Source organism: Pseudomonas sp. KCJK9058 (assembly GCF_046230975.1).
Classification (GTDB): domain Bacteria; phylum Pseudomonadota; class Gammaproteobacteria; order Pseudomonadales; family Pseudomonadaceae; genus Aquipseudomonas; species Aquipseudomonas alloputida.
In genome coordinates this window covers 1-54,171 of the sequence record NZ_JBJJLR010000030.1, presented here as the reverse complement: position 1 = coordinate 54,171, position 54,171 = coordinate 1, and the positions used below count along the sequence as shown (strand labels likewise).

55 protein-coding genes (1 of these 55 only partly in view) are annotated in these 54,171 nt (G+C 59.9%); 24 read left to right on the top strand and 31 right to left on the bottom strand.

The window, feature by feature from the left end:
* The 6 genes from ACK59Z_RS16785 to ACK59Z_RS16760 all read left to right on the top strand — a co-directional run.
* Nucleotides 1-732, top strand: the 3' portion of a protein-coding gene (locus ACK59Z_RS16785; RefSeq protein WP_010954640.1) for a LysR family transcriptional regulator. 153 nt of this gene lie to the left of the window's left edge; only the last 732 of its 885 coding nucleotides appear in the window; its start codon lies beyond the left edge, outside the window; its stop codon occupies nt 730-732.
* A 26-nt stretch (nt 733-758) separates the two neighbouring features.
* A complete protein-coding gene (locus tag ACK59Z_RS16780) occupies nt 759-1,160 on the top strand; it encodes a hypothetical protein (protein ID WP_010954639.1) in 402 nt (133 codons plus the stop codon).
* A gap of 133 nt (nt 1,161-1,293) precedes the next feature.
* On the top strand, nt 1,294-1,515 hold the full coding sequence (locus ACK59Z_RS16775; protein ID WP_016711157.1) for an MbtH family protein: 222 nt from the start codon (nt 1,294-1,296) through the stop codon (nt 1,513-1,515).
* Nucleotides 1,512-2,231, top strand: coding sequence for a thioesterase II family protein (locus tag ACK59Z_RS16770; protein WP_108190350.1), 720 nt, complete (start codon nt 1,512-1,514; stop codon nt 2,229-2,231). The genes ACK59Z_RS16775 and ACK59Z_RS16770 overlap by 4 nt, the downstream gene beginning before the upstream one ends.
* Before the next feature lie 56 nt (nt 2,232-2,287).
* Complete coding sequence (locus tag ACK59Z_RS16765; protein WP_003256219.1) at nt 2,288-2,839, top strand: isochorismatase family protein; 552 nt, start codon at nt 2,288-2,290, stop codon at nt 2,837-2,839.
* 26 nt (nt 2,840-2,865) lie between these two features.
* Entirely contained in the window at nt 2,866-3,918 is a 1,053-nt protein-coding gene (locus tag ACK59Z_RS16760) for a DUF1615 domain-containing protein (protein ID WP_017148248.1), read from the top strand.
* 490 nt (nt 3,919-4,408) lie between these two features.
* Here ACK59Z_RS16760 and ACK59Z_RS16755 read toward each other — a convergent pair whose 3' ends face one another.
* The 9 genes from ACK59Z_RS16755 to ACK59Z_RS16715 all read right to left on the bottom strand — a co-directional run bounded on the left by ACK59Z_RS16755 (nt 4,409) and on the right by ACK59Z_RS16715 (nt 11,954).
* Nucleotides 4,409-5,272, bottom strand: a complete 864-nt coding sequence (locus ACK59Z_RS16755; protein ID WP_003256216.1) for a metal ABC transporter solute-binding protein, Zn/Mn family — start codon at nt 5,270-5,272, stop codon at nt 4,409-4,411.
* Nucleotides 5,269-6,168: a metal ABC transporter permease gene (locus ACK59Z_RS16750; RefSeq protein ID WP_003256215.1), complete on the bottom strand. Its 900-nt coding sequence runs from the start codon at nt 6,166-6,168 to the stop codon at nt 5,269-5,271. Before ACK59Z_RS16750 ends, ACK59Z_RS16755 begins: the two co-directional genes overlap by 4 nt.
* On the bottom strand, nt 6,168-6,914 hold the full coding sequence (locus tag ACK59Z_RS16745) for a metal ABC transporter ATP-binding protein (RefSeq protein ID WP_409293496.1): 747 nt from the start codon (nt 6,912-6,914) through the stop codon (nt 6,168-6,170). The genes ACK59Z_RS16750 and ACK59Z_RS16745 overlap by 1 nt, the downstream gene beginning before the upstream one ends.
* Nucleotides 6,911-7,813, bottom strand: a complete 903-nt coding sequence (locus ACK59Z_RS16740; protein WP_003256213.1) for a metal ABC transporter substrate-binding protein — start codon at nt 7,811-7,813, stop codon at nt 6,911-6,913. The genes ACK59Z_RS16745 and ACK59Z_RS16740 overlap by 4 nt, the downstream gene beginning before the upstream one ends.
* A 16-nt stretch (nt 7,814-7,829) precedes the next feature.
* Nucleotides 7,830-8,399 carry a DUF6162 family protein gene (locus ACK59Z_RS16735; RefSeq protein WP_003256212.1) on the bottom strand — a complete coding sequence of 190 codons (570 nt, stop codon included), beginning with the start codon at nt 8,397-8,399 and terminating at the stop codon, nt 7,830-7,832.
* Entirely contained in the window at nt 8,396-8,716 is a 321-nt protein-coding gene (locus ACK59Z_RS16730) for a hypothetical protein (RefSeq protein ID WP_003256211.1), read from the bottom strand. Before ACK59Z_RS16730 ends, ACK59Z_RS16735 begins: the two co-directional genes overlap by 4 nt.
* Nucleotides 8,713-9,252, bottom strand: a complete 540-nt coding sequence (locus tag ACK59Z_RS16725) for a hypothetical protein (protein WP_003256210.1) — start codon at nt 9,250-9,252, stop codon at nt 8,713-8,715. The genes ACK59Z_RS16730 and ACK59Z_RS16725 overlap by 4 nt, the downstream gene beginning before the upstream one ends.
* The gene (locus ACK59Z_RS16720; RefSeq protein ID WP_409293494.1) at nt 9,249-10,442 is read right to left on the bottom strand and encodes a PepSY-associated TM helix domain-containing protein; all 1,194 of its coding nucleotides are present in this window, start codon (nt 10,440-10,442) and stop codon (nt 9,249-9,251) included. The genes ACK59Z_RS16725 and ACK59Z_RS16720 overlap by 4 nt, the downstream gene beginning before the upstream one ends.
* A gap of 177 nt (nt 10,443-10,619) precedes the next feature.
* The gene (locus tag ACK59Z_RS16715; RefSeq protein ID WP_108190345.1) at nt 10,620-11,954 is read right to left on the bottom strand and encodes a lysine N(6)-hydroxylase/L-ornithine N(5)-oxygenase family protein; all 1,335 of its coding nucleotides are present in this window, start codon (nt 11,952-11,954) and stop codon (nt 10,620-10,622) included.
* 174 nt (nt 11,955-12,128) lie between these two features.
* Here ACK59Z_RS16715 and ACK59Z_RS16710 point away from each other — a divergent pair, with 174 nt between their 5' ends.
* Nucleotides 12,129-12,575 carry a hypothetical protein gene (locus tag ACK59Z_RS16710; RefSeq protein WP_003256207.1) on the top strand — a complete coding sequence of 149 codons (447 nt, stop codon included), beginning with the start codon at nt 12,129-12,131 and terminating at the stop codon, nt 12,573-12,575.
* A gap of 419 nt (nt 12,576-12,994) precedes the next feature.
* Here ACK59Z_RS16710 and pbpG read toward each other — a convergent pair whose 3' ends face one another.
* Nucleotides 12,995-13,921 carry a D-alanyl-D-alanine endopeptidase gene (gene pbpG, locus ACK59Z_RS16705; RefSeq protein WP_108190356.1) on the bottom strand — a complete coding sequence of 309 codons (927 nt, stop codon included), beginning with the start codon at nt 13,919-13,921 and terminating at the stop codon, nt 12,995-12,997.
* Between the two features lie 455 nt (nt 13,922-14,376).
* Here pbpG and ACK59Z_RS16700 point away from each other — a divergent pair, with 455 nt between their 5' ends.
* Nucleotides 14,377-14,949 (top strand): tyrosine-type recombinase/integrase, encoded by a 573-nt coding sequence (locus ACK59Z_RS16700; RefSeq protein ID WP_258229802.1) that lies wholly within the window; start codon nt 14,377-14,379, stop codon nt 14,947-14,949.
* Between the two features lie 103 nt (nt 14,950-15,052).
* Here the strand turns inward: ACK59Z_RS16700 and ACK59Z_RS16695 are convergent, their stop codons facing one another.
* Entirely contained in the window at nt 15,053-18,826 is a 3,774-nt protein-coding gene (locus ACK59Z_RS16695; protein WP_108190344.1) for a hypothetical protein, read from the bottom strand.
* A 645-nt stretch (nt 18,827-19,471) separates the two neighbouring features.
* Nucleotides 19,472-19,807, bottom strand: coding sequence for a GrlR family regulatory protein (locus ACK59Z_RS16690; RefSeq protein WP_108190343.1), 336 nt, complete (start codon nt 19,805-19,807; stop codon nt 19,472-19,474).
* A 277-nt stretch (nt 19,808-20,084) separates the two neighbouring features.
* Here ACK59Z_RS16690 and ACK59Z_RS16685 point away from each other — a divergent pair, with 277 nt between their 5' ends.
* Complete coding sequence (locus ACK59Z_RS16685) at nt 20,085-20,705, top strand: tyrosine-type recombinase/integrase (protein WP_409293490.1); 621 nt, start codon at nt 20,085-20,087, stop codon at nt 20,703-20,705.
* A 122-nt stretch (nt 20,706-20,827) separates the two neighbouring features.
* Here ACK59Z_RS16685 and ACK59Z_RS16680 read toward each other — a convergent pair whose 3' ends face one another.
* The 3 genes from ACK59Z_RS16680 to ACK59Z_RS16670 are packed head-to-tail and all read right to left on the bottom strand — an operon-like array spanning nt 20,828 to nt 23,716.
* Nucleotides 20,828-21,163, bottom strand: a complete 336-nt coding sequence (locus ACK59Z_RS16680; RefSeq protein ID WP_409293488.1) for a hypothetical protein — start codon at nt 21,161-21,163, stop codon at nt 20,828-20,830.
* The gene (locus ACK59Z_RS16675; RefSeq protein WP_409293486.1) at nt 21,148-22,119 is read right to left on the bottom strand and encodes a chemotaxis protein CheV; all 972 of its coding nucleotides are present in this window, start codon (nt 22,117-22,119) and stop codon (nt 21,148-21,150) included. Before ACK59Z_RS16675 ends, ACK59Z_RS16680 begins: the two co-directional genes overlap by 16 nt.
* A 31-nt stretch (nt 22,120-22,150) precedes the next feature.
* Nucleotides 22,151-23,716, bottom strand: coding sequence for a methyl-accepting chemotaxis protein (locus ACK59Z_RS16670; RefSeq protein WP_409293484.1), 1,566 nt, complete (start codon nt 23,714-23,716; stop codon nt 22,151-22,153).
* Between the two features lie 481 nt (nt 23,717-24,197).
* On the opposite strand from ACK59Z_RS16670, the gene ACK59Z_RS16665 reads away from it, so the two are divergent.
* A complete protein-coding gene (locus ACK59Z_RS16665) occupies nt 24,198-27,059 on the top strand; it encodes a sensor histidine kinase (RefSeq protein ID WP_409293482.1) in 2,862 nt (953 codons plus the stop codon).
* On the top strand, nt 27,049-28,173 hold the full coding sequence (locus tag ACK59Z_RS16660; protein ID WP_409293480.1) for an HD-GYP domain-containing protein: 1,125 nt from the start codon (nt 27,049-27,051) through the stop codon (nt 28,171-28,173). Before ACK59Z_RS16665 ends, ACK59Z_RS16660 begins: the two co-directional genes overlap by 11 nt.
* 246 nt (nt 28,174-28,419) lie before the next feature.
* Here the strand turns inward: ACK59Z_RS16660 and ACK59Z_RS16655 are convergent, their stop codons facing one another.
* From ACK59Z_RS16655 to ACK59Z_RS16645, 3 genes are all read right to left on the bottom strand, one after another.
* A complete protein-coding gene (locus ACK59Z_RS16655; RefSeq protein WP_409293478.1) occupies nt 28,420-28,869 on the bottom strand; it encodes a carboxymuconolactone decarboxylase family protein in 450 nt (149 codons plus the stop codon).
* A 108-nt stretch (nt 28,870-28,977) separates the two neighbouring features.
* Complete coding sequence (locus tag ACK59Z_RS16650) at nt 28,978-29,643, bottom strand: FMN-dependent NADH-azoreductase (protein WP_108190604.1); 666 nt, start codon at nt 29,641-29,643, stop codon at nt 28,978-28,980.
* A gap of 28 nt (nt 29,644-29,671) precedes the next feature.
* Entirely contained in the window at nt 29,672-30,154 is a 483-nt protein-coding gene (locus ACK59Z_RS16645) for a GNAT family N-acetyltransferase (RefSeq protein ID WP_108190605.1), read from the bottom strand.
* Between the two features lie 89 nt (nt 30,155-30,243).
* Between ACK59Z_RS16645 and ACK59Z_RS16640 the strand changes: the two genes are divergently transcribed.
* Nucleotides 30,244-31,680, top strand: coding sequence for a PLP-dependent aminotransferase family protein (locus tag ACK59Z_RS16640; RefSeq protein WP_108190606.1), 1,437 nt, complete (start codon nt 30,244-30,246; stop codon nt 31,678-31,680).
* On the opposite strand, the gene ACK59Z_RS16635 is transcribed toward ACK59Z_RS16640, so the two are convergent.
* The gene (locus ACK59Z_RS16635) at nt 31,673-32,152 is read right to left on the bottom strand and encodes a carboxymuconolactone decarboxylase family protein (protein WP_108190607.1); all 480 of its coding nucleotides are present in this window, start codon (nt 32,150-32,152) and stop codon (nt 31,673-31,675) included. The two genes, ACK59Z_RS16640 and ACK59Z_RS16635, sit on opposite strands and share 8 nt — an antisense overlap.
* A gap of 413 nt (nt 32,153-32,565) precedes the next feature.
* Nucleotides 32,566-32,946: a cupin domain-containing protein gene (locus ACK59Z_RS16630; RefSeq protein WP_409262696.1), complete on the bottom strand. Its 381-nt coding sequence runs from the start codon at nt 32,944-32,946 to the stop codon at nt 32,566-32,568.
* 110 nt (nt 32,947-33,056) lie between these two features.
* On the opposite strand from ACK59Z_RS16630, the gene ACK59Z_RS16625 reads away from it, so the two are divergent.
* Nucleotides 33,057-33,917, top strand: a complete 861-nt coding sequence (locus tag ACK59Z_RS16625; protein ID WP_409293475.1) for a LysR family transcriptional regulator — start codon at nt 33,057-33,059, stop codon at nt 33,915-33,917.
* Between the two features lie 928 nt (nt 33,918-34,845).
* On the opposite strand, the gene ACK59Z_RS16620 is transcribed toward ACK59Z_RS16625, so the two are convergent.
* Entirely contained in the window at nt 34,846-35,520 is a 675-nt protein-coding gene (locus ACK59Z_RS16620; RefSeq protein WP_108190609.1) for a polysaccharide lyase family 7 protein, read from the bottom strand.
* A 234-nt stretch (nt 35,521-35,754) separates the two neighbouring features.
* Between ACK59Z_RS16620 and ACK59Z_RS16615 the strand changes: the two genes are divergently transcribed.
* Nucleotides 35,755-36,078 (top strand): DUF1654 domain-containing protein, encoded by a 324-nt coding sequence (locus tag ACK59Z_RS16615; protein ID WP_108190610.1) that lies wholly within the window; start codon nt 35,755-35,757, stop codon nt 36,076-36,078.
* A 38-nt stretch (nt 36,079-36,116) separates the two neighbouring features.
* Here the strand turns inward: ACK59Z_RS16615 and ACK59Z_RS16610 are convergent, their stop codons facing one another.
* Nucleotides 36,117-36,941 carry a S24 family peptidase gene (locus ACK59Z_RS16610; RefSeq protein WP_019751052.1) on the bottom strand — a complete coding sequence of 275 codons (825 nt, stop codon included), beginning with the start codon at nt 36,939-36,941 and terminating at the stop codon, nt 36,117-36,119.
* A gap of 164 nt (nt 36,942-37,105) precedes the next feature.
* Between ACK59Z_RS16610 and ACK59Z_RS16605 the strand changes: the two genes are divergently transcribed.
* On the top strand, nt 37,106-37,420 hold the full coding sequence (locus ACK59Z_RS16605) for a hypothetical protein (protein WP_003256195.1): 315 nt from the start codon (nt 37,106-37,108) through the stop codon (nt 37,418-37,420).
* A gap of 89 nt (nt 37,421-37,509) precedes the next feature.
* On the opposite strand, the gene ACK59Z_RS16600 is transcribed toward ACK59Z_RS16605, so the two are convergent.
* Together ACK59Z_RS16600 and ACK59Z_RS16595 are read right to left on the bottom strand one after the other, a co-directional pair.
* Entirely contained in the window at nt 37,510-37,692 is a 183-nt protein-coding gene (locus ACK59Z_RS16600; RefSeq protein WP_010954600.1) for a hypothetical protein, read from the bottom strand.
* Nucleotides 37,693-37,786: 94 nt separating this feature from the next.
* Complete coding sequence (locus ACK59Z_RS16595) at nt 37,787-38,140, bottom strand: hypothetical protein (RefSeq protein WP_003256193.1); 354 nt, start codon at nt 38,138-38,140, stop codon at nt 37,787-37,789.
* Between the two features lie 161 nt (nt 38,141-38,301).
* On the opposite strand from ACK59Z_RS16595, the gene ACK59Z_RS16590 reads away from it, so the two are divergent.
* On the top strand, nt 38,302-39,123 hold the full coding sequence (locus ACK59Z_RS16590) for a shikimate 5-dehydrogenase (protein ID WP_003256191.1): 822 nt from the start codon (nt 38,302-38,304) through the stop codon (nt 39,121-39,123).
* 56 nt (nt 39,124-39,179) lie between these two features.
* On the opposite strand, the gene ACK59Z_RS16585 is transcribed toward ACK59Z_RS16590, so the two are convergent.
* From ACK59Z_RS16585 to ACK59Z_RS16575, 3 genes are all read right to left on the bottom strand, one after another.
* The gene (locus ACK59Z_RS16585; protein WP_003256190.1) at nt 39,180-39,422 is read right to left on the bottom strand and encodes a hypothetical protein; all 243 of its coding nucleotides are present in this window, start codon (nt 39,420-39,422) and stop codon (nt 39,180-39,182) included.
* Nucleotides 39,423-39,519: 97 nt separating this feature from the next.
* Complete coding sequence (gene gloA, locus ACK59Z_RS16580) at nt 39,520-40,047, bottom strand: lactoylglutathione lyase (protein ID WP_003256188.1); 528 nt, start codon at nt 40,045-40,047, stop codon at nt 39,520-39,522.
* A 224-nt stretch (nt 40,048-40,271) separates the two neighbouring features.
* A complete protein-coding gene (locus ACK59Z_RS16575; protein WP_004576027.1) occupies nt 40,272-40,631 on the bottom strand; it encodes a histone-like nucleoid-structuring protein, MvaT/MvaU family in 360 nt (119 codons plus the stop codon).
* A gap of 361 nt (nt 40,632-40,992) precedes the next feature.
* Here ACK59Z_RS16575 and ACK59Z_RS16570 point away from each other — a divergent pair, with 361 nt between their 5' ends.
* A complete protein-coding gene (locus ACK59Z_RS16570; RefSeq protein WP_004576026.1) occupies nt 40,993-42,282 on the top strand; it encodes an OprD family porin in 1,290 nt (429 codons plus the stop codon).
* A 67-nt stretch (nt 42,283-42,349) separates the two neighbouring features.
* Nucleotides 42,350-43,099: a precorrin-6A synthase (deacetylating) gene (gene cobF / locus ACK59Z_RS16565; RefSeq protein ID WP_064614821.1), complete on the top strand. Its 750-nt coding sequence runs from the start codon at nt 42,350-42,352 to the stop codon at nt 43,097-43,099.
* 69 nt (nt 43,100-43,168) lie between these two features.
* Here the strand turns inward: cobF and ACK59Z_RS16560 are convergent, their stop codons facing one another.
* Nucleotides 43,169-43,519, bottom strand: a complete 351-nt coding sequence (locus ACK59Z_RS16560) for a response regulator (RefSeq protein WP_003256181.1) — start codon at nt 43,517-43,519, stop codon at nt 43,169-43,171.
* 248 nt (nt 43,520-43,767) lie between these two features.
* Here ACK59Z_RS16560 and ACK59Z_RS16555 point away from each other — a divergent pair, with 248 nt between their 5' ends.
* Genes ACK59Z_RS16555 through ACK59Z_RS16535 form a run of 5 tightly spaced genes read left to right on the top strand, consistent with a single transcriptional unit; the run spans nt 43,768 to nt 50,267 of the window.
* The gene (locus ACK59Z_RS16555) at nt 43,768-47,235 is read left to right on the top strand and encodes a response regulator (RefSeq protein WP_108190612.1); all 3,468 of its coding nucleotides are present in this window, start codon (nt 43,768-43,770) and stop codon (nt 47,233-47,235) included.
* Nucleotides 47,232-48,053 carry a protein-glutamate O-methyltransferase CheR gene (locus ACK59Z_RS16550; RefSeq protein WP_108190613.1) on the top strand — a complete coding sequence of 274 codons (822 nt, stop codon included), beginning with the start codon at nt 47,232-47,234 and terminating at the stop codon, nt 48,051-48,053. Before ACK59Z_RS16555 ends, ACK59Z_RS16550 begins: the two co-directional genes overlap by 4 nt.
* Nucleotides 48,050-48,625 (top strand): chemotaxis protein CheB, encoded by a 576-nt coding sequence (locus ACK59Z_RS16545; RefSeq protein ID WP_019751057.1) that lies wholly within the window; start codon nt 48,050-48,052, stop codon nt 48,623-48,625. The genes ACK59Z_RS16550 and ACK59Z_RS16545 overlap by 4 nt, the downstream gene beginning before the upstream one ends.
* Nucleotides 48,619-49,845 (top strand): hybrid sensor histidine kinase/response regulator, encoded by a 1,227-nt coding sequence (locus tag ACK59Z_RS16540; RefSeq protein ID WP_108190614.1) that lies wholly within the window; start codon nt 48,619-48,621, stop codon nt 49,843-49,845. The genes ACK59Z_RS16545 and ACK59Z_RS16540 overlap by 7 nt, the downstream gene beginning before the upstream one ends.
* Before the next feature lie 44 nt (nt 49,846-49,889).
* Nucleotides 49,890-50,267: a response regulator gene (locus ACK59Z_RS16535; RefSeq protein ID WP_003256176.1), complete on the top strand. Its 378-nt coding sequence runs from the start codon at nt 49,890-49,892 to the stop codon at nt 50,265-50,267.
* Between the two features lie 48 nt (nt 50,268-50,315).
* Here ACK59Z_RS16535 and ACK59Z_RS16530 read toward each other — a convergent pair whose 3' ends face one another.
* The 3 genes from ACK59Z_RS16530 to ACK59Z_RS16520 are packed head-to-tail and all read right to left on the bottom strand — an operon-like array spanning nt 50,316 to nt 52,956.
* The gene (locus ACK59Z_RS16530; RefSeq protein ID WP_014859099.1) at nt 50,316-50,897 is read right to left on the bottom strand and encodes a TetR/AcrR family transcriptional regulator; all 582 of its coding nucleotides are present in this window, start codon (nt 50,895-50,897) and stop codon (nt 50,316-50,318) included.
* A gap of 12 nt (nt 50,898-50,909) precedes the next feature.
* Nucleotides 50,910-51,758 carry a 3-hydroxybutyryl-CoA dehydrogenase gene (locus ACK59Z_RS16525; RefSeq protein ID WP_003256174.1) on the bottom strand — a complete coding sequence of 283 codons (849 nt, stop codon included), beginning with the start codon at nt 51,756-51,758 and terminating at the stop codon, nt 50,910-50,912.
* A 13-nt stretch (nt 51,759-51,771) separates the two neighbouring features.
* Nucleotides 51,772-52,956, bottom strand: coding sequence for an acetyl-CoA C-acyltransferase family protein (locus ACK59Z_RS16520; RefSeq protein WP_003256172.1), 1,185 nt, complete (start codon nt 52,954-52,956; stop codon nt 51,772-51,774).
* A gap of 168 nt (nt 52,957-53,124) precedes the next feature.
* On the opposite strand from ACK59Z_RS16520, the gene ACK59Z_RS16515 reads away from it, so the two are divergent.
* Nucleotides 53,125-54,171: AraC family transcriptional regulator ligand-binding domain-containing protein (locus ACK59Z_RS16515; RefSeq protein ID WP_409293469.1), on the top strand; the 1,047-nt coding region annotated here is incomplete at its 3' end.

The following is a 54,171-nucleotide window of genomic DNA, read 5'->3' as shown; positions in this document are numbered from 1 at the left end:
TCCACCCGGCGCCTCGATGCCACGCCACTGGGGCAGCACTACTACCAGTCGGCCCTGCGCCTGCTGGGTGAAGTGCAGCAGGTCGAACACGACATCAGCGGCCAGGCCCAGGTCTTGCGCGGCACCTTGCGCCTCAGCGCGCCGCTGTCGTTTGCCATGGCGCACCTGGGCTGCCTGCTGACCGAGTTTCTGCAGCTGCACCCCCAGGTTGATGTGGAGGTAGACCTGAGCGACCGCGCTGTGGACCTGATTGGTGAAGGCTATGACCTGGCGCTGCGGATTGGTGCACTGGAGGACTCCAGCCTGATCGCCCGGCGTATCGCCAGTGTCGAGCGGGTCTACTGTGCGAGCCCGGCGTATTTGCAAGCACGGGGAGTGCCGGGAAAACCGGATGAGCTCGCCGCGCATGATTGCCTGCCTTATGGGCATTCGCGGCAGGTGCAGTGGCAATTTCACAAAGGTGGCAAAACCCAGGCAATTCAGGTGACCGGACGCATGCGGGCGAACAATGGCGAGTTGCTGCGGGGGGCTGCGATTGCCGGGATGGGGGTCACTTATCTGCCGACCTTTATCGTTGGGCAGGCGTTGGCGGAGGGGCAACTGGTGACGGTTCTGGATGAGTGGCGCCCGCCCGCGCTGCAGCTGTCGGCGGTGTATCCGCAGCACCGGCAGGTCGCGCGGCCGGTGCAGGGTTTTGTCAGCTTCCTGCGCGCGCGGCTGGCGCAGCTCTGACCGTCGGTACAGGCTATGCTTGCCCTATGAGTACACCCGTTCCTTTACGCCAACCTTGCCCCCCTGGCGCCTGCGTCTGCGGCCGCGAGCAACTGGCCGACCATCCGCAGGCCGCCCAGCGCATCCTCTTGCTGACCCGGCAGGAAGAAAAACGCCTGCTCGAACGCCTGGAAAACCTGAAGGACCTGGAAGACCTTCAACGTCTGCAGCAGCGCCTGTACGAAAACCTCGGCATCCGCGTGCACATCGCCCCCGGTTACAACGAGGTACGGACCATGCGCGGCATCGTCATCGAACTGGACGATCAGCCCGGGCTGTGCCGCAAGACCCGGCAGTCTATCCCGGCGGCGATCCGGCGCGGGCTGGAGCGTAATCCGCAGGTTGCGTTCCGGTTGCTCGATACGCACGACCTGTTGCGTGATACCTGAGGGTTAATACCGGCATCGGCCGTGGCCACATGGGGCGCGTCAATTCCGTTAATTTTTACAGCGCTTGCTACGTCTACTTGAAAGCCACCCTGCGCCAGGCGCGCAGCGGCATCATCATTTAAGGAGACAGGCAATGACTTCCGTTTTCGACCGCGACGATATCCAGTTCCAGGTAGTGGTCAACCACGAAGAGCAATACTCGATCTGGCCCGACTACAAAGCCATCCCCAATGGCTGGCGTGCCGTGGGCAAAAGCGGCCTGAAGAAGGAATGCCTGGCCTACATCGATGAAGTCTGGACCGACATGCGCCCGCTGAGCCTGCGCCAGAAAATGGCCGAAGCTGCCGCCCAGTGACCGTGCTGAACCTGCTGTGCCTGCCGTACTCCGGGGCCAGCGCCATGGTCTACAGCCGCTGGCGGCGCAAGCTGCCGGCATGGTTGCAGGTGCGCCCGGTAGAGTTGCCTGGGCGGGGCGCGCGCATGGCAGAGCCGCTGCACACCGACATGCAAGTGCTGGCTCGGCAACTGGCCAGCGAGCAGCGACTGGCGGCAAGCGCTCCTTATGCGCTGCTCGGCCACAGCCTGGGTGCACTGCTGGCCTTCGAGCTGGCCCATGAGCTGCAGGCATTGGGCTGCCCGGCGCCGCTGGCCTTGTTCGCCTGCGGCACCGCGGCACCTACCCGGCGTGAGGACTACGACGGCAACAACTGGCGCGAGCCCAAGAGCGACGCCGAGCTGATCAGCGAGTTGCGCGCGCTACAAGGCACGCCTGAGGAAGTGCTGGCCAACGCTGAGCTGATGAGCCTGACCCTTCCGACCTTGCGCGCGGATTTTCTGTTGTGCGGCACTTACACATACCGGCAGCGGCCGGCGTTGCAGTGCCCACTGCATGTGCTGGGTGGCGTGGATGACCGGGCCAGCGATGAGCAACTGCAGGCATGGCGCTGTGAAACTCACGGCGCGTTCTCGCTGCAGATGTTCCCGGGTGGCCATTTCTTCATCCATGAGCAGGAAGACCGTGTGCTCGCTGCGCTGACCGCGTCGCTGCAGCCGCTTCGGCTGTCTGCCTGATTGACGACACCGCTTGCCTGGGGGAGGCTAGGGTTTTCCCAGGCAAGAGGCAGACAATGCTGATCGATCCACTCAAGGCCACGCTACTGGTCGTCGACATCCAGGAAAAACTGATCGGTGCCATGAGCGACCCCGAAGGCACTCGGGCACGGGCCCGCTGGTTGCTGGCGGCGACTGCCGAGCTGGCGCTGCCGACGGTGATTTCCGAGCAGTACCCCAAAGGCCTGGGCCATACCCTGGCCGAACTGCTGGCCGCAGCGCCGGCAGCCGAAGTGGTGGAAAAAAGTCACTTTTCCTGCGTGGCCGCCGAGTGCCTGCCGGCCAGTTTGATGGCGCGCGAGCAGGTGATCGTCTGCGGCATGGAAACCCATGTTTGTGTGCTGCAGACCGTGCTCGGCCTGCTGGCGCTGGGCAAGCAAGTGTTCGTGGTCGAGGATGCCTGCGACAGCCGCACCCCGGCCAGCAAGGCCGCAGGCCTGGCGCGCATGCGTGCCGCCGGCGCGCAGGTAGTGACCCGCGAGATGGTGCTGTTCGAATTGATGGGCAGTGCCGGGCACCCGCAGTTCCGCCACATCAGCAAAACCTATCTGGTCGGTGAACAGCCCTGAACGGCCGGTTACTGGCCATTTCGGTGATGGCCCTGGCGCTGTTGCAAGGCTGCGCCGGGCGCCGCGAAGAAGCGCCCGAAGCGGACCCGGCCAAAATCCGTGCGCAGCTCCTGCGGCTGTTACCCGCCCAGGTCAAGGACCGCGAGGGTTGGGCCAACGATATCCAGGCAGCCTTCGAAGCCCAGCGCATAGCGCCCAGTAAAAGCAACCTGTGCGCAGTGCTGGCGGTGACCGAACAGGAGTCGACCTTCACTGCGGACCCACAGGTGCCCAACCTTGGGCGTATCGCCCGCCAGGAGATCGACCGCCGCGCTGCGCGTCTGCATATTCCCAAACTGCTGGTCGACGGTGCGCTGAAGACGCCGTCGGGCAACGGCAAGAGCTACCAGCAGCGGTTGCAGACGGTGCGCAGCGAAAAGCAGTTGAGCGAACTGTACGACGAAGTCGTTGCTCGCGTGCCGCTGGGCAAGACCTTGCTGGGCGGGCTGAATCCGGTGCACACCGGCGGGCCGATGCAAGTCAGCATCGATTTTGCCGAAAAGCATGCGAGGGATTACCCCTACAGCCATGAAGGCACGATTCGCCAGGAAGTGTTCAGCCGGCGCGGCGGCATGTACTTCGGTATTGCCCACCTGTTGGGCTACCCGGCCAACTACGAGCGCCAGCTTTACCGTTTCGCCGATTTCAACGCAGGCTGGTACGCCAGCCGCAATGCGGCATTCCAGGCGGCATTGAGCAAGGTCACGGGGGTGAAGCTGGCACTGGACGGCGACCTGGTGGCGCCAGGGGCGATCATGCCGGGGACCACCGAACTGGCCGCGCGCAAGCTGGGGGTGAAGCTGGGGCTGCGTAACCCGCAGATCCGAAGCCAGCTGGAGGAGGCTGACAGCCTGGCGTTCGAGGACAGCAAGCTGTACAGCGGGGTGTTTGCCCTGGCAGATGCCAAAGCCGGCAAACCGGTGCCCCGCGCAGTGCTACCGGGCATCGAGCTGAAGAGCCCGAAGATTACCCGCAAGCTGACCACGGCCTGGTTTGCCGGGCGGGTGGATGAGCGTTATCAGCGGTGCATGAAGCGTTAGCCTGGCAGCAACCGCGATCCTTGAGCGGGTTTACCCGCGAATACGGTGGTGGCGGCAACGGTGATCGGCGGGTGGAGATTGGCCAGCAGGGCCGGCCTCTTCGCGGGTAAACCCGCTCCTACGCGACGGCCTGCGCCCAACCACTGACGCGTGTCCAATGTAGGAGCGGGTTTACCCGCGAATACGGTGGTGGCAGCAACGGTGAACGGCGGATGGAAATTGGCCAGCAGGGCCGGCCTCTTCGCGGGTAAACCCGCTCCTACACGACGGCCTGTGCCCAACCACTGACGCGTGTCCAATGTAGGAGCGGGTTTACCCGCGAATACGGTGGTGGCGGCAACGGTGAACGGCGGGTGGAAATTGGCCAGCAGGGCCGGCCTCTTCGCGGGTAAACCCGCTCCTACACGGCCTGCGCCCAACCACCGACGCGTGTTCAATTGCCCGCGAACACGGGCGAAGCCCGTGCCATCCACCGCGCGGGCCTGTCCGATCAGCGCCCGCCCAATGCCCCAACCACTTGGTCAACGCTGGCTTTGAGCCCCGCAATCGCATCTTCAGGGTCACTCTCCACCACCACCAGCTTGGCCCCGGCCGCCTTGATCACCTCGGCCACTGCCGCTTCAGGCTGACGATGGTCCAGCACCAGCGCCACGTCCTGCGCCTTCAGGTTCTCCCCCAGCGCCTTGAGGGCGGCCGCATCCCATTCGGCCGGCAGTGGCTGCTCGACCGCATCCAGGTTCAACCCGTTGACCAGATATCCCAGCCTCTCCGACAGGCTCACCACCGTCAGGTTGTCGACTTTGGCCAGCCGCGTCTGGCTGCTGGCCGAAAGCTCCAGCAATTGGCGTTTGAGCCCTGCCAGGTTGCCCTGGATCTTTGCCTTGTCGTCCGGCGCCAGGCGCTCCAGGTCATTGGCCACCACGTCGGCCATGCGTCCGAGGTTGGTCGGGTTGAGCCAGGGGTAAGCACCATAGGCATCGTCACCGTTCACCGCAATGCCCGGCAGTGCGCCATCCACCGGTCGCGCGGCATCGATCTCGACAATGCGGATATTGCTGCGTCGGGCCATCGGGTACAGCGGGTCGTCACGCCAGATCGAACGCACCCCGATCACCGCATCTGCCTGCTGGGCGGCCTTGTGCAGGCCTGCGCCACCACGCCCGCTGAAATACGACGGTTGGCGGCTGGCAGGCAGGTTGGCCGGTGCTGCCTGCTGAAGCCGCACCGCAGTGCCGTCGAGCAGGGCGCTGGCCAGGCTGTGGGTGACGGGCAGGGTCGTCAGCACTTGCGTGGCGAAAGACAGGGACGGCAGGCCGGCCAGTGCCAGCGCCAGGGTCAGGTGTTTGAAGTTCATGCCGGGTTTCCTTGCAGGCGGGGAACGAGGGCGCGGGCCAGGGCGGCCAGGGCAAAGCAGATGCCGGCGACCAGGATGATCGCGGCCCCTGACGGCACCGGCAGGTCGAAAACGATCGGCAGCAAAATACCGAGCAGGGTACTGATGGTGGCAATCAGCACCGACAGGAAGAAAAAGCCCTTGAGCGACTGACTGACCAGGCGAGCGGCGGCGGCCGGGATGACCAGCAGCGCACCGACCAGGATGGCCCCGATCACCTTCACCGCAGCCACGGTCACCAACGTCACCAGCACCACGAACAGATAGTCCAGGGTCTTCACCGCTACCCCGCGTACAGCCGCCAGCTGCGGGTTGAAACTGGCCAGCATGATGCGGTTGTACAGCGGCAGTGCCAAGGCCAGCACCAGCGCCGCGACGATGCCCAGCACGAGCAAGTCCTGGGCGCTAACGGTCAGCACCGAGCCGAACAGCACGTTCTCGAGGATGTGCACGTTGATCTTGCCTGCCAGCATCAGCAGCAGGCTGGCGCCCAGCGCCAGCGACACCGACAGGAATACGCCAATCAGTGTGTCCGGCGACAGCCCGGTACGGTTGCGCAGGAAGTTGAGCAGGATGCCGAACAGCAGGCAGTAGCCGAACAGGCTGCCGTACGGGCCGGTATAGGGCTCACCCAGCAGGATACCGATGGCCACGCCGGTCAGCGCCGCATGGCCGACCGCTTCGGAGAAGAAGGCAAAGCGCTTGACCACCACCAAGGTACCCAGGCCGCCCAACACCGGGCCGATCATCAGGCCGGCCAACAGGGCGTTGACCACGAAGCCGTAGGCCAGCGCCTCGGGCAGATAGCCGGCAGTGGCCCAGTCCTGGACCGTTTGGCGAAAGATTTCAAAACTCATCAGGCAAGGCTCTCGCTACGCGGGTTAACGGAGAACAGGCCGAGCAGGCGCTCCGGGGTCAGGGCCTGGGCAGGTGGCGCATCGAACAGCACCTGGCGGTTCAGGCCTGTTACCCGGTCCGCCAGGCGCAACACGGCTTCCAGGTCATGCTCGATCCACAGAACGGTAGTGCCGGCCTGGCGCCAGCCCTGCAATAACTGTTCGAACACCTGGATTCCGGCTTCATCGAGGGCCGACATCGGTTCGTCCAGCACCAGCAACTGCGGCTCGGGGATCAGGCCCTGGGCCAGCAGCACGCGCTGGCGCTCACCGCCGGACAGTGCACCCATGCGCCGCGTGCGCTTGTCGAGCATGCCAACCTGAACCAAGGCTGCATCAATGGCTGGCTTCACGCGCCGCGACAGGCCGAGGAAGGCCGGGCGGCGCTGGCACATGGCGGCCATGAAGTCGTCCACGGTCATGGGCAGGCCGCGGTCGAACTCCAGTGCCTGCGGCACGTAGCCAATCACTTCGCGCTCACCAGGCCAATGCGAGGTCAGCTGGCCCTGGTGTGGCATCTGCCCGAGCAGGGTCTTGATCAACGAGCTCTTGCCGCCGCCGTTGGGGCCGACGATGGCGTGCACGCTGCCTGCTGCCACGCTGAAACTGACCTGTTCGAGGATGCGCGTACGCCCCAAGGTCAGGTCGATGCCAGTGAACTCGATGCGCGGCCCGCAGGCTGTCACCCGCTTGGCGGCAGCGGTCATGCGCGGTTCTCCTGAATGGCGCGGACCACGGTGTCCAGGTTGCGCTTCATTTCCACCTCGTACTTGTCCTTGGTGTAATCGCCGTAGGAGATATGCGTCAACGGATACAGGCGTACGCCGGACTCACGCTGAATGGTTTCGACATAGGCCGACGGGAAGTCCATTTCCGAGAAGATCACCCGCACGTCCAGTGCCTTGAGCTGGTCGATGGTTTTTTTCAGCTGCGCCGGGCTGGGCTCGATGCCATGGGCCGGCTCGACGACGGCGGTCACCTCCAGACCGAAGTCGCGCACCAGGTAGTCATAGGCAGCATGGATGGTGGCGACCCGGAACGTTGCGCCAGGGGCTTCGGTGACCTTGGCCAGGGCCTCGGCACGCAGGGCGCGCAGGCGCTTGGCGTAGGCACGGGCGTTTTGCGTGTACAACTTGGCGTTGTCCGGGTCGAGCTTGCCCAGTTCACGGGCGATGTTGTTCACCTGGGCGATGGTGGTGCTGATCGACAGAAAGGTGTGCGGGTTGACCACCTTGCCGGCACCGCGCGCAGCGATGCCAGTGGCCGCCAGCAGCGGCACGTTCTGATTGGCTTCGATAGTGGCAATGTCGGGTTTTTCGCTGGTGGCGATCATGCGGTCTGCGAAATCGTCATGGCCAACACCGTTGAGCACCACCACGTCCAGCGTGCCGATGCGCTTGATGTCCTCGGCCCGCGGCTCGTAGGCGTGCGGGTTGAAGCCCGCCGGAATCAGGGGAACCACCTCGGCCTTGTCGCCGACAATATTGCTCACGTAGCTGTAGTAGGGGTGCAGGGTGATGCCGATTCGCAGCGGCTTGCTGTTATCGGCCAGGGCCATTGCCGGCAGGGCAAGGGACAGGAGAAGGGCGAGGGCGGAGCGAAACATGGGCGGGTCCTTGGGTTCAGTGACGGTGTTCGCGGGTGACCCCGGCGTCGTAGTGGCTGACCACTTGTTGCCAGCCAGCCGCGATCAGAGCGGCCTGGCCGAGGTCGTCCGGGATCACGGCGGCGCTGTCGCGGCGCAGCCAGATATCGGCTTGGCCTGTGCTGTCGGGTGGCAGGATCAGCAGCAGGCTGCCGGCCACTTCCGGGGCCTGGCTGCGGCCCAGGTAGGCGCCGGGCTCCAGCCATGACCATTGGTGGCCGCCACGGCTTTGGCTGCCGGCATCGACCACGAACGGCGGCAGGCCTTCTTCGGCCAGGGCCTTTACGCTGGGCGTGACGGCGTTTTCTTCGCGCAGGAGCTGGATCTCGTCGAAGGCTACCCGCAGGTCGGTGTAAAGGCCTTGCTCGGCGGCGGTGAGGTCGCGGCGGGCGTCGATCTGGTGGCTGGCGATGGCCTGTTCGTCCTCGCGCTCACCGCGCAGCAGCACCACGCTGGCGGCGAGCACCACGATCAGCAAGCTTGCCAGCAGCACGTACAGGGTTTCGTGCCCGGCACCGGCCGGGCGAATGACGTGGGCGCGGCTCATGGCTGGGCGATATCGGCGTAGTCCACTTCCACCACGTGCCCGGGGCCAGCATCGAACAGCACGTAGAATTCGCCGTCCGGGCGTTTGAAGGTCAGCGTCGAGTCGTCGCCAAGCTTGCCGCCGACCAGCACCTGTTCGTCATAACCAATCACGTCCAGGGTCACTCCGGGGGCACCGCTGCCGTCCGAGAAACCGCCGGTGCACTTGACCTGACCGCTGGCCAGTTCTTCGCATTCGCACATCGGGTTGTGCGCCAGCGCAGGGCCGGCGACCAGTACCAGCAAGGGCAGCGCCAGGGTGCGCATCCGGTGATTCATTTGTTTTCTCCTTGTTTCTCGAGCCATGCCACAGTGGCTGGCGATGCCTTGGCCAGGGGGATCGACGCCTGGTGCATGCTGCCGTCCCAGCCTTCCAGGGTGATCCAGATGTGCGCGTCGGGTTTGGTACGTGGCGGAATCGGCAACGAGGTGCCCATGTTGTAAGGTGCACCGAAGAAAATGGTGCCGGCGGCGCGCAGGCTTCTTGGTTTGCCGATGCGCAGGTAGGCTGCCTTGACGTTTTTTATGCAGGCCTTGCACAGCGATGCATTGAACGATTTGAAGTAGCCGGCGGGGCCGTCGGCGTGTGGCGCCTCGTCACGCAGTTCAGCAAGGTCGAGGCTGTAAGGGCCGACCTGGATGTCACTGATCACGTTGGCGCCAAGGCCGGCGTCGCCGCGGAACAGCCTGGCGTCGGCGAAGTACTTGGGCATGAAGCCCAGCGGGATCAGGATCAGCAGGATGTTCAGGTGAAAACGCCACTTCAGCCATAGCTGCTTCAGCGGGCTGGCGGGCAGGGCCTGGGCCTGGCTCATGAATGGATCTCCACGGTGGTCTCACTGTGTACTGCACGCGGAGCGCGCTCGCTGCGCTTGAGGGCCGCGGCGGTGGCCTGGGCGGTGCGCTTGGTCCAGATCAGCAGGCCGCTGAGCACCATCAGGGTGAGGATCAGGCCGAAGAAGAACCACACCAGCTTGATCGGCAAACCGCCAAAGTCGCCGGTGTGCAGCGGGCGCATGGACTCGGTGACGAACTCCAGGGCCGAACGGTCGCTGATCAGGAACTGGCTGTCGACATTGCGTGTGTACGGATTTACCGACGCACTCTGGAACATCAACGGGTACCAGCCCGGGCCAGACAGCATGACGTGGCTGTAGGCAGTGGCGGGGAGCGAGATGGAGGTCACTTCCAGCCCCGGGATCGCCAGCCCGGCAAGGCGTGCCGCCTCATCCAGGTCGATGCGCGAGGCGGGGCTGCCATCTGGCGTTTGTGGCACTTCCTCACGGGCGATCACCGGCACGATGGGCTGGCTGGAAAGGGTGATGTGGTTGTCGGACAGGATCGCCTGGATCAGGAACCAGGTGCCGGTGACGGAAATGACTGCAATGAACCAGATTGACCACACCCCGGACAGACGGTGCAGGTCACCCCAGAAAATTCGCGAACCATGGCCGGTACGCACGGGTTTGAAAAAGCCTTTCCAGAACTTCTTGTAAACCACCAGGCCGGTGACCAGCGAGGCGAGCATCGGCAGGCCGAGCAGCGAGACCAGGTACCAGCCCCAGCTGAAACCGTTGGTGAACGGCACCAGCCACCAACCGTGCAGGGCGCGGGTGAAGGCTTCGAAGTTGAAGTCCGGGGTCTTGCCCTGAATGGTTCCGGTGTAGGGGTTTACATACAGCGTCGGGCGGGTGCCGTCAGGCAGGGTGACATTGGCTTTCACCGCGAAGTGCGAACCATCTGGCTGGCTCAGGCGCTCCACCACCATGTCCGGCTCGGCATTGTTCAAGGCCTCCAGTACCTGCTGAAAGCTCATGCGCTCGGTGTCCGCGTCTGGCTTGTTGGCGCGCACAGCCGGATCGGCGAGCCAGACGATTTCCTGGCTGACCACGGCGAGCATGCCGGTGAAGCAGACGATCAGGACAAAGAACCAGATCGGCAAGGCGAGCCAGCTGTGGACCAGGAACCACAGCTTGGATTTGGATTTTTTCGGTGTTTGGGCCATCAGACGGTCTTCTGCTATGGGTGGTCGAGCATGTGCCAACCAAAGAGTGCTGTACTGATAAGGACGAATGAGAATCGAAAACCTGCAGGTTAAAATGAAAGCAAATGTTTCAAAGCACAAACACCGGACTGCGCACGAGGCACCAGTCCGGCCTTGATGGCTGGTTGTAGAGAGGGGTCAGGCGCGGGTCAGTGCCACGGCTGCTTGGGGCTTTTCGTGCAACTGCTCCAGGTCCTGGTACAGCGCTCGGCCAATTTCCGCAGCGCGTGCCGGCAGGACCGAAAGCAGGGTGTCACTCAGGCCGTGGCTGTTTTCGCAGAAGCCCTGCAGGTACACCGAGGCTTGCATGTCCGGGCTGGCCAGTACGCGGTAGTTGCGGTCGACGCTGAAGTCCTCCAGGTAATCGGCCAGCGGCGCGAGCAATTCGCGGTGCGAGCGGCGCTCGTAACCGGTGGCGAGGATAACGGCATCGTAGCGGTGGGTTTGCTGCTGGCCGGTGGCGAGGTCGCGCAGGGTCAGTTCCAGGCCTTCGCGGGTGGCCACCACCGCTTCCACCTGGCGCCGGCACAGCACGTTGTGGCGGTGCTGATGGGCAACCTTCTGCCGGTAGAGGATGCCGTAGATGCGCTCGATCAGGTTGAGGTCGACCACCGAGTAGTTGGTGTTGTGGTATTCGCCCAGCAGTTTGCTGCGCTGTTCGGCCGGTTCGTTGTAGACCAGGTCGGTATAGTCGGGCGAGAAGATCTCGTTGACGAAGGGGCTGTCGTCGGCGGGCTTGAGGGCCGAGCCGCGCAGAATCATGTCGACCTTGACTGACGGATAGCTGTCGTTGAGGTCGATGAACGCCTCGGCGGCGCTCTGGCCTGAGCCGATCACGGCAATGCGCATGGGTTTGCCAGCCGTGCACGGCAGTTTGGTCAGGCTGCTCAGGTACTGCGAGTGGTGGAAGACTCGCGGGTCGTCCTTGAAGGCGCCGAAGTTTTCCGGGATTTTCGGCGTGCCACCGCTGCCCACCACCACTGAGCGGGTGGCGCGGCTGTATTCGCGGCCTTGTTTGTCACGCGTGATCACGCACAGGTGTTGGACCCGGCCTGCATGCATGTGCGGTTCGATGCGCAACACTTCCTGCCCATACACCGCCTGGGAGGCGAAATGCTCGGCGGCCCAGCGCAGGTAGTCGTTGTACTCCAGGCGGCAGGGGTAAAAGGTGCCGAGGTTGATGAAGTCGGCCAGGCGCTGCTTCTGGTGCAGGTAGTTGACGAAGCTGTAAGGGCTGGTTGGGGTGCGCAGCGACACCAGGTCCTTGAGGAACGAGATCTGCAACTCGCTCTGGGTAGCCAAGGTCTCGCCGTGCCAGTGGTAGTCTTGCTGCTTGTCGATGAACAGTGCGTCGAGTGCATGGCCCCGGGATTCGGCGAGTTCTTCCAGGGCGATGGCCAAGGCCAGGTTGGAGGGGCCGAAGCCCACGCCGATCATGTCTTTGATGGTTTCCTGCTGTGAGGACTGGCTCATGGCTGCGATTCCCTGAATGGTCGAATATGGACGCCCGCCGGGGCTCCGGCTCCTGCGCAAGTACATGAGTTGGAACGAGCCAGCCGAGGGGGAATTTAAGCGGGCTAAAGAACAGCGTGAGGCGGCCGATGTGTTGGTTACGGCAAGGACCAATCTTTCATGCAGGGAATCGACATGAGCGGTATCACGGCAAGCAATCTGATGATCAATGGTGTTTCAGCACAGACGCTGAGCGCGAACGCAGCAACCGAGCGTGAGCAGGCGAAACAGGCCGGTGAGGCGGTGGGGCCCTTGAGCATCAGCAGTGACAGCATGAAGGTGTCGGCGGGTAGCCCGGCGCAATCCACCGACACAGAAGGCAGTGGCGAGTCGGAGGCTGTGAGCGAGCTGCGTCAATTGATCAAGGATCTGCAGAAGCAATTGGCAGAGGAACAGAAACAGTTGGCTGCATTGCAGAACAGCAAGATGGACGAGGCTGCGAAAGCAGCAGCGGTTGGTGCCAAGCAGGCGAGCATTGCTACCCTCAATGGGCAGATCATGGCGGCCACGGCGCAGTTGCTGGAACTGTTGCAGCAAGAGGGCGGCAGCAGTGCGGGAGGCATGGTCAGCGCCACGGCCTGACTGGACATGCACAGGCCGCTGTAGGAGCGGGTTTACCCGCGAATGGGCCGGCCCTGCTGGCCAGTTTCCACCCGCCGTTCACCGTCGCCGCCGCTACCGTATTCGCGGGTAAACCCGCTCCTACACCTATCGAGGGTGGACATACATTGGTGATTGGGCACAGGCCGTCGTGTAGGAGCGGGTTTACCCGCGAATGGGCCGGCCCTGCTGGCCAATTTCCACCCGCCGTTCACCGTTGCCGCCGCGACCGTATTCGCGGGTAAACCCGCTCCTACACCTGATCAGGGTTGGACACACACATTGGTGATCGGGCGCAGGCCGTCGTAGGCGCGGGTTTACCCGCGAACACGGGCGAAGCCCGTGCTATCCACCGCGTTGTATGTTTCGCGGACAAGCCCGCACGCGCCAGGAAATGGCGGTCATTCGGCCGCCAACCGCCCCTTGTTCTGCCGGTCGGCCTTGTACTGCATGGCCACTGCCGGTGCCGGTTTGGCGGCACCGGTTTCCAGCCATTGACGCATGCGGCTGGCATCGGCGAAGTGGGTGTACTTGCCGAAGGCATCGAGAATGACCATGGCCACCGGGCGGTTATCCATGCGGGTCAGCAATACCAGACAGTGCCCGGCCTCGTTGGTAAAGCCGGTCTTGGTCAGCTTGATATCCCAGTTGCTTTTGTTCACCAGGTGGTCGGTGTTACGGAAGCCCAGGGTGTAGTTGGGCTTGCGGAAGGCGACGGTCTTTTCGCGGGTGATCGACAGCTCGCTCAGCATGGGGTACTTGCGCGAGGCCATCAGCAGCTTGGCCAGGTCGCGGGCAGTGGATACGTTCTGCGTCGACAGGCCAGTCGGCTCAACATAGCGGGTGTGGGCCATTCCCAGGCTGCGGGCTTTGGCATTCATTGCCTTGATGAACGCCGGATAGCCGCCGGGGTAGGCGTTGGCCAGGCTATTGGCCGCACGGTTTTCCGACGACATCAGGGTAATCAGCAGGGTTTCGCGGCGGTCCAGCTGGCTGCCCAGGCGCACGCGCGAGTACACGCCTTTCATTTCCGGGTTGTTGGCAATGGTCATGGTGAGCATTTCATCCATGGGCAACTTGGCATCCAGCACCACCATCGCCGTCATCAGTTTGGTCACCGAAGCGATCGGCACCACGCGGTCGGCATGGCTTGAATACAGCTCCTGGTTGCTGTTCAGGTCGATCAGCAGAGCGCTGCCTGAAGCCAGATGCAGTTTGGAGGGGTCACGTTGAACCTGGGCCGGGGGTTGTGCAGCAGCAGTCGACGGAAGGGTCGCGGTACCTGTGAGCAACAGCAGCAGGCTGAGGATGGACAGGGATGTTTTCACGTTGAGGCTCACTAAAAGTTGGTATGTCGTTGGCTGTGCAAGGGTTTTCCCCCTAAAAACCGATGCATTCTGGAGTATGGCTGAATTGCTGTCGAATGCCTTATGCCTAAAGGGCGCAAGGTGAACGATATTTAATCCTGTACCCATTACGTGCTTTTCCAGCTTCGTCAGTTCCGTCCAATCGTTGGCAGAATTCAACCACTTGGCGTAGGTCGAGAGAAGCACCTGCACCGAGCGCCCAAGCTGCCAAGCAATGAACGCTGGATTCGTGGTGACGAGCCAGAAGGTTGGAAGATGAATGGCGACTCCGTCGAGACGCGGCGCTTCTGCTTCGAGCGGTATTGGGTCGGTTAGCGCCTCTGGATTGGGTTGACCATCCTTGTCCTACCTCACATGGAGGACAAGCCATGAACGCCATTACGACCAGCAGCCATCAGCCTTGAAACAAAGGAAAATTGGTCGGGCAGAAAGCTCCGCTTCGACTGAAAGATATCTGGGCCATTCGGGTAAGGCTCCAAATCGCGGAGGAAACTCGTGATTTAGCCCTTTTCGATCTGGCCATCGATAGCAAGCTACGAGCCTGCGATCTGACCAAGCTTCGCGTACGCGACGTTGCTCATGGGGAGCACGTGTCATCTCGGGCGATAGTGATGCAGCAGAAAACCCAACGTCCCGTACAGTTTGAAATTACAGAGCAAACGCGGCTGGCCCTACAGGGCTGGATACATCAAGCCCAACTCCACAGCGAGGATTGTCTTTTCCCAAGCCGGCTACACGCCTCAGTGCATCTCTCCACCCGGCAGTACGCCCGAATCGTCAAAGCGTGGATAAAGTCTATTGGGCTAGATCCTGCTATGTACGGCACCCACACGATGAGACGTACAAAGGCATCGCTGATCTATCGCAGGACAAAGAACTTGAGAGCAGTTCAGCTCCTGCTCGGCCATACAAAGCTTGAAAGCACAGTGCGATACCTGGGCATTGAAGTCGATGACGCATTGGAGATGGCAGAGCAGACGGAGGTCTGACAGCGTCCAGCGACGGTCGAGGTATGACCGTCGCGATTCGACCCAAAGCTGCTCTTCACACTGACAGCTAACGGCCAGAAGCGATCACGGGGAAATGCACTTACTACGGTAGATTTTGAGACTGATAATGCCGAACAGCGCCGTCCTCGTTAATCAAACGCTCGCCCCTCGTCGCTTCTACCAAGCGAACAAACCAAAACCAGCAATCCTTACGGCCATAAGATACTGCGTCAATAATTTGGAGAACCTCCTCCCGGGAGTAAGCTCTTAGCATGTCCGCTACGTGACGTAGGTCATGCCATTCAGGCGGACACGCTAGGACGCGCTCAAGAAGCCCTTCATGAATGGCACGATGGAGGGGGTTCGCCGTTGCAGCTAGTCGATACAGCAAACTTTTCTGGTCGATATCGCCCGATGTAATACAGCGTTCGAGAGCATCGATAGGAAACAGGCCGAAGCTCTCGGCGAATACTTGTGGAATAAGCTCAGCGAGTGAAGGCACTGCAAGCATGCGATCCAAAAGCGGAGTGCTGTAGGCAGTCACTCCTTTTAACGACTTCAGTACCGCAGCCGCACGATTGTCGTCGAGATGATGCACGACACATTCGATCGCTAATTCTGGCGTAAGGGTTAACAACTCTGGGGTGAAATGATCCTCCCATCGGCTTATCACACTATAAAGTGCGATCCAATCGGGAAAAGGGTGCTCGATACCATCAAGCGCCCTTACACCAATCATTGCACCAGATCTCTTTTGCCAGTCCCGATAAAGCATAAGGGCTTGGCGGAGGTGATACCCTGGAAGTGCGTTGGGTTGCTCCACAATAAATCTTACAATGTGTGGAATTCCCACTGGATAGACTTGCGCAGTAGCGTTGAGTAAATCTTGCATCGCCTTCGGCTGCATTGGGCTGCCCAGCCGACCCCAGATCTCGTCGATGAGAGTAACCGGAGCGCTCGGAAGCCAACGCATGTGGGCAAGTGCAGGGATGTGGTCGATACCCGCGAAGGATGGTGGCAACTGTCTAATCAACTCAGGCAGTATTCCCTCGCGATGACGCGCGATTAGTACCCTCCAGCCTGCTTCATCATGACCTGCGGCAATCCAGGCCCGCGCTGTTTCGTCATCAATTTCGCACGAGAACTCTTTGGCGAGCTTGTGATGATGAGGGGCTCCAGTTACTAAAGCTACGCGCTGAAAGCGAGCTACCCATGGTGAGCCACGTTCCACGACAGCAAAGCCGAGAAGTTCTTGAGCTCTTGGTCTCATGGACGAAAAGCGGGATAGTAGATGACTGAACACGTCGTCATCACCGCAGCCGACGAGCACTCGGTTAAGTTCAATCCACCCGCTGGAATTCAGCTCTACGACAGATTCGACCAAGCGTTCGTATTCGATAGCAATGAATCGAGCCAGGGCTCTGTTGCCGCGTCTTGCTGCAACTGGCCGAAGTAACCAAGCGTGCGAAGCGATGGTAGCGTCAAGATGAGGGCGAACCCATTGCGGTACATCCCCACAGCAGCCAAGCGCGGTTGCGGCCGCCTCTGCCCAACTTATCTGGCCTTGAGCCGCAACTTGCTCTAGCCAAAGACTCCACTCTGGCCCACCACTTTCGGCAATTGCGTTGAGGACGAGACTGCTATTCGGTCCCCCTATCCAGTCGGCGAGTGTGGCCCGCTGAGCATATAGCACTTTTGGGCGGAGGGCTTGCTTCCACTCCGATGGGTACATGCTGGATCGTCCTAGATCAGCGAGTACCTCCAGAGCGGTGCGAAAAAGTTCCGGCCGCCCCCCCTCAAGTGCAGCAATGGCGGCACGATTACGCACAGCCAAGCGAGGATCTGCCAGAGCGTGGGAAAGCGCTTCTGTTAGGACCGGCGTAGGTCGTTCTGCACCGCGGCTTAAGTCGAGCGCAGCGGCCAACACAAAATCTTCCTTAATGGTTGCGTTTACGTCGCCCTCTGCTGCGCGGCCACCCGATTGTATAGCCAGGGCATAGCTCTCACGGGTCCGGAGTGTATCCACTGCTCGCTCGGCGACAGCGTCGGACAGTAGGCCGCGTCCGGTGAGCCAGCTCCAGTAAAGGTCGTGGCAGGGGACTGCCTGACCGCCGCGCTCGAGAATCGTGCCGAGGCTTCTTAGAAGCCTTGCCGGGTCAGTAATTTCAAACTTAGCTGATCGAGTTCGGAGCTCATCCATAAGACGACCAAAAGATCGCGTTCCCGCCAGGGATAAGTCGGCTACGGCACCGGCTAGTGCTTCAGTGAAGCACTCGGGTAGCCCTTGCATAAGGTGCTCATGGAATTGACGCAGGAGGTCGCCAGTCGTCGCAGAGCGCGCGTCCGAAAGAACTTGGATGGCCAAAAGGAGGGGTAGACGCAGCAGGTCAATCACCGGACTTGGTGGAAGCGCTTCGCCTGGTGCTGCGGCTGCGACCGCGCGGGCTACCCGTTCGGGCGGGAGCAGCTCGAGAGTCCACTGCGTAAGGGGACCGTCTTCGATATCCGCGAACTTGGCAGTCGCAATTAAGCGGGCGCTCCGTAAGGCGCGCAGTGCACGTCGCTTCTCGGGTACCTTCACATCGCCCGCGAATTCGGACCAGCTGTCGACGAAAATACAGATTCGTGGGTCTTGAAACAAAGTAGATAATTTGACGCCAGGAGCCGCCTCCTTAACCATCTCCTCTAAGTCGTGCCAGCCTGTCGCTTGTCCTGCCGGGAGATAGAGCGGGATGATCGTGTCGGCTGCGAGTAACTTCTTTGCCGCGTGCCAGAGTGCATGCGTCTTGCCTGAGCCAGGCTGGCCTACGATGAGGTGTTTTTTTTCCGGGAGCCCAATGAGATCTGATAACGACACGCTCATGGGAGTCTTATCGAACGTGATCTCAGTGAGTCGCGGCTCCGCTGAGAATACGTTCACAAGTGCGTTCCGAGCTGTAGACTTGGCTCCAGGAAATAGCAGATCGATCGAAGGCGGTGTGCCAGCCTCAATTAACAACTCCGCTAGGTCGCGTAGCTCGTCAATGGACAGAACAGTGCTTGGCCGTCCGGAGCGCTCACCTAATAAGTCTACAGCGACACTTGACGGAACTGCGATGGAAGTCGCGATCTCCAGACAAGCTTGAAGTTGTGTTCCGTTTAAGCGACGCGGATTCGGCCCGAGCACGCAAGCAACGACATCGCGGAACACAGCATCGTATGCGCGATGTGCCATGTCTGCGGTTGACCGGAGCTGCTGTCGGCGATTCACGATAGCTCGCCGATTGCTCTCTTCAAGAGAGCGCCAATCCAGTGCACCGCATGCAAATACCATTGGACTGAGAAGCTCAACTCTAAGTTGCTCGGCAAGGCTATTTGATACAAAGGTTCGAAGCGCCTCAGAAAGCGTACGCTGAAGAAGAGCTGTGCGCAGCTCCCCAACGTCCCCTCCAGAAGCAGCCGCTTCCCACGCAGTCAGACCAGCCACGCCGGAAGGCAAAGCATCCTTCCGCTCTTGTCCGATGCGCGATGTGGTCAGAAATACAAACCTTACTTCGCGACCAGGATTGCAGGCGCGCAGTCGGTGCAGAGACTCAATTGCGGCTAGCACATCTGGCGAGTTTAACGTCACAGCCCCGGACTCGCGCGTGTCCTTCACCTGCGTGGCCCTCAGAACGTCATCCATCCTGCCTGGCTCACGGAGAAGCTCGGTGAAGTCCTCGGCGACCTCTAGGTAGAGGTCATCGTCTGCCCTCAGTTCCAACCACGCGGCAGCCGAGGCGTGGAGCTGGTAGACATATCCACGAATCGAAGCCGTTGCTTGCCGGATCAAGTCTTCTGGTGGAACGCTCCAAACCTGGGAGGGGTCTCCGAAGACAGAAGTGGGTATGGTCGACATGGGTTTGACTCTAGGTAAAGCAGCGTAGTAGCGGGACGCTGCGTAGTAGCGAATTGGCTAGATACTAAACCAAATATGCGATTGGCTCTCGACTTCGAAACTACATCCCCTAAACGGAGCCAGAGCACACTAGGGACTATGCTGGAGCTGGAAGCCTGTCAGTGTGAGGGTAGTGTTCTGATGAGAACTGTGCGAAGGTTCGTAAGGAAATCGGGGTGAAAACCACTAGGCTAGTTTGTACTAGCTTTAAGCCACCGGCCTTGGCTGACCTGTATTGGACGGTAGCGGCCTTAGGCAGGGTAGACCAAAATTAACAGTAAAGTCTACTCATGGAAAATTTAGGGTAGCAGTATGCCGCGAGTGCCAAACGGGTCGAGCGGACAAGGCCTTATTTAATGGCCCTAGGCGGCCAATGGTGACTGCAGATGAGACTCGAATCCCTAGCCATTCATTCGCTAAGGCGCGATTACTCAAGCCAGCTGAAATTTCGTGAGGGGTTCTAATGGGGCAAATGAGGTACTCATACATAAACTAAGCCGCTCGGTACCAATTGAGCTGTACCCGTGACTTGTGAATAAAGCCCCAAAGTCCATTTTATCCGGCGCTGCAGGGCTTTTAGTGTTAGCACTCCTACGCAGTCGAAGTTTACTCAGCGTCGGCAATTTTCTGGCCGGCGATGGTCATTTTTAGGTGGGGTTGTCCGACAACCACGCCATCCAGCTGTAGCTTCCCTCCTTCGTAGTCCACCGCGCCTTTTGCCTCAAGCACGTAGTTGTCAATGCCAACGACATTGGTGTTCCCTGACTTCCATTTTGAGATCGTGAACTGCGATTGAAATTCGCCTGAATGTGCAGGCACTTTGCCTCGATACAGGTAGTGAGCATCGCCACCATTCGCTGAACCATCCTTCACAACCACGATCCCATCACCGTAGTCGCCTGTATTGGCTTTGAACTTGACGTAAAAAATGCCTTGAGACATCACATGCTCCAACTTCGGATTGAAAAGTCAGAATAGGATCCAATCCCCATCTCGCAAGGGCTAAGTTGTAACAAATTGCGTTAGGTGGTTGTGAGCGGCTTTGAGCCGCCGTTAGATTTGTCGATACCTTTGAGCGGCTGCTTTGGGTCGAAAACGGTCATTCGCGACCGGCAGCTATCGACCCATTGCGGTCGTTTGTGAAAGGTAACAAACGCCGGTTAGCGACCGTCCATCGTATCGAGTTCATCCTGTTCTCCCTTAACGCGGAGGACAACCCATGAAAACCGCTGCTACCTACACTCATCGCCCATGGAACAAGGGAAAGCTAGTCGGGCAGAAAGCCCCGCTCCGACTCAGAGATATCTGGGCCATCCGGGTAAGGCTCCAGATCGCGGAGAAATCTAGGGATCTGGCGTTGTTCAACTTGGCCATCGACAGCAAGCTGCGAGCCTGCGACTTAACTAAGCTTCGTGTACGGGACGTAGCCCATGGAGAGCATGTGTCGTCACGAGCGATCATGATGCAGCAGAAAACTCAACATCCGGTGCAATTTGAGATCACCGAGCAAACCCGTATGGCTTTGGAAACCTGGATGCATCAGGCTCACCTCCGTAGCGAGGACTGTCTGTTTCCGAGTCGGCTACACGGTTCAGATCATCTCTCCACCAGACAATACGCTCGAATAGTGAAAGCCTGGGTGACAGCCATTGGCCTTGACCCAGCCATGTACGGCACTCACACGCTGCGGCGAACGAAGGCCTCCTTGATCTATCGTAGAACAAAGAATCTAAGGGCAGTCCAACTCCTGCTTGGCCACACGAAGCTTGAAAGCACCGTCAGATATCTAGGCATTGAGGTCGACGATGCCTTGGAGATGGCAGAACAGACTGAGGCCTGACCATCCAAAGCGACGGTCGAGATCAGACCGTCGCTGCACTCTCAATACTTAGTCTGAGACTTGCAGGAGTGGAGATTGGATTACTGCGAACGCTTTAGCCTCCCCTTACATGGTCGCCCGAACTACAATTTGATTGGTCTTGGTGTAGTTACCAATGAACAATAATCAGCCCACTCCATCTCGAGCATGTTTGCAAGTTGGCCATGGGCAGCCAGCAGCGCACTGCTGAACTGTTCGACGCTTCGAGAGGCGCAAATGACCTCCAGCTCCCACTGAGCAATATGCAATTGACGCGCTACCTGAATCATGCGTTCATCCCGGTGAGCTGAAGGGGTGAGGACGTCATCCATAAGGCGCTCAAGCTTGTTCAGCCCATAGTTGTGCGCAACCATGGCGGCCAACTGGCACGCGACATCTGGACAGTTTGGAGCACGGACGTCTTTCAGAAACTCGAACATGGCTGACGTGCCTCTTTGAACGAATGCTGTGAAGCGGATTTCCGTATGCGGTCCATTACCAAACCTGCCAGCTCGTCAGGACGAAACTTGGCGAGAAACTGGTCCGCGCCGACTTTTTTCACCATGCTCTCATTGAACGCGCCGGATAGGGAGGTGTGCAGCACGATGTGCAAGCTCGATAAATACGGGTCGGAGCGAACCTCGGCGGTAAGTGTGTAACCATCCATCTCCGGCATTTCGATGTCAGAGATCATCATCAACAGGTCCTCGGGCTGTTGGTTGCCGTCCTTGAGCATCTCTTTTAGCAGTGAAAGGGCTTGGCGGCCGTCATTGCAGGTCAATACCTGTACCCCCACTGCCTGCAGGCAGCGGCTGACCTGCCGTCGAGCCACCGAAGAATCATCGACGATCAGGACCCGAAACCGGCTCGCCTGCTGCCGAATGTCTTCATCAATGCTGCCATCGCTAAGGTACTCCGGTACAGATGAAACCTCGTTGAGCACTTTCTCCACATCGATGATCTCGACCAGCTCACCATCCATATTGGTTACGGCAGTCAGGTAATTATGCCGGCCACTACCACGGGGGGGAGGATGAATGCCTTCCCAGTTCAGATTGACGATGTGTTCGACGGAGCTGACCAGAAAGCCCTGCGTGCGGCCGTTGTACTCGGTGATGATCACGTAGGCATTCTCGCGGTCACGCAGCGCTAGCAGTCCAGTGGCCTGCGCAAGGTCAAGGATCGATATTGACTTGCCGCGGACATTCGCTACGCCGCATACCACGTGGTGGGAGCCAGGCAAGTGAGACATTGGCGGGCATTTAAGAATTTCTCGCACCTTGAACACATTGATACCGTAGAGCTGCTTGTCGTCAAAACGAAACAGCAATAGCTCCAGGCGGTTTTTACCAGCCAGTTGCGTCCGGCTGTCGACGGTTTCCAATAGACCAGCCATTTTTCACCTCGTGGATGCAGCTGGGTGTGGGTCAGCCGTTGAAGCGGGTGACCAATGCGTTGAGTGCGTGCGCCGTGTTCTCCAGGTCCCCGCCTAACGCGCAGGAGTTCTCAGCGATATCGGCGTTCTGGTCCGAGACCTGTGCAATGCTGGTGATCTGTCGGGAGATTTCTTCCGCGACGTGGGCTTGCTCTTCGGAGGCAGTGGCCATTTGCTGGCTCATCTCGTGAATACGACCGACTGCAGTGTTGATACCGTCTAACGCCTGCTGGGTGCTGATCACCTGTGCAACCCCATTGACGGCCTCACCGCTGCCCTGACGTGCGACTGTGACCGCCTGGTTGGCCACATCTTGAAGGGTCTGGATAATGCGTTGGATGGTTTGCGTTGACTCTTGGGTTTTGGACGCAAGCGCCCGTACCTCATCGGCAACCACGGCAAACCCCCGTCCTTGTTCGCCTGCCCGAGCGGCTTCGATCGCAGCGTTGAGTGCGAGCAAGTTGGTCTGTTCGGCGATCGATCGAATCATGTTTGCCGCTTGCTGGATGGTCTGGGTTTCATTGGCCAAGCCTTCCACCGAGTGGCTTACTGCTTCCACCGTATCAGCCAGCTTCTCAATCACATTGCGGGTTTTTTGGGCTTCCTGCGAACCGGTTTGGGTGAGCAGATTGACTTCATCTGCTGCTTTGGCAGTGTGATTGATATGCACTGCTACTTCGGCAATAGACATCGCCATCTGGTTCATGGCAGTGGCAGCCATGTCGGCTTCATCACGTTGTTTGGTCAAGGCTTGCTCTGACTGACGCGACAGCGACTGGCTCTGTGTGGCGAGGGCAGCGGTCTGGTTGGCAAAGTCGCCTAACCGGCTCAAGGCGGTGCGGATCTTGGCCTGCTCGCTGATCAGGATCATCTGCAATTGCCCGGCCATGCCACGCTCGTCGGTGTAGGTCCGGGCGATCAGCTCACTGTCGAAGCTGCCTGCAGAGACACTGCGAATACTGTTGAGGGTCCTGCGGGTCAACACTTCGGCAAGTCCTTGCAAGGCAAACATCCCGATTGCAGCAGTGAGCGCGCCTGGTATTGTGCCTGCCAGTTCGAAAACCCCTGCGCTGGCTGCAGCAACCAGTGCCGGCGGTAATATCATTCGAACCCAGAAGCCGACACGCTCGCGTACAGGTCGGCTTTGCTTGTTGTCTTTGAGCCTGGCGTATAAATGAATCGCTCGTTGCACCTGCTCCCGATCAGGCTTTACCCGAACCGACTCATAGCCGGTGAGTACACCCTGAGCGAATATCGGCGTGACGTAGGCGTTGACCCAGTAATGATCGCCGTTGCTACAGCGGTTTTTCACCACCCCCATCCAGCTTTTGCCGTCCTTGAGATAGGACCACATGTGGGCAAAAACTGCACTGGGCATATCAGGGTGGCGGACGATGTTGTGAGGGCTACCGAGCAGTTGCTCGCGTGTATAACCGCTTACCGCCACGAACTCGTCATTGCAGTACGTCAGTTTGCCGTGCAAATCGGTAGCGGAGATCAGACGCTGGCCTGCTGAGAATTCGAGTTCTTTCTGGGTGACCGGAAGGTTATTTCGCATGATGCAGCCTCTGTGAACGCACTAGGCAATTTCTTGTAATGCTTATCCATTAGCTCAATTGCGCGTCCTGCAGTTTTCGCGAGCGGGTCGGTGAGGGTCTGAGTGATGGCACCTGCATGGGAGGGTTGATGAATTGGAGGCTAATTGATGGCCTTATGATGTCAATCGAGCCGAGGGAAAAATCTTGTTACACATGCTTGGATTCTTACGTTTCGTTGAGCTGAGTCAGTATTTAGCGGGCTAATCATTGGTAAGGGCGACCCATCATCATCCGAGAGGTAAAAGCAGCCGGTAGCTGGTGTGATTTGCAAATGAATGTTATTTGCCGTGGCTCTAATACAGCCAATTGATGGTTGGCAATGTTTGAAAACTTTCTAAAATTAACCGACGAAGGGAGTTTGTATTTCTGGCTCATTGGCTATAAAAACAGTGGTGGCGAATAGCTACTAATGTTCATGTCAACGGGCATGCAGGAGGCGAAATGAGCAAGGCCCCTGGTCGGATTGTGTTACGCCAGTGGATGTGGCGAGCGTTCTTGCGCAGCGCGCTAATTCCCCTGATTCTCGTTGAGACGGTACTGATAGGCTGCTACTTGTTCACCAACCAGGCTATCCGGGATGCCCAGCTGGGCTATCTTGACCGCAGTGCCAGCCAGAGCCTGGCTGCGAGTGCAGAGCAGAATGCGCGCATAATCGAGAACCAGTTGAAACATGTCGGTGATACCGCAAGCTTGCTTGCCCGGCTCACCGCACTTGTCTTGGAACAACCGCCAGCAGTTTCCACGGAAACCTTGGCAGTATCCCCGCAAGGCGTTCGGTTCAGCCCCGCAGACCGGGGCGGTGCAGCGTCTTTCTACTCCTCGGTTACGCCCCTGGATCAGCAGGACCTTGATAAGGTCCACCGTCTAGCATCCCTCGATCCCATGCTCAAGGAAATAAAGAATCACGATGCAACCATTGCCAGCCTGTATTTCAACAGCTGGGACAGCTATAACCGCATTTATCCGTGGTTCCGCACTGAGGAGCAGTACCCGCATGACATGCGCATCCCGGACTTCAACTTCTACTACCTGGCTGATCTGGCGCACAACCCGGAGCGCAGCACCCGCTGGACCGAGGTTTACCTAGACCCGGCAGGCCATGGCTGGATGATGTCGGCAGTGGCACCTGTTTACGCCGGGGATTTTCTGGAAGGCGTAGTGGGTCTCGATGTGACCATTGGCGGAATTTTGCCACAGCTTGAAGAATTGAAAGTGCCTTGGGACGGCTACCTGCTGCTCGTAGGGCGTGATGGGACGATCATGGCCATGCCCAAGAAGTCCGAGCACGATTTCGATCTTCAGGAACTGATCGATGTCCCGGCCCAGAGCAAGCTCAGTAGCGAGCACTTCAAACCGCAGAACTTCAACTTGATGTCGCGGGACGATACCCGGCAATTGGCGGCCCGGTTGAGCGAGGGCCGCTCCGGCAGTATGCAATTGCCGTTGAAAGGGCGTGAGCATCTTGTAGCTTGGAGCGCGATCAGCAATACCGGATGGCACTTGTTGGCTGTGGTCGACAAAGAAAGTGTCATGAGCGCTACCAATGAGCTGGCTGCCCATTACCGCACGATTGGCTATCTCATGATTGGCGGCCTGGTCGTATTTTATTTGGCCTACTTCAGTGTGTTGTGGGTGCGTTCGCGAAGGCTGAGTGAGCGCTTGCGCGAAACCATTGCTGATATCCGCTCAATGCTCAGAGAGATCGGGCGAGGGCATTGGCAGCCAGCGCGGGCCCGATCGCAAATCCAGGAGCTGGATCAAATGGCCGGCGATGTACTGACCATGGGAGGGCAATTAGCGACCAGCGATTTGCATCGACGGATGGCCCAGCAGCGGCTGATGCTGATCATGGACTACCCCACCTCGGGAATGTGGGAGTTCCATCTGGATGATGACTGTCTGAGCCTGCATGGCGGGTTGTGCAAGCGTCTGGGCTGGACAAGCAACAATATTTCCAGAGAAGCGTTTCTGGAGAAACTTGACGCGCAAAGTGCGGGGCAATTCCAAGGGGTGCTCGATCGCCTGCGCTCAGGGATTCAGCAGCGTATCGAGGTGGAGTTGAGAGTACGCAAGGGCGATGGCAGCGCATTATGGCTATTGTGCCAAGGTCAGATGCTGGACGTCTCGTTCGACGCGGGTCGAACAGCGCTCGGCACCTTGGTCGATATCGACATGCTCAAACTGGTCGAGGCGGATCTCAAGGAGCGAACACATCAAGCGCAAGCTGCGAACCAGGCGAAGTCCCGGTTTATCTCCAGTATCAGCCACGAACTACGCACTCCTCTTAACGCCATTCATGGCTTCGGCCAGCTGTTGCAACTGCAAGTGCAGGATGCTGTTGCCAAAGATCAGGCCCAAGAGATTCTAGCTGCGAGCAGCCACCTGACTACCTTGGTCGACGACTTGCTGGACTGGTCGAGTCTGCAGGCAGAACCGCAGCACCTCAGCCTAGTATCGGTTCAGGTCGCCAGTTTGCTGGAGCACTGTTCTGAGATGATGGCACCCCAGGCTATGGCAGCAGGGCTGGAGCTGCGGCTCTGTCCAGTGCCCAGGGACTGTTGGGTGCATTCGGAGCCCAGACGTCTGCGCCAGGTAATGTTGAACTTGCTTTCCAACGCCATCAAGTACAACCGACCCGGAGGCAAGTTGCTGGTCGGCGCTGAGTTGCTCTCTGGTGTTGTGCGCCTGTATGTCGAGGACGGTGGCATGGGTATCGAGCCTGAACTGCAAGCAGAACTGTTCGAGCCGTTCCAACGTTTGGGCAAGGAAAACACTTCGATTCAGGGCACCGGTATCGGGCTGGCGCTGTGCCGTGAGCTGGCGGGCCTCATGGGTGGCTCAATGGGGCTGCGCAGCACACCGGGTGAGGGCAGCCGCTTCTGGATCGAATTGCTCGACGCCACACAGCTTGAGTGCCCCGAGGAAGTGAGTGATCCGCTCGTGTTTTATGCTGGTAGTGATGTCGACATCATCACGCAACTGCCAGATTCGTTGAGCGGTGAGACCCGCTTCGAGCATGGCACGCTAGATGAGTGCCTGATTCAGGCACGCGAACAGGGTGCCCCCAATGTGCTGCTGCTTGACTGTGATGGGGACGAGGCACCAGCACTTGGGGCGTTGGGACGAATCCGTCGCACTGCTGGTGCGGAATTCATGTCACTGGTGCTGATCGGCAGCCAGCCGCGCAAGCTGGCGTTGCTGGGCGTTGAGTTTCAGGGAGTTCTTGCCAAGCCTGTGGCCCGGGAAGAACTTGCCGAATTGCTCAGGGCATTATTGGAAAAGGAGTCCACCGATGTTCACTGATATTCCTGACGATGTGCGCATTGTCGTGATAGACGACGTTAGCGCCAACTTGCGTTTACTGGCCTCGAGCCTGAAAGCCTTTGGTTTGACAAATGTGGTGTCATTCTCGGAGTCGGCAACTGGGCTGCAATGGTTGATCGAAAACTCATGGGACCTCTTGCTGCTGGATCTGGATATGCCCGAGCCGAATGGCTTTCAGATTCTCGAACGCCTGAAGGAGCGGGACCGTTCTCGTCAACCAGTGATCATCCTCACCGCATTGACCGACCCGGTTAGCCGACGCAAAGGGCTGGAATTAGGTGCCAATGACTACCTGTCCAAGCCTTTGGACCTGCCTGAACTGGTATTGAGGGTTCGCAATTGCTTGCGTTTGGCTCAGGCGACGCGCAGCTTGCAGGAAGCTAATCTGAATCTGGAGTTGCAAGTATTGCAGCGTACCGCGCAGTTGCAGACCAGCTACTGTGCTGCCATTGGTGCGCTGGGCAGGGCGGCAAGCTATCGGGATAACGAAACCGGCGATCACATTCAGCGTATCGGTAATTCAGCCGCGTTGATCGCACACGCGATTGGGCAACCTATCAGTTGGTGCGAGCGTCTAAGAATGGCGGCGCCAATGCATGACCTAGGTAAAATAGGCATCCCAGACCACATCCTACTAAAGGAAGGGCCCCTGACAGCGGAAGAGCGGCAAGTGATCATGGAACATCCGGGCATCGGTTACAGCATATTGCATAACGAGACCATGGATGAGTTGACCGAAATGGCGGCGCAAATCGCTTACTGCCATCACGAAAAATGGGATGGTTCAGGCTACCCGCGTGGCCTGAGCGGCGAGGCTATCCCCCTTGCTGCCAGGATTGTTGCCCTGTGTGATGTCTATGACGCGTTGCGTATATCCCGCCCGTACAAAGCAGCTTGGAGCGTAATGCGAGCACAGGCATTCATCAGGGAGCAATCTGGTCGGCATTTCGATCCCAATCTGGTCGAGGCCATACAGGGATGTTTTGAGCAAATTGAGAAGTACTTTGAACAGTCCAAAATAATTTCGGATGCGCCCAAAAGGGAAGAGCTTCACAGTAAGCAAGGGCAGTCTCGTGCGGCTGGGTCTGATTAAGTGAACCTCAGTAAAACATCAGCGTTGTAATTGCTTGTTAGTAAGCGCGGATGAAATGCAACTGAGGTTCACTCCACCATCGGGCATTTGACTGCTATGGGTCAATAGCGGCCATTCGCGACTGGCTGCTTCCGACCCATAGTGGTCGCTCGGAAAGGGCAGCAATTGGCCTGGAGCAGACGGTATGCGATAGGAGCAAGGTGCAGTCTCCGAAGTATTACCTCTCCAGGCCGAGTCACTAGGTCATCAAGCCCTAGCCGCAGGTTTGAGTCGGAAGCTGACGCCCATACGGTTGAACGCATTCATCGCGGCAATGGCCGCTGTCAGGTCAACAAGATCCTTTTCTGCAAACATCGCCGATGCGGCTGCATAAGCTTCGTCGGATACCTGTGTCTCGCTTACCTTGGTGACTTCTTCCGCCCAAGCCAGTGCTGAGCGCTCCTGATCCGAGAACAAATATTGCGCTTCATGCCATACCGGCACTAACAGCACCTTGTCCACTGACATACCTGCTTTGATCAGATCGCGTGAGTGGAGATCAATGCAATGAGCGCAGCCGTTGATTTGAGACACCCTGAGAAACACAAGTTGGATCAACGAGGCTGGCAAATTTGTCGCGGTGGTCACGAAATGATGCAGGCCGCCGAGGGACTTAGCTGCACCAGGTGAAGCTTCAAACCAATTGAGACGATTCATGATTTTTTCCTTTGTATGAACGATGAAGAGCGTGGCCGCTTGTTCGCATACGGCACAGTTGAGATACAAACCTAAGCGCTGGAGTAGATGTCGGCCTTGAAGCGGACTTTAGACTTGACCTACTCGACAGCTATGCCTACCAAAGAACGCCTGCACATCACCGTACCCTGTTGCCCTTCCAGTACTCAGTGACTCCCCCCCCTTGGCGGTACCCTCAACGGTGAAATAATGCACCTGAGTGAGACCAATGGTGGCGAGGACGGCCGACAGATAGGGGCGCAGAAAGTCCGGTTGACGGGCCTGTGGACCGCTGATGTGGCCCCCGCTAGCGATTGCGACGTAGACCGGACGATCCGTCAGCTTTCCGACTTTACCTTTGGCGGTGCCAATAAAGGTTTTACCCACGCGTACCACCTGGTCGATCCACATCTTGAGTGGGGCGGGCACGCTGTAGTTGTGCATCGGCGTGGCAATCAGCAGTACGTCGCATGCTTGCAGGTGGTCGATCAATTCGTTGGAACGGCTCAACGTACTGTCCCGCCCGCTTACCGTGACTATGCGCTGATTGGCTAATGCCTGGGCGTAAGGCGCATCGACGGGTGCCAAGGCGTTGAGATCTAGATCGGTCAACTGGATACCCCTTCTGCCGGCCTCGGTGGCCAAGCCAAACAGGATCTGCTGGGACAGCTTCAGACTTTCCGAATGGTTTGCGTTGGGGCTGGCGACCAGGCGAAGAACGCGCAAAGGAGCAAGTAGCGGTCGGGACGATGTCATGATGTTTGCCTCCTTGGATGTGTGCGGGTTATGGCGTATCGAACTGTTTTTGAAAGCGCATTGCCCCAGTCAACAGGCCTTCACGGAAGTAGAAACGTTGCGCTCGAGCGTTGGCCAAACCTGTGTCGAGCACCAGGCGCGCACAGCCGCTGGCGCGGGCCAGTCGCTCCAAGGCTTGCAACAAGCGCGTCCCCCACTGGCCACCCCGATGAGCCTCGGCAGTGACAAGGTCATCGACATACAGGAATGCGCCGTAGACCAGGTTTTCCTGTAGACGGTAGCCAGCCAATGCCACAAGGACGCCTGAGTCATACGCGCCAATGAGGTGATAGCCTTCAACACGCATACGCTCGATGCGGCTGGTGAAGTCGGCTTCGCTGGTCAGATGAGGGCGCAATTGCTGCATTACCGGGAATGCGCCGCACAGGTCATGGATGTTGTCCAGGGGACGCAGGGCCGTGTCGGCCAGGTCGAGCACGCTGGGTATGAAGTTGGTCAACGTAGATGTCATGGGATTGGCCTCATGCGTAAGTGATGGCGCTATATTGGACTATCATTGGCCTACTTGATTGAGCCAAGAAATGGGATACGAACTAGTCCATGATGACTTCGCCAAAACCGCCTTTCGCCCCCTTGGAAGAGCAGTCCGCGCTGCCTCTGTATCGCCAACTCTACGACCGCGTGCTGGCCGCCATTACCGCCGGCACGTTGTCCGCCGGTGACCGCTTGCCGTCGGCGCGCGCCATGGCCAAGGAGCTGGGTGTGGCCCGTGGGACCGTCGAACTGGCCTATTCACTGCTAGCCAGCGAGGGCTACCTCCTTGCGCTCGGGCAGAAAGGCACCGTGATCAATCCTGAACTGCAGAAGCCCGGGTTGGCGGCCAGCACAGCACCCGTCAGCAGCCGGGTGATCGAAGACTCCCCTGATTCGCTCTGGCGTCCACCGCAGCTGTTGCCATTCCAGATGGGGGTGCCGGCGCTGGATGCTTTTCCGCGCAAGATATGGGCGCGTCTGGGCGCCCGGTATCTACGCGGGATGCGTCTGGGAGATCTGGACTATCCGGCACCCCACGGCCTGCCAGCGTTGCGCAGCGCCATCGCCTCGTATCTTCAGGTATCCCGAGGCATCGATTGCGGTGCCCACCAGGTGTTTATCACCAGCGGTTGGCGCAATAGCCTGACGTTGATCGCGCATACCTTGTTGCAGCCAGGGGCGCGAGCCTGGGTGGAAGACCCGGGCTATCCCCCCACGCGCCAAGTGCTTCGCCAATTCGGACTGGAGCTGGAAGCGGTGCCGGTTGATGCCGATGGCATGAATGTAGAGCATGCCATCGCGGGGGGCCGGGCTACGCAGGTCGCCATGGTGACACCGGGGCATCAGAGCCCGCTGTCGATGGCACTGTCGTTGCCACGCCGACAACTGCTATTGGATTGGGCTGCCCGCACCGGGGGGTGGATTGTCGAGGACGACTACGACGGCGAGTATCGCTACGTCAGCCGTCCACTCCCAGCGCTGGCCAGCTTGGATCGCCATGGACGCGTGCTGTATGCCGGCACCTTCAGTAAGGTGCTGTTTCCCAGCCTTCGCCTGGCTTATCTGGTGGTGCCGCAGGCGCAGGTGGCAGCGTTCGAGCGCGTCGGCCGGGCCTTGTTCGCTGCCGGGTCACCGTCAATTACCCAGGCCATGGTGGCGGAGTTCGTTGCCGAAGGACACTTTGCCCGGCATATCCAACGCATGCGCCGCATCTACAACGAGCGACGGGCATTGACCATCGAAGCACTGGAGCGAAGTTTGCCGCAGGGTCTGCAGGTGGAGCGCTCGCCGGGCGGCATGCACGTGGTACTGCGTTTGCCGAAGGACGTAAACGACACCGCCCTGGCCGAGCAGTTGCTGGGCAGGGGCATGTCGGTACAGGCGTTGTCGCGCTGGGCTGCCTCGTCGCAGCGTCAGTCGGGTCTGCTCCTGAGCTTTACCAACTGCGCCTCGGCTGCTCCTGGCGAGCAGCTTGGCGCAGTGATCAGCACGTTACTCAGTTGAGGTTGGCCTTGCTCAGGCCGAACAGTTCATCGGATGAGCCCGGGATGGCCTGGAAAGCTACGTTGAGGCGGTTCCAGCCGTTGATGGCGACGATCAGGAACGACAGATCCGACAGTTCGTGCTCGGAAAACTGCTCGCGCACACGCGCATAGAGGCTGTCGGAGATACCATGAGGCGATAACTGGGTCAGGGCTTCGGTCCACTCCAGCGCCGCTTGCTCTACGGGCGTAAACAGCTGCGACTCACGCCAGACGGCGACGTGGTGAAGACGCAGCTCGCGCTCGCCATGGATCTTCGCCTCTTTCACATGCATATCCACGCAGAACGCACAGCCGTTGAGCTGCGAAGCCCGCAACATGATCAGGTGGGCAAGATCGACCATCAACGGCTTCTTGCTCAGTTGCAGGGTCAACTCCACCAGTTTGTTGGACGCTTGGGGAGACAGCTTGAAGTAATCAAGGCGGTTGTTCATGGGCAGGTACTCGCAGTGGGTTAGTGTGCGTTGGAGCCCACTCTAGCCACGCTCGGACTAACCACACAGAGCCAAGATGGTGATTTCGAACTAGACCATGCCTGTAGCGAAGTGCACCATGATGATCCCGTCGAGCAGTAGAGTCAGAGAGGCGCTACAGGCCTCTTGCTGCTCTTTCGCGGACGGCAGCTTTGGGTCGATTGCGGTCAGTCGCGACCGGCTGCCTTCGACCCAGAGCGGCCTTTGCCGAGGCCTAAGAACGGTCATAGTCGCCATGCGCGTTCACCGAAGACTCGCTTCCGCGGGTAGGCAGCCAGAAGTCGAAATGGTTACCCAGCATGATTGAATGCACCCAGCTAAGATCTGACTATGCATCTTAATCTCGAACGCGAAAACGTGGCCGCTGTATTGGATCAGGTTGGATACAACTGATCATCTATCGAGACTGTAAGTGGCGAATGTACTCCGCCGGTATGGAGTGTGGTATCAGTTTCAATAATCATCACCGCACATTCATCCTCGGCGATCGGCTTGTGTCGCATCTGCTTGGGAATTACGCAAAACTCTCCTGCGTTCAAGACAATGGTGCGATCTTCGAGCTGAATACGAAGCGTGCCATAGATCACTGAAAACATCTCGTCCTCATGTTCGTGAGCATGCCAAACGAATTCTCCTTTCAGTTTTGCAATTTTGACGAATTGATTATTGACGCGACCAAGGACTCGCGGCTTCCAGTATTCTCTGAGCGCATCCAGTTCATTTCGTAGGTTAATGCTATCTAAAGTGTTTATCATACTCTTGCTTCTGCCTGTTAGTCAGTCTGAGCCCTGCAATCTAAAGAAAAGCGTGAGTTCTGAGTAGCGACGAATTACAATACCGGCATTAACGTTGCTAATGGCCTGATATGAATAAAACTCACAACCTTGATCTGGCGCTGCTCAGAGCCTTTGTCGAGGTGGCGGATACGGGGAGCATGAGCGTTGCGTCAGTCAATCTACATCTGACTCAAGGAGCTGTGAGCCAGCGAATCAAGCGCCTGGAGGCATTTCTCGGCTGTCAGTTATTACTGCGTGACACACAGGGCAGTCGTTTGACCTCGATAGGAACATCGCTGCTGCCAGATGCCCGTCGCCTGTTGCGGATACATGACGCCTTCTGTACATCCATTGGCGGTAGGGAAACAGCCGCCTTGGTGCGCCTAGGGCTCCCTTTCGATATGGCCGGAGCCCCGCTTGCCCCCTTACTCAAAGCTTTTAGTACTGTCTTTCCGAGGGTAGAGGTAAAGATTTTCAGCGCTTCCTCGACGGATCTCGACCAAGCGTTCAGCAATGGAAAACTCGATCTGGTACTCAGTCAGGGCCCGGTCGACGTCGAATTGGGCGAAAGGGTGGCTGTGGATCAATTGGTATGGTTGGGCAACGAGGCGACAGCAGCACAGCGGCCGTTGGCGCTGTGCTTCCTGACCGCGAATTGTGCCTTTCGTGATACCGTTTTTCAGCGTCTCGGCGAAGAAGGTATCGTCGGAAAGATGGTGTTCGAAAATACATCAGCCGATACCACATTGACCATGGTTCGCAATGGGCTTGCAGTTACACCTTGGCTGCGGAGTCTCGCGCCTGAAGATATCATCCTGTCATTAGCAGATTGTGGGCTACCGACACTGCCCGAGTTCGCGGTGCGACTCCAGTCGGTGGATCATGCCAATCGTCCTATTTCTGGTCTTGCGGACCTAATCAGGGATCATTTCAAGCGCTCAGACATCTAGCTCCGAATTAATTGAAGTCTTTACCTAAAGCGGCCCATTGGGTCTAGGCAAGCACAACAGCGGCAAGCTGGCCTTCAACCGACACGTTATGAGCGGTCATTTGTAAACGACTATTTTTGAACTATCGCTTCCAATCGCCTTCGGCAGCTTCGGGTCGACAGCGGACTGTGGGAGGTGGGTGTAGCTGACGACCCAGGACGGATCTTGGTTGGCTGAACGCCTGGATGGGGGAATAAAGCTGTCTAAAACCGCCCGAAAGCGTCTCGGTTTTATTGGGCCAAAGTCGCTGAAACTGGCTGAACCCTATTAGACAGGCCAGATGCTCAGGCCGCTTGCGGTGCGGTCTGAGGCTAGATACCCACGCTACTGCTGCATTGCCGGGATGTGCTGGATGGACGTACAGCCGGCGCGTACCAATTTTTGTACCAATAGTGGGATGCAGTTCAGCGAAAGGTCCCGGTATTGAGGTTCTCGCCTGTGTCCGGTGATCTGATATAAAACCTTTCTGGACAGGGTAAGCGCACACTTGATGTAGCTCAGAGCTTCTGAGCATTGAGAGGTGCGTATGACCATAGATAGGGATGGAATGGATTGTGATCAGCAGGTTAGCAGGCCGGCTGAAAACAATGGTCCGCCAGGCGGTCAAGACTCGGAAGGTAAAAGGGAGCAGCCCGAGGAACGCGACGATTCCGCACATAATCGGCCCTTTCGAGGCAGGCAGAGATCAGGCCCGCCGGACCCATCGCGGGCATCCAATGCCGAGCGTTATAGTTATCACAAGCGCCCACTGGAGTAACTTCCAGTACAGTGTGTAAAGGGTGGCGGAAGTACTGTTCAGCCCAGCTGATAGAAGCCCAGCCCCGCGCTGGGCTTTTTGCATTCATGAGACGCCATGAGGGCTTGTGATAGCAGGGCTGGGCATCGACGTTCAGCGGTGGATAAGCGAGAGCTCGCTGATGATGCAGATCGAGCCGTCCTCGGCGGGCGTTGCGTCGGTGTAGTCGACCTGGTTGTAAACCCCGCCGTGGAACTCGAACAGGTACGAAGCCCAGGTACTGTCGAGCTGCAAATCGCCCGACGAGGCGGATACCCCGTTGCATTCGGCCGTCACGGTTACCACGCCTTCAGACGTCGTGTGAATGCTGATGTGGAACGTCGCACCCAGTGGCACCCCCTTCAGGACTGTGGAATTCACCGGGTCGGTCTGGTTGAAGGTGCGTCGAAACCCCAGTGTGATGTTGCCCTTGTTCCAGAACACCTTTACTGGCGGGCCGTCATCCCCGCGTACGTGCATCTGGGCGATGACCACCTTCTGCGCCGAGTTAACCTTGGTCAGCGTCATGGTTTGCCGATTCCAGTGATCCTGGGCGCTGGCCAGCGTCCAGTCTTGCGTTTCTGTCCATTCGCAGCGTGTCCTGTGGGTGCTTTTGCTCGAAGCACCTTTGGTTGGGGCTGAGAACTGGATCGAGCCATCGCTGAGCACTGTCACGATGCTGGGAAAGCGGGCAATCGCTTCAGCACCGTTCAGCTCCAAAGCAACGGGGTTGGTTGAGGAGACGGCTACCGGCGTGGCGATGGTGAGGTGGCTGATATCTACGGCCATGGGGAACTCCTGGCGAAAAGGTTTGAGTGGCATAGCCGCCGTACAAGCGACGGCCGAACACAAAGTTAGCCTCAGGCTAAAGATCGGTCAATAGCTGATGGCTAAATTAATTTCGCTTCACGGGAAATTACCTACAGGCGAAATTTTTCGCAGTGGGGGGCTTTACGCAGGATTTGACGGTGAGCTAAGCTTTCGCCGAGTACTGTACGAATATACAGCTATCAGGATGAGAATATGGCAAGCCACATAAAGTCGGAACCTCAACAGCGCCAGGAAATGACCGGAATAGAGCGGCTTAGCCTGCGGGTATCGTCAATGATCAACCACCCGCTCGCACAGACGCAGCGCTGGGTAGTGGTGCACCGTCTGGATACCGACGGTGAAGCGGAATGGGAGGAGGTGATGGGCCAACTGCTGGAAACGCCAGAGTTGCAGCTGACGTTCAATGATGACGCCAGCGTGACGGTGCGATGGGCGCGCAGTAGCGTGGAAGAGCGTGATGATTTTATCGTCGAGCGCGACTGCGAGGCTCAGGTCGAGGAAGCTGCACCGTTCTGAGCTTCAGCAAAAGCCCGCCGGTCAGGGCGGGCTTCGGTTTATACAAGGTGGGCATTCCACACCAGCAGGACCCTGGCCTGTATGTAGGTCTCTTCCCGACGAATCATGCGGTCTTTGTGCCGCGAGTTGTCGGAGATCATCTCGAAGTGGTCCTCGTCCGCGATCTGTAGCCGCTTGATGTAGATGTGGTCGCCCCAGGAAAAGAAGTAGATGCCATCGCCGACGAACTCTCGGATGCTGACGTCGACGATCAGCGGGTCGCGGTGCCTGATGGTCGGCTCCATCGACTGGCCCCAGCCGGTCACCATCTTCAGGTGATGGTGCTCGCTGAACGTCACGCCCAGTTCGCGCAGGTGGCTGGGGCTGACGCGAACGTCCTTGAACATCTCGGGGTAGTCGTGGGGGATCTGGCCGCCGCCCATGGCTGCCCGTACGTCATAGTGGGCAATCCACACTTCGTCACCGACCAGGCCGGGGCGCAGCGGCTCGGCTTCCAGCAGCGTGGCATCTGCAGGCTCTTGCGCCGCAGCCAGCAGCCTTTGCCGGGTTTCTTCAGCGATACCTTTGCCGCTTCGGGCAAGCATCTGTTTGACCAGGTCGGCTGCAGAGAGCTTGTTGTCACCTGGCTCGACAGCCGCTTGTGCGTGTTCGCCTGGCGACAGCGCGTCGAACCAGCCCCGTGGCAAACCTTCGATGCCCTCGATGCGGCGGGCCACGTCATCGCCCAGGTTTTTCACGGTCTTGTCGGAAAGGATCTGGCTAAGGTGTGCAGGCGCCATCCCCCAGCGCTCTGCGCAGGTGCCCTTTCTCTGGCTGCCGATTAGCTTCACCAGGTTGTGCTTGCGAATTTGGTAGATGTCCATGGGGTGAAGCATGCCAGTGTTTAGCTTGCTGCTAAATGTGCGCATGGCTAAATCTGCTCTTGTGGTGTTGTTAGCTGTAGGCTAAATTAAGCGCACAAACAAGGAAAGCTAGCGAGACATTTTTCTCCAGGGCTGATCACATCATCATCTGTAATGAGGTTCACATGGATCCGACCGACCTCGGCCCGGGCACCGTCACTTGGCTGGGCGGTACGGGGACTGTACTGCTGGGTGCGTTTCTGTGGCTGCGTAAATGGTTGTCGAGGGATGCAGTCGACCGCGCGATGGACAACGCTGAAATTGCCGTCATCCGCCACCTGACAGAGCTGCTGGACATCGAACGGGATGCCCGAAGGGAGGCGCAGGCAAAAGCTGAACTGCTCGCCAAGGAACGAAACGAGCTGGTGATGACCGTAGGCCAGCTGCAAGGCAAGGTCATGGTGCTGACCAGCAAGCTGGGCAGTAGCGGCCAAACATGAGGAGGCAGCCCGGGCGATCCGTGAATAAAAAAAGCCCGCCAAATTGGCGGGCGACAAGGGCGTAGGGAGCAACGCACAACAAATTCGGTTCAGGCAACCAGAGTACCTGGTTGCAACTGTTCGGCCAGTGCCTGGGCTGAGGCGCGGGTCGGCATCGGGCCGCTCACGGCTTCGCCGTTGCGAACCAGGTACCAGCACGCCAGCAGGCCCTGCTCACGCAGTGAGGCGGGAACGGCGCTACCGACAACGGACATGATCTGGATAGTGGCCATGGGGACCTCCTGTGAAACATGGCTCTACCATACGCAGCAGCCGGATATGTTTGAAATCAACTTCCTCGATAGTGATCATTGCTCCTATCAACCATTACCAGCGCGGTGGCCCGTAGTACACCGGTGGCGGCCCATAATAGGTGCGGTAGCCCGGTGGCGGTGGGGGTGGTGCGTAGTAGGGCTGGTAGTACACCGGCTGTGGTGGCGGTTGTACGTACACCGGCGGCGGCGCGTAATAGACCGGCTGGCGTTCGACATACACTGTGCGGTCATGGCCGCCATAAACCGTCGCCCCAACCACGGCGCCGACCACAGCCGCACCCAGCAGTGGACCCGGCCCGTACCAACCACCGTGCCCATGGCCGCCATAGCCGCCGTGAGCTGCTGCAGGCCCGCTGATGGCCAGGGCGCCGACCAGCAGGACGATTCCGGGAATGAGACGGTTCATAAAGCAACCTCGCAGGAAAACCCCACGTCCGGGGCCCTGTTACTATGACTCCGGTCTCTGTCAGCTGAGCACAGGGGAACGGTAAAGGTTGTGTAAGGGGCGACCAGTGGTTGACTCTGTTACGCTGAATAAACGTTTCAGTTATGACCAAGGAGCCTGCTATGCCGACAACTCCAAGCCGGGACACCGTGCTTTGCATCTCTCTGGCCGGTCGCCCCGGCACCTTCGGCGTGCGCTTTCACAACCACCTGTACCAGCAGTTGGGCCTGGACTTCTACTATAAGGCCATGCGCACCGATGACCTGCCGGCGGCGGTGGCAGGGATCCGCGCCTTGGGTATTCGCGGCTGCGGGGTGTCGATGCCGTACAAGGAAGCCTGCATGGCTTTGGTCGACGAAATTGATCCCTCGGCGGCGGCCATCGACTCGGTCAATACCCTTGTCAATTGCAATGGCCACCTGAAGGCCTACAACACCGATTACCTGGCCGTGCGCCAATTGCTGGTTCAGCATCAGGTCGATCCGGGCACTGCCTTTGCCCTGCGAGGCAGTGGGGGCATGGCCAAGGCCGTGGCCAGCGCCTTGCGCGATGCCGGGTTTGCCGAAGGCATCATCGTTGCACGCAACGAGCAGGCCGGGCGTCAGTTGGCGGATGTCTGTGGTTATCGCTGGGTGCCAGAGCCAGGCGACCTCTGCCCGCCGATGCTGGTGAACGTGACGCCGATCGGTATGGCAGGCGGGCAGGAGGCAGAAGAGCTGGCGTTTCCCGAGCACGCCATCGCGGCGGCGGAGCGGGTGTTCGATGTGGTGGCAATGCCGGCGCAGACGCCGTTGATTCTCCGGGCTCAGGCGTTGGGCAAGCCGGTGATCACTGGGCTGGAGGTCATTGCGCTGCAGGCGCTGGAACAGTTCGTGTTATACACCGGGGTAAGGCCGACGCAGGCGCAGGTGGATGCGGCGGTGGCATACGCGCGGGCTAGCTAGTTAATGCCACCCCCTTCACAGCTTCGGCGGCGAAGGGGGTACAGGCGAAACCCGGATCAGAACACCTCGTGCCCGTTATCCAGCTGTTTGTCGACCAGTGCCCGGCCATGGGCCAGCGACACACGCTGCGCATTCTCAAGGTCGGAGAAGAACTGCATGGGCATCGACATGCGCTTGCTGGTGTGCCCGTCAGGTGCCGTGATCAGGCAGCCGGCGGCATAGGGCAGGGGGGAGTCGGGATGTGGCATCACGCTGGCAGTGATGGTGTGCTCGCGGTATTCACAGTGAAGAGATTGCATCGTCCTTACCTCGCTGTGGCATGTGAAGCAGTTACCTTCATATACCACAGCAAGAGGCCGGGAGTTCCCGGCCCGACGAGCGCGCCGCGACGAACGCTTAGCCTTCGAGCTCGGTTGGCTGGATCACTTCGACCCAATAACCGTCCGGGTCCTTGACGAAGGCCAGGTGGTTCATGCGGCCGTCCTGCAGGCGTTTCTGGAACGGTACTTCCAGTTCCTCGAAGCGCGCGCAAGCGGCGCGTACGTCGGGTACCGAAATGCAGATGTGGCCAAAGCCGCGCGGGTCGGTGTTGCCATTGTGGTAGGCAAACTCGGCATCGTTTTCGGTGCCATGGTTGTGGGTCAGCTCCAGCACGCCGGGGATCGCCTTCATCCACTGGTGGCGGGCGGTGTCATCAGCGGGGATCTGGGCAGGGTCGACCAGGGCCAGGAAGTACAGGCTGAAAGCGGCTTCAGGGAAGTCACGCTTGTCCACCAGGCGGAAGCCCAGCACGCGGGTGTAGAAGTCCAGCGACTTCTCGATGTCCTTGACCCGCAGCATGGTGTGGTTGAAGACGAACTGGGCGGTGGCGGCGTCAGGTTGCGCGGTGACGCCAGGCAGGGTTTGCAGATCGTGCAGGCTCATGGGAACTCCTGAGACGGGGCCGGGCGCAGGGCGCCGGCAAAACAGACAGGCTGGCCATGATACGGCAGTGCGCCGATTGCGCAAATGAAAGCGCCCTGCAAAGGCAGGGCGCTGAAATTAGAGGCCCGCATGTGCGGGCGCGTGATGGGGTCGCTAATCCTTTAGCTGTTTCGATACTGAGCCAGTCCTTGTGAAAAAAGCGTGAAGCCTTTGTGGGCATTTCATCAGCGTACCCAGCTGTCTACCGTGGCGGCCCCATATTGTTCTTTCCAGGCCTTGAGGCCGCGGTGGTTGCCGCCTTTGGTCTCGATGCGTTCGCCGGTGTGCGGGTTCTGATAGACCTTGACCACCCGTGGGCGGCGTTGTTGCTTGGGGGGTGTGCTGGAAGCGCGGGCCACAGCCTTCGGGTCGAGGATGGCGATGATATCGCGCAGGCTCTTGTCATAGCTTTTCATCAGGCCGACTAGTTTCTGCTCGAATTCGATTTCGCGTTTGAGGCCGGCATCCTTTTTCAACGCTTCCAGTTGCGCCATCTGTTCCTGGAGCGCTTTTTCGGCAGCACGAAACTCTGCAAGTCTGGACACTGTAATCACTCCTGTACGTCGGTCGTGGCAGGGCGTGACGAACATTGAAGAAGAGTAAAAACGCCGGCCACGCAGGTGGGTTCCACTGTTCGCTGATATCGAGTGTAGTCATTCATGTCTACTGGGTAAACTGCTAACTTTTTGTAAGTAAGCCGGGAACTTTCCTAGTTTTGCGTGCGCTATTTTGCGGTGTTTCTGCGGTTGCGCGACAGGGGGGCTAGACCATGGTCCAATGGCCCGCGCCAGAGCCTTTGCGCGATCATTTCAGATGATGGCCGACTCATGTTCGGACCTGCCGCAGTGCCGTGGCCAGCCCGTGCCACAGGTTGTTAACTCGTCTTCATTCTGGATGTTTCCTCGCATGTTTTCCCCTTTCCCCCTCGCCCCCGGGCGCCGTGTAACCGGCCTGGTTCTATTGTGTGCCGGTGTCAACGCCCAGGCTGCCGGGTTTCTTGAAGACGGCAGTGCCAAGATCGAAGCACGCAATGTCTATTTCAACCGGGACTTCCGGGACGGTTACAGCAGTTCCAGCCAGGGCGCATCCAAGCGCGAAGAGTGGGCACAAGGCTTCATCCTCAATGTGCAATCGGGTTATACGCAAGGCCCGGTAGGTGTTGGTGTGGATGCGCTGGGCATGTTCGGCTTCAAACTGGACTCCAGCCCGGCCGACAGTAACAGTGGATTGCTGCCCTCGTCTGGCCACGACCCCCGGCACTCGGCCGACCAGTATGCGAAGATGGGCCTGGCGGCCAAGGTCAAGGTCTCCAATACCGTGCTCAAGTACGGCTCAATGATGCCGGATGTGCCGTTGCTCAAGTACAACGATGGCCGTCTGCTGCCGACCCTGTTCCAGGGGGCCATGCTCACCTCTGAAGAACTGCACGACCTGAAGTTCACCCTGGCTCGCCTGGACAACTACACCGCTCGGGATTCCACCGATCGCCAGGACATCCGCGTGCACTGCAAAAACAAGCGTTATGCCTGCGATACCGAAGCCGACCACTTCGACCTGGCCGGTGTCGACTACCGTTTCAACGAGCGTTTCAGCGCCCAGTACCAAGTGGCCAAACTGGAGAATATCTACCGTCAGCACTTCCTCGGCCTGGTGGCCAGTCAGCCGCTGCCGGTGGGCAGCCTGTCGGCTGACATGCGCCTGATCAAGAGTGATGACATCGGCAATGCCCGTGCCGGTGAAATCGACCATCGCGCCTTCAGCGGCATGCTGGGCTACAGCCTCGGTGGCCACAAGCTCAGTGCCGGCTGGCAGCGCATGTATGGCAACAGCGCCATGCCGTACCTGGATGGTAGCAACCCGTACCTGGTCAACTACGCCCAGGTCAATGATTTCGCCGCTGCACAGGAGCGCTCCTGGCAAGTGCGCTATGACTACGACTTCAAGGCGTTGGGTGTGCCCGGCCTGACCTTCTTCACCCGTTATATCAACGGCGACAATATCAAGGTGCCGGGCAGCGGTGCCGAAGGCAAGGAGTGGGAACGCGACACCGAGTTCAAATACCAGGTGCAAAGTGGCTCTTTCAAGGATGTCAGCGTACGCCTGCGTAATTCCACTTACCGCAGCAACTATGAACAGTGGGCGCGTGACATGGATGAGACGCGGGTCATTGTCAGCTACAACTTCTCGATCTTCTAAGCGGCTGCTTTGCCAAATACCGGTAGCCGCCTGACAATGGTGGCGGGTTCCCGCAAAGGGCAGGGCAATGAAAGACCTGTTGTTGATCGGCATCGGCGCGGGTGACCCGCGCCAGGTCACCTATGAAGCAGTCGATGCGCTGCGTAGCGCTAGCGTGTTCTTCGTGCTCGACAAGGGCGACGACAAAGATGAACTGGTACGCCTGCGCAAGGCCATTCTGCAGCGCTACCGCCCCGAAGGTGGCTATCGCCTGGTGCCGGTGGTCGACCCTTTGCGCGATGGGCAGGCGGATGACTACCTGGGCGCGGTGCAGCACTGGCACCGGCAGCGTGCTGCGCTGTATGCGCGCCTGATCGAGGAGGAAATTGGCGACGGGGAAACGGGGGCCTTCCTGCTGTGGGGCGAGCCCACCCTGTACGACAGCACCCTGCGCATTCTCGACCTGGTCCGAGAACAGGGCGTGACGTTGCGCTTGCAGGTCATCCCTGGCATCAGCAGTGTGCAGGCGCTGGCGGCGCGGCACCAGGTGCCGCTCAACCGCATCGGCGAGCCCCTGACCGTGCTGCCGGGGCGACGCCTGGCCGGGCAGGGGGCTATCGACAACGTGGTCGTGATGCTCGACGGGCAGTGCGTCTTTGCCGGGCTCGATGACCCGGCGCTGACCATCTATTGGGGCGCGTACCTGGGGACTGAGGATGAAGTGCTGATCGCCGGGCCGTTGCAGGCGGTGAAGGCACGGATCCTGGAAGTGCGCGAGCGGGAGCGGGCGCGCAAAGGGTGGATCATGGATACCTATCTACTGCGCAGAGAGCTGTGAGGTGGGTTGCCTGTGTCGGCCTCTTCGCGGGCAGGCCCGCTCCGGCAAGCGAAACAGGCAACGCCGTGCTCAAGGGTTACCCAGAATGCCCACCACCGTGTCCCGCAACTGATCGATGCTGAACGGCTTGCCGATCAGGTGCATGCCCTCCGGTACAGTGAGGCTGTCGGCGTAGCCGCTGGCGAACAGCACCGGTAATAGCGGCCGCAGTTCGCGCGCTTTGCCCGCCAGCACCTCACCTCGCATGTCCGGCAGCCCCACATCGGTCATCATCAGTGCCAGCGTCTGGCTTGGGTCTTCAAGTACACGCAGGGCGGCTGCGGCGTCTTCTGCCTCGATGACCTTGTAGCCCAACTCGTCGAGCACTTCGACCGTCAGCATACGTACGATGTCGTCGTCTTCGACTACCAGAAGGTGCATGGTTCAAATCCTGTACAAATGAGTGTCTTTAATCTGTGCACCGCGCGGCATCAGAAGTTCCCGAGGATACCGCTCCATGCAAATAGATGGAACGATTGCCGAATGCAACCTTCAAATACTGGCTAAATGCCCTGCCAGACCCGTGAAAGCTGGTTAGACTCGCTTATCAGGACAGCGCAGTGGCAGATAACAATAACGACTGATCGGCCACTCTTTTCAATGGACTTTTCTAGCTCGGGCGTTTTCTCATGATTCAAGCAGCCTCGATGGACCAGCGAAGCTTTCGCAAGCTGTTGAGCCGTAACATCGGCCTCCCCCTGGGGGTTGGCCTGCTCGGGGCCGTGGCCTTCGTCGCGGTGATCAACTACCTGCTTTCGGCCATGCAGTGGGTCGAGCACACCGACCGGGTGATCGGCAACGCCAACGAAACGGTCAAGCTGTCGATCGACATGGAAACGGGCATGCGCGGCTTCCTGATCACGGGCGACGAGCGCTTCCTTGACCCTTACGAGGTGGCCAAGCCACGCATTCTCGGCAGCCTGCAAAGCCTGCGCAGCATGGTCGAGGACAACCCGCAGCAGGTTGACCGTATTGACCGGCTGATGGCCTTGCAGCGGGCCTGGAACGACTTCGGTAACGAGATGATCAGCCTGCGCCGCAGCCAGGGCGATTACCAGGCCTCGATCGGCAATGGCCGGGGCAAGCGCATCACCGATGAAATCCGCAAGGAGTTCGATGACCTGATCATTACCGAACAACAATTGCGCATGGCCCGTAACGAAAAAGTCAGTACCGTCACCGTGACGGCGATTTCGGCGTTCGTGCTGTTCATTGTCGGCCTCAGTGCATTGCTGGCCTACCTGGGCCGTCGTGACCTGCTGGCACTTTCGGCCAACTACGCTGAAAACCTGCAGGCCCAGCAACGCTCGGCGCAGCGCCTGGAGCACCAGGCCTGGCTACGCAACGGCCAGACCCAGCTGGCGCAGCAGGTGCTCGGGCAGCTGACCTTGCCCATGCTTGGCGAGAACATCCTGCGCTTCTTTGCCTCTTATCTGGGCAGCGTGGTGGGCGCCGTGTACGTGCGCGACGAGCATGGCCGGCTGGTGCGCGTGGCCTGTTATGGCCTGAGTACCGAAGAGCAGGCCCGCGAGCAGATCGAGTCGGACCACCATGGCCTGTTGGCCCAGGCGGTCCGCGAAGGCCGCTTGCTGCGCCTGGAGGAACTGCCCGAAGATTTCTATCGCCTCAGTTCCGGGCTGGGCAGCGGCTTGCCGCGCAGCGCACTGCTGATGCCGGCGACCGAAGATGGGCAGATCAACGGGGTGATCGAGCTGGGCTTCCTGCGCCCCTTGCAAGAACGGGATGAAGAGCTGCTGGAGCGGGTCGGCGGCAACCTGGGCATGTCGATCGAGAGTGCACGTTATCGTCAGCGCCTGCAGGAAGTGCTGGCCGAAACCCAGCAACTCAATGAAGAGCTGCAGGTGCAGCAGGAAGAGCTCAAGACTGCCAACGAAGAGCTCGAAGAGCAGTCACGGGTGCTCAAGGAGTCTCAGGCCCATCTGGAAACCCAGCAGGCCGAACTCGAGCAGACCAACGAGCAGTTGTCGGATCGCACCGAAGCGCTGGACCGCAAGAACGATGAGCTGAGCCAGGCGCAGCTGGAGCTGCAGGCCCGTGCCGACGACCTGCAGCGATCGAGCAAGTACAAGTCCGAATTCCTCGCCAACATGTCCCATGAGCTGCGCACGCCGCTCAACAGCTCGCTGATCCTGGCCAAGTTGTTGGCTGAGAACGGTGAAGGCAACCTCAGTGAGGAGCAGGTCAAGTTCGCCGAATCCATCTACTCGGCCGGTAACGATCTGCTCAACCTGATCAACGACATTCTCGATATCGCCAAGGTCGAGGCCGGCAAGCTTGAAGTACGGCCCGAGACCACCCAGGTCGAGCGCCTGGTCGAAGGCTTGCGCGGCATGTTCCAGCCGCTTGCCGGCCACAAGGGGCTGGCCTTCGAGGTCAAGGTCGAGCCGCAGGTACCGGCCACGCTGTTCACCGACCGTCAGCGCCTGGAGCAGATCCTCAAGAACCTGCTGTCCAACGCCATCAAGTTCACCGAGCGTGGTCAGGTCAGCATGAACGTCAGCTTCCAGGCAGGCAGCGGTATCGTGTTCGCAGTTCGGGACACCGGCATCGGCATTGCGGCCGATCAGCAGCAGGCGATCTTCGGCGCCTTCCACCAGGTCGATGGCACCAGCAATCGCCGTTATGGTGGCACTGGCCTGGGTCTGTCGATCTCCCGTGACCTGGCGCATTTGCTCGGTGGCCAGATCAATGTCGACAGCAGCCCCGGGCAAGGCAGCGTGTTCAGCCTGATTCTGCCGGAGCGCTATGCCGCCGAGGCGGAAGACGTCGAGCCGCAAAGCCTGCGCCCGGCCGTCGATGCGTTGCCGCCCGCACCGCAAGCGCCGTTGGCCGCCGCTGTCATGCGCCCGGCGCCGGCCTTTGCCGACGACCGCGAGCGTGCCCCTTTCGATACCCGTTGCATTCTGGTGATCGAAGACGAGCCCAACTTTGCCCGCATCCTCTTCGACCTGGCCCATGAACTGGGCTATAGCTGCCTGGTGGCCCATGGCGCCGACGAAGGCTTCGAGCTGGCGGCCCAGTACATTCCGGATGCGATCCTGCTGGACATGCGCCTGCCCGACCACTCGGGCCTCACCGTCCTGCAGCGCCTCAAGGAGCAGGCCAGCACCCGCCATATCCCGGTTCACATCATTTCGGTGGAAGACCGTGTCGAGGCGGCCATGCACATGGGGGCGGTGGGGTATGCGGTCAAACCCACCAGCCGCGAGGAGCTCAAGGAGGTGTTCGCTCGCCTGGAAGCCAAGCTTACGCAAAAGCTCAAGCACATCCTGCTGGTGGAAGACGACGACCTGCAGCGCGAGAGCATCGCCCGGCTGATCGGCGACGACGATGTCGAGATCACGGCCGTGGCCATGGCCCAGGATGCCCTGGCGCTGTTGCGCCAGAACATCTACGACTGCATGATCATCGACCTCAAGCTGCCAGACATGCTCGGCAACGAGCTGCTCAAGCGCATGACCGCCGAGGATATCCGCGCCTTCCCGCCGGTGATCGTGTATACCGGCCGCAACCTCACCCGCGAGGAAGAAGCCGATCTGCTCAAGTACTCACGCTCGATCATCATCAAGGGCGCACGTTCGCCGGAGCGTCTGCTCGACGAAGTGACGCTGTTCCTGCACAAGGTCGAATCGCAGCTGTCCAACGAGCGTCAGCGCATGCTCAAGACCGCGCGCAGCCGCGACAAGGTGTTCGAGGGCCGCAAGGTGCTGCTGGTGGATGACGATGTGCGTAATATCTTCGCCCTGACCAGTGCCCTGGAGCACAAGGGTGCCATTGTCGAAATCGGCCGCAACGGGCGCGAAGCCATCGAGCGCCTGGAGCAGCACGACGACATCGACCTGGTGCTGATGGACGTGATGATGCCGGAGATGGACGGCTTCGAGGCCACGCGGCTGATCCGCCAGCAACCGCGCTGGCGCAAACTGCCGATCATCGCCGTGACCGCCAAGGCCATGAAGGATGACCAGCAGCGTTGCCTGCAAGCCGGTGCCAATGATTACCTGGCCAAGCCGATCGACCTGGACCGCCTGTTCTCGTTGATCCGTGTCTGGCTGCCGCAACTGGAGCGAATTTGACTAGCGAACGCAACACCGACATCGAGATCCGACTGCTGATCGAGGCGATCTACCTCAAGTACAGCTACGATTTCCGCAATTATTCCGGCGCTTCGATCAAGCGTCGGATCCTCCACGCGCTGCGTCAGTTCGATTGCCTGACGGTGTCTGCGCTGCAGGAGCGTGTGCTGCACGACCCGGGCATGTTCATGCAACTGCTGCAGTACCTGACGATCCCGGTCAGCGAGATGTTCCGTGACCCTGACCACTTCCTTGCCGTGCGCAACGAAGTGGTGCCGCTGCTGCGTACCTGGCCCTCGATCAAGGTCTGGATCGCGGGCTGCAGCACGGGGGAAGAGGTGTATTCCATGGCCATCCTGTTGCGTGAGGAAGGGCTGCTTGAGCGCACCATCATCTACGCCACCGACATCAACCCGCATTCGCTGGACAAGGCCAAGCAGGGCATCTACTCGATGCAGAGCATGCGCGAATACGAGGAAAACTACCGCCTTGCCGGTGGCCGCCGAGACTTCGCCGAGTACTACACCGCCGCCTATGGCAACGCCATCATGGACAGCAGCCTGCGCGACAATGTCACCTTCGCCGACCACAGCCTGGCCACCGACAGCGTGTTCTCCGAGACCCAGTTGGTGTCGTGCCGCAATGTGCTGATCTACTTCAACAAGGACCTGCAGGATCGGGCGCTGGGCCTGTTCCATGATTCGCTCTGCCACCGTGGTTTCCTGGTGCTGGGTAGCAAGGAGTCGGTGGATTTTTCGGCCTACAGCGATCGTTTCGAGCCGCTGGTCAAGCCCCAACGGATCTTCCGTAAATCATGAGCGGCGTACGCGCAGTGGTGATCGGCGCCTCGGCCGGTGGCGTGGCGGCATTGTTCCAGGTGCTCGGCACGTTGCCATCGGCGTTCGCCATACCGGTGCTCTGCGTGCTGCACCTGCCGGACGATCGCCACAGCCAGCTGGCCGGCGTACTGCAGCGGCGGCTGCATCGGCCGGTGTGCGAGGCACGTGACAAGGAGAGGATCAGCGGCGGGCAGATCTATGTGGCAGGGCCGGGTTACCACTTGTCGGTGGAGCGCGACCTGACGCTGTCGCTGAGCCAGGAAGAACCGGTGCATTTCTCGCGCCCAGCGATCGACTTCCTGTTCATCTCGGCGGCCGATGCCTATGGCGACAGCCTGCTGGGTGTGCTGCTTACCGGCGCCAACGAAGACGGCGCCAGGGGCCTTGCCTACATCAAGAACAATGGGGGGCGCACGATTGTCCAGGACCCTCGTGACGCACAGGTTGCCCTGATGCCGGAGGCCGCCCTGGCCCTGCACCAGCCCGACCATATTCTTACTCTGAGCGGTATCGGGCAGTTGCTCGCGACCCTGGAATACAGCGCATGCTAAGCCACACCATCGCCAAACTGCTGATTGTCGACGACTTGCCGGAAAACCTGCTGGCGCTCGATGCCCTGATCCAGGGCGAGGACCGCGAGGTGCACCAGGCACAGTCTGCCGAGGCTGCCTTGTCGTTGCTGCTCGAGCACGAGTTCGCACTGGCCATTCTCGATGTGCAGATGCCGGGCATGAACGGTTTTGAACTGGCCGAGCTGATGCGCGGTACCGACAAGACCAAGCACATCCCGATCGTCTTCGTCAGCGCGGCGGGTCGCGAGATGAATTATGCCTTCAAGGGCTACGAGAGCGGGGCCGTGGACTTTCTGCACAAGCCGCTCGACACCCTGGCGGTGAAAAGCAAGGTCTCGGTGTTCGTCGACCTGTTCCGCCAGCGCAAGGTGCTTGGCCGGCAGCTGGAAGCCCTGGAGCAGAGCCGCCAGGAACAGGAGCTGTTGCTCAGCCAGCTGCAGGTGGCACGGTGTGAGCTGGAGCACGCCGTGCGCATGCGGGACGACTTCATGTCGATCGTCTCCCACGAGGTGCGCACGCCGCTCAATGGCCTGATCCTGGAAACCCAGTTGCGCAAGATGCACCTGGCACGGGGCAACCTGGACGCCTTCAGTGTCGACAAGCTGCAGGCCATGGTCGAGCGCGACGAACGGCAGATCAACAGCCTGATCCGGTTGGTCGAGGACATGCTCGATGTTTCGCGCATCCGTACCGGTAAACTGTCGCTGCGGCCCAAACTGTTTGACCTGGGCCAACTGGTGCGTGGGCTGGTGGAAAACTTCACGGCGCAGGCCATGGCCCTGGAAACACACATCGAATTGCAGCGTTGCGAAGCGCTGACGGGGGAGTGGGACGAATTCCGGATTGAACAAGTAGTGGCCAACCTGTTGTCCAATGCAATGCGTTACGGCGAGCGCAATCCGGTGCAGGTACGGGTGTTCGAGCAGGGCGGCATGGCCTGGGTGCAGGTGCAGGACCACGGCATCGGTATCAGCGCCGTCAACCAGCAGCGAATCTTCCAGCAGTTCGAGCGGGTCTCTGCCCAGCAGGCCAGCGGAGGGTTGGGCCTGGGGTTGTACATCTCCGAGCAGATCGTCCAGGCACACGGTGGCCGGATACAGGTTGAAAGCGAGGAGGGCAAGGGTGCCACATTCACCCTGCAATTGCCGATGGCAATATTCAAAGAACAAAACGACCAGGCGCGGGCAACCTCTGTGTAAGCCTGGGGTCTGATGGCCAACTGTAAGTATTTCAAGGCGTTAACATGAGTGAAGATGCACAAGATGTGGTTCTGGTCGTCGAGGATGAACCGGCGATTCGCATGATTTTGCGCGATTACCTGGCGGGTGAGGGGTACCACGTCCTGGTGGCTGAGGATGGCGAGCAGGCGTTTGCCATCCTGGCCAGCAAACCGCACCTGGACCTGATGGTGACAGACTTCCGTTTGCCGGGGGGGATCTCGGGGGTGGATATTGCCGAGCCCGCGGTGAAATTGCGGCCCGACCTGAAGGTGATTTTCATCAGCGGCTACCCGGCGGAGATTCTCGAATCTGGCAGCCCGATCACCCGCAAGGCACCTATCCTGGCCAAGCCGTTTGACCTGGATACCTTGCACGAGCAGATCCAGTCGCTGTTGCGCTGAGGCATCCGGCCTTTTCGCGGGGCAAACCCGCGAGGAGGCCGTTGCAGGCTATCGCAGCGTCCGCTCAATCCCGCCGACCAGCAAGTTTTCCATCAGCTCCAACCCTTGCGCTTCAGGCAGTGCTTTGAGCAACCCCGGCAGCTGGTTGAGAAACGTCGCCAGTACATGCGCTGTAGCGTCCAACGCTTGCCCCGGCAGTTTCGCTTGCGGTGCGATCAAGCGCAGCAGACCCGCCTCATAGCGCTTGCGCAACGATGCCAGGTGCGCCTGTTGCGCCTCACTCAAACAACACAAATCCCGCTCGGCCAGCCGAAACTGCAGCGGCCGTTCGGCATGCAACTGCCAGTGCGCAGCAATCAGGCAGCTCAATGCCGACGTCCCCCGGGCCATGGCCCGGCGGGCCTGGTCCAGGGTGGCCTGCAGCTCTTCGTACAACTCTTCGATCAAGTCGTACAGCAGGTCCTGCTTGCTGGGAAAGTGATGGTACAGCGAGCCGGCGGTCAGCCCCACATGGGCCGCCAGCTCGCGCATGCTGACCTGGCCAAAGCCCTTTTCGGCAAACAATGCCATGGCCCGGTCACGTCGCTCCTCAAAGTTGGCACAGCGCATTGCGGCATTGACCGGGGGCATGGCGCTTGGTCCTCAGTAGGTGAAGAAACCGCGACCGCTCTTGCGCCCCAGCCAGCCGGCCGCGACCATTTCCTTGAGCAGCGGAGCAGGGCGGTACTTGCTGTCGTTGAAGCCTTCATGGAAGGCTTCCATGATCGCCAGCAGGGTGTCCAGGCCGATCAGGTCGGCCAACGCCAGCGGGCCGATCGGCTGGTTGCAGCCCAAGCGCATGCCGGTGTCGATGTCCTCGGCACTGGCCAGGCCTTCCTGGCGCACGAAGATCGCCTCGTTGATCATTGGCACCAGGATGCGGTTGACCACGAAGCCCGGACGGTTGCCGGCGGTGATCGGGGTCTTGCCGACTTTTTCGGTCACCACCAGCGCCTGGGCGTAGGTGTTGTCGCTGGTCTGCAGGCCACGAATGATTTCGACCAGCGCCATCATCGGTACTGGGTTGAAGAAGTGCACACCAATGAAGCGCTCGGGGTGCTCGATGCTGGCGGCCAGTTGAGTCACCGACAGCGACGAGGTGTTGGTGGCGATCAGGCAGTCGGCGGCAACGTTGGCTGCCACCTGCTGCAGGATGCGCTGCTTGAGCTGCAGGTTCTCGGTAGCCGCTTCGATCACCAGGTGTGCAGCGCTGAGCTGGGTGTAGTCGGTGCTGGTGCGAATGCGTGCTTTGGCGGCTGCGGCCTTGTCGGCATCGAGGGTGCCTTTGCTGACCTGGCGCTCGAGGTTCTTGCTCAAGGTGGCCACGCCGCGCTCGAGCGCTGCGTCGGAAACATCCACCAGCAGCACCTGGTAGCCGGCAATGGCGCACACCTGGGCAATGCCGTTGCCCATGGTGCCCGCGCCGATCACGGCGATCTGTTCAATGCTCATGTGTCAGTCTCCCTCAGACGCGCTCGAACACGACGGCGATGCCTTGGCCACCGCCGATACACATTGTGGCCAGGGCGTAGCGGCCCTGGATGCGCTGCAGCTCATGGATGGCCTTGGTGGCGATGATCGCACCGGTGGCACCCACCGGGTGGCCCAGGGAAATGCCCGAACCGTTGGGGTTGACCTTTTCCGGGTCGAAGCCCAGCTCGCGGGCCACGGCGCAGGCCTGGGCAGCGAAGGCCTCGTTGGACTCGATCACATCCAGGTCTTGTAGGTTCAGGCCGGTTTTTTCCAGCACTTTGCGGGTGGCCGGAATCGGCCCCAGGCCCATCAGCTCGGGCTCCACCCCGGCGTGGGCATAGCCCACCAGGCGTGCCAACGGTTTCAGGCCCAGGCGGCGCACTGCGTCACCGGTGGCCAACACCAGGCCGGCGGCGCCATCGTTGATACCGCTGGCGTTGCCGGCGGTGACGGTGCCATCTTTCTTGAATACCGGCTTCATACCGGCCAGTTGTTCGGCGGTCACATCAGCACGCACATGCTCGTCGACACTGAACTGCACGCTGCCTTTACGGGTTTTCAGCTCCAGCGCAACGATCTGGCTGGCGAAGCGGCCCTCGGCAATGGCACGCGCGGCGCGTCGCTGGCTGGTCAAGGCCAGTTCGTCCTGCATTTCGCGGGTAATGCCGTGCTTGGCCGAAACGTTCTCGGCGGTGATGCCCATGTGGAAGTGCTGGAACGGGTCCTGCAGCACGCCGACGGTATAGTCGATGCCTTGCAGGTCACCCATGCGTGCACCCCAGCGCGCCTGTGGCAGCAGGTAAGGGCCACGGCTCATGGATTCGGCGCCGGCTGCGACGGCCACATCGGTGTCGCCCAGCAACAGGCCCTGGGCCGCAGAGACAATAGCCTGCAGGCCAGACCCGCACAGACGGTTGACGTTGAATGCCGGCGTTTCCTTGGGGATGCCAGCGTTCATTGCCGCTACCCGTGCCAGGTAGGCGTCACGCGGTTCGGTGGGGATCACCGTGCCCATCACCAGGTGGCCGACTTGCTCGGCGGCCAGGCCCGAACGCTCGATGGCGGCGCGGGTCACGGCGCTGGCCAGGTCGGCCAGTGGCAGGTCCTTGAGGGAACCGCCGAAGCCACCAATGGCTGAACGGACGGCACTGACGACGTAGATTTCTGCGCTGCTCATGAGGGCTCCGATTGCGAAGGCGTGGCGGGACCGGGCCAGGCTCTGCGAGAATGGTGGGCGGCCCCGGAGTGGGATCGAGTCTAGGCAAAGGCTCTGTTGCCGCCTATGCCGGATCTGTTCAAACAACCTGGCACTTTTTGCCACTCAGCATAGACAGCGAAAACCGCCATGCGCGAAAGCGATTCAGTCGCCGTGTACTTCCTCAACGCCATGCTCCACGCCCTGCGCGACACGCCCGCCGAGCGTGATGCCCAGCTGCGCGCGGTGGGCATTGCCCCGCAGCTGCTCGATCAGCCTCAGGCGCGGGTGCCGGCCAAGGCGTTCGCCCAGCTGTGGCTGGCGTTGATCCAGCGCCTGGACGATGAGTTCTTTGGCCTCGACAGCCATGGCATGCCGCTGGGCAGTTTTGCCCTAATCTGCCGGGGTTTGATCCTCGAGCCGAACCTGGAAAAGGCCTTGCGCCAGTGCATGGGGGGCTTCGGCCTGTTCCTGCGTGACCTGCGTGGCAGCCTGACGGTACGTGGCGGGCGGGCGCTGATCAGCGTGCAGTCGAACATTGTCGACCCATTGACCCGGGTCTATGCCGAGGAAACCTACCTGGTGCTGATGATCGGCATGCTGTGCTGGCTGGCCGGGCGGCGGATTGCCATCGACCGCACGGAGCTCGCGGTGTCGCGCCCGGCCCAGGAGGACGACTTGCTGCTGTGGGGGCCGGACCTGCGCCTGGGCAGCGGACGCACCGAGGTGGAGTTCGACAGCGCTTATCTGCGCCTGCCGGTGGTGCAGGACCGGGCGGCTTTGCAGACCTTCCTGCGCAGTGCGCCACAGGGCCTGGTGATCCGCTTTCGCAATCAGAACGGGCTGGTGGCTGAGGTGTATCGGCACCTGCGGGCATTGCGCTATGGACAGTGGCCGACATTGGCCGCGCTGGCGCAGCAGCAGGGAGTCAGTGCCAGTACCTTTCGCCGGCAGTTGGAGCGGGAGGGGCGTTCGTACCAGCAGATCAAGGATGAAGTGCGCCGGGCCATGGCCTTCGAGCGGCTGCGCGAAGGCGCGTTGAGCATTGCCGAAATTGCCGAGCAGGCGGGGTTTCAGGAACCGAGTGCCTTCCACCGGGCGTTCAAGAAGTGGACCGGGCAGAGCCCAGGAAGCTACCGGGCGCGGCTGGCCGGCCTGCGTTCTACCTGTGGGAGCGGGCATGCCCGCGAAGAAACC

What these genes read in the sequence shown, in the direction of transcription:
- ACK59Z_RS16780 (WP_010954639.1), top strand. Translation starts at nt 759, where the DNA reads ATGAGTACACCCGTTCCTTTACGCCAACCTTGCCCCCCTGGCGCCTGC.
- ACK59Z_RS16775 (WP_016711157.1), top strand. Translation starts at nt 1,294, where the DNA reads ATGACTTCCGTTTTCGACCGCGACGATATCCAGTTCCAGGTAGTGGTC.
- ACK59Z_RS16765 (WP_003256219.1), top strand. Translation starts at nt 2,288, where the DNA reads ATGCTGATCGATCCACTCAAGGCCACGCTACTGGTCGTCGACATCCAG.
- ACK59Z_RS16760 (WP_017148248.1), top strand. Translation starts at nt 2,866, where the DNA reads ATGGCCCTGGCGCTGTTGCAAGGCTGCGCCGGGCGCCGCGAAGAAGCG.
- ACK59Z_RS16755 (WP_003256216.1), bottom strand. Translation starts at nt 5,272, where the DNA reads ATGAACTTCAAACACCTGACCCTGGCGCTGGCACTGGCCGGCCTGCCG.
- ACK59Z_RS16750 (WP_003256215.1), bottom strand. Translation starts at nt 6,168, where the DNA reads ATGAGTTTTGAAATCTTTCGCCAAACGGTCCAGGACTGGGCCACTGCC.
- ACK59Z_RS16745 (WP_409293496.1), bottom strand. Translation starts at nt 6,914, where the DNA reads ATGACCGCTGCCGCCAAGCGGGTGACAGCCTGCGGGCCGCGCATCGAG.
- ACK59Z_RS16740 (WP_003256213.1), bottom strand. Translation starts at nt 7,813, where the DNA reads ATGTTTCGCTCCGCCCTCGCCCTTCTCCTGTCCCTTGCCCTGCCGGCA.
- ACK59Z_RS16735 (WP_003256212.1), bottom strand. Translation starts at nt 8,399, where the DNA reads ATGAGCCGCGCCCACGTCATTCGCCCGGCCGGTGCCGGGCACGAAACC.
- ACK59Z_RS16730 (WP_003256211.1), bottom strand. Translation starts at nt 8,716, where the DNA reads ATGAATCACCGGATGCGCACCCTGGCGCTGCCCTTGCTGGTACTGGTC.
- ACK59Z_RS16725 (WP_003256210.1), bottom strand. Translation starts at nt 9,252, where the DNA reads ATGAGCCAGGCCCAGGCCCTGCCCGCCAGCCCGCTGAAGCAGCTATGG.
- ACK59Z_RS16720 (WP_409293494.1), bottom strand. Translation starts at nt 10,442, where the DNA reads ATGGCCCAAACACCGAAAAAATCCAAATCCAAGCTGTGGTTCCTGGTC.
- ACK59Z_RS16715 (WP_108190345.1), bottom strand. Translation starts at nt 11,954, where the DNA reads ATGAGCCAGTCCTCACAGCAGGAAACCATCAAAGACATGATCGGCGTG.
- ACK59Z_RS16710 (WP_003256207.1), top strand. Translation starts at nt 12,129, where the DNA reads ATGAGCGGTATCACGGCAAGCAATCTGATGATCAATGGTGTTTCAGCA.
- ACK59Z_RS16695 (WP_108190344.1), bottom strand. Translation starts at nt 18,826, where the DNA reads ATGTCGACCATACCCACTTCTGTCTTCGGAGACCCCTCCCAGGTTTGG.
- ACK59Z_RS16690 (WP_108190343.1), bottom strand. Translation starts at nt 19,807, where the DNA reads ATGTCTCAAGGCATTTTTTACGTCAAGTTCAAAGCCAATACAGGCGAC.
- ACK59Z_RS16685 (WP_409293490.1), top strand. Translation starts at nt 20,085, where the DNA reads ATGAAAACCGCTGCTACCTACACTCATCGCCCATGGAACAAGGGAAAG.
- ACK59Z_RS16680 (WP_409293488.1), bottom strand. Translation starts at nt 21,163, where the DNA reads ATGTTCGAGTTTCTGAAAGACGTCCGTGCTCCAAACTGTCCAGATGTC.
- ACK59Z_RS16675 (WP_409293486.1), bottom strand. Translation starts at nt 22,119, where the DNA reads ATGGCTGGTCTATTGGAAACCGTCGACAGCCGGACGCAACTGGCTGGT.
- ACK59Z_RS16670 (WP_409293484.1), bottom strand. Translation starts at nt 23,716, where the DNA reads ATGCGAAATAACCTTCCGGTCACCCAGAAAGAACTCGAATTCTCAGCA.
- ACK59Z_RS16665 (WP_409293482.1), top strand. Translation starts at nt 24,198, where the DNA reads ATGAGCAAGGCCCCTGGTCGGATTGTGTTACGCCAGTGGATGTGGCGA.
- ACK59Z_RS16660 (WP_409293480.1), top strand. Translation starts at nt 27,049, where the DNA reads ATGTTCACTGATATTCCTGACGATGTGCGCATTGTCGTGATAGACGAC.
- ACK59Z_RS16655 (WP_409293478.1), bottom strand. Translation starts at nt 28,869, where the DNA reads ATGAATCGTCTCAATTGGTTTGAAGCTTCACCTGGTGCAGCTAAGTCC.
- ACK59Z_RS16650 (WP_108190604.1), bottom strand. Translation starts at nt 29,643, where the DNA reads ATGACATCGTCCCGACCGCTACTTGCTCCTTTGCGCGTTCTTCGCCTG.
- ACK59Z_RS16645 (WP_108190605.1), bottom strand. Translation starts at nt 30,154, where the DNA reads ATGACATCTACGTTGACCAACTTCATACCCAGCGTGCTCGACCTGGCC.
- ACK59Z_RS16640 (WP_108190606.1), top strand. Translation starts at nt 30,244, where the DNA reads ATGATGACTTCGCCAAAACCGCCTTTCGCCCCCTTGGAAGAGCAGTCC.
- ACK59Z_RS16635 (WP_108190607.1), bottom strand. Translation starts at nt 32,152, where the DNA reads ATGAACAACCGCCTTGATTACTTCAAGCTGTCTCCCCAAGCGTCCAAC.
- ACK59Z_RS16630 (WP_409262696.1), bottom strand. Translation starts at nt 32,946, where the DNA reads ATGATAAACACTTTAGATAGCATTAACCTACGAAATGAACTGGATGCG.
- ACK59Z_RS16625 (WP_409293475.1), top strand. Translation starts at nt 33,057, where the DNA reads ATGAATAAAACTCACAACCTTGATCTGGCGCTGCTCAGAGCCTTTGTC.
- ACK59Z_RS16620 (WP_108190609.1), bottom strand. Translation starts at nt 35,520, where the DNA reads ATGGCCGTAGATATCAGCCACCTCACCATCGCCACGCCGGTAGCCGTC.
- ACK59Z_RS16615 (WP_108190610.1), top strand. Translation starts at nt 35,755, where the DNA reads ATGGCAAGCCACATAAAGTCGGAACCTCAACAGCGCCAGGAAATGACC.
- ACK59Z_RS16610 (WP_019751052.1), bottom strand. Translation starts at nt 36,941, where the DNA reads ATGGACATCTACCAAATTCGCAAGCACAACCTGGTGAAGCTAATCGGC.
- ACK59Z_RS16605 (WP_003256195.1), top strand. Translation starts at nt 37,106, where the DNA reads ATGGATCCGACCGACCTCGGCCCGGGCACCGTCACTTGGCTGGGCGGT.
- ACK59Z_RS16600 (WP_010954600.1), bottom strand. Translation starts at nt 37,692, where the DNA reads ATGGCCACTATCCAGATCATGTCCGTTGTCGGTAGCGCCGTTCCCGCC.
- ACK59Z_RS16595 (WP_003256193.1), bottom strand. Translation starts at nt 38,140, where the DNA reads ATGAACCGTCTCATTCCCGGAATCGTCCTGCTGGTCGGCGCCCTGGCC.
- ACK59Z_RS16590 (WP_003256191.1), top strand. Translation starts at nt 38,302, where the DNA reads ATGCCGACAACTCCAAGCCGGGACACCGTGCTTTGCATCTCTCTGGCC.
- ACK59Z_RS16585 (WP_003256190.1), bottom strand. Translation starts at nt 39,422, where the DNA reads ATGCAATCTCTTCACTGTGAATACCGCGAGCACACCATCACTGCCAGC.
- gloA (WP_003256188.1), bottom strand. Translation starts at nt 40,047, where the DNA reads ATGAGCCTGCACGATCTGCAAACCCTGCCTGGCGTCACCGCGCAACCT.
- ACK59Z_RS16570 (WP_004576026.1), top strand. Translation starts at nt 40,993, where the DNA reads ATGTTTTCCCCTTTCCCCCTCGCCCCCGGGCGCCGTGTAACCGGCCTG.
- cobF (WP_064614821.1), top strand. Translation starts at nt 42,350, where the DNA reads ATGAAAGACCTGTTGTTGATCGGCATCGGCGCGGGTGACCCGCGCCAG.
- ACK59Z_RS16560 (WP_003256181.1), bottom strand. Translation starts at nt 43,519, where the DNA reads ATGCACCTTCTGGTAGTCGAAGACGACGACATCGTACGTATGCTGACG.
- ACK59Z_RS16555 (WP_108190612.1), top strand. Translation starts at nt 43,768, where the DNA reads ATGATTCAAGCAGCCTCGATGGACCAGCGAAGCTTTCGCAAGCTGTTG.
- ACK59Z_RS16545 (WP_019751057.1), top strand. Translation starts at nt 48,050, where the DNA reads ATGAGCGGCGTACGCGCAGTGGTGATCGGCGCCTCGGCCGGTGGCGTG.
- ACK59Z_RS16540 (WP_108190614.1), top strand. Translation starts at nt 48,619, where the DNA reads ATGCTAAGCCACACCATCGCCAAACTGCTGATTGTCGACGACTTGCCG.
- ACK59Z_RS16535 (WP_003256176.1), top strand. Translation starts at nt 49,890, where the DNA reads ATGAGTGAAGATGCACAAGATGTGGTTCTGGTCGTCGAGGATGAACCG.
- ACK59Z_RS16530 (WP_014859099.1), bottom strand. Translation starts at nt 50,897, where the DNA reads ATGCCCCCGGTCAATGCCGCAATGCGCTGTGCCAACTTTGAGGAGCGA.
- ACK59Z_RS16525 (WP_003256174.1), bottom strand. Translation starts at nt 51,758, where the DNA reads ATGAGCATTGAACAGATCGCCGTGATCGGCGCGGGCACCATGGGCAAC.
- ACK59Z_RS16520 (WP_003256172.1), bottom strand. Translation starts at nt 52,956, where the DNA reads ATGAGCAGCGCAGAAATCTACGTCGTCAGTGCCGTCCGTTCAGCCATT.